Here is a 57,671-nt window from a genome sequence, read left to right as displayed (position 1 = left end):
AGGCAGCCTTTCGCTCCGGGGGAGTCAGCCGAAGGTCTGCCGAACTCCTTACACCTTCACCGAAGCCTTAACCAGGGTCTCGCGCGTGACCTTTATCATGCGACAAGATCAGCGATTATGACCATTCGGGTGCTTTATCCGCAATATCTAGTCTGTTTGATCGCCGTGCGTCTTTCTAGGCTGGCCAAAGCGTGATCATGGCGATCGCGTTGCTGGAGGGGACTAGGCGTGTACACACGCAGACTTCGTGCTGCCCCGAATCGGGCAGGACAATCATCCCGGCCATGGGTGACCTCGCGAGCCATCGCGATCGTCACCGCCGGGGCAATGGGCGCATCCTTACTTACCGGCGCCGGTACCGCGTTCGCGGCTCACAACAATCAGAATCCTATACCGAAGACCGATTCTCGTTCGAAAACCGAATCGACCGCCCAGGACCTCCCTTCGGCGCGCCTCGCGGCAAAACTGCGCGGCGCCCGGGTCGAAGTGTTGGGGCTGCGCACCGAAACTGCCACGACCTGGGCCAATCCCGACGGGACCCTGACCACGGAGACGGCGGCAGGACCCATCCGGTTCCTGCGCGGCAACACCTGGGTGGATGTGGATGTCACGTTCGCTCGTCAGCCCGATGGTTCCGTGGCGTCCAAGGCGCATCCAGGCGCCTTGCGTCTTGCGGGCAAGACCGGAGATCAGGCGCGCTCGTTCGCAGAGTCGTCGAACACCCCCGCGCAGGATCTGCTCACACTCGGGTCCGGTGATCGGTCGGTCGCCGTCCGCTGGCGGGGAGGGCTGCCCGCGCCGCAGATCGACGGTGCCAGGGCGACCTATGCTGCGGCTCTTCCGGGAGCGGACCTGGTTGTCGAGGCCACCCGGACCGGGTTCGAGCAATTCGTAGTGCTGAACAGGCCGCCGACGGAGAGTTCCTCCTTCACGTTGCCGTTGCGCGCCGAGGGCACGAGCATCGCGCAGCAACCCGACGGCAGCGTTCTGTTCAGCGACAAGGCGACCGGTAGGGCGCTGGCCACGATGCCCGCTCCCTTCATGTGGGACTCCACAGTGGACCCGCGATCCGGCGAGCACACCCGTCAGGTCCCTGTGGGCCTCCAGGTCGTCCAGGCCGGGACGGACATCGAGCTCAGGCTCACTCCCGACGAAGCCTTTCTCAGGGATCCGGCAACGAAGTTCCCGGTGACCATCGACCCGTCCAGCGGCACTTTGGCGGACGTCTTCGACACATGGGTCCAGCAAGGGCAGACTGCCGACCAGTCGACACACACTGAGCTGAAGGTCGGTTGGCCGGGCGACTATGCGGACCCGCCGACCAATGCCAAGCCTCGAACCGCCCGTTCGTTCATCACCTGGGACATGACTCCCATCAAGGACGCGCTGGTCTCGAAGGCCACGCTGAAGCTCTTCAACTTCCACTCCTGGGACTGCACCAAGGCCCGGCCATGGGAGGTATGGGACACCAACACCGCCACCGCCGCCACGCGCTGGACGAGCCAGCCCACCTGGATCCAGAAGTACGCCACATCCACCGAGACCAAGGGGCAGAACTGCTCGAACGCCGGTTGGGTCTCGGCAGATGTGACATCCCTGCTCCAGTACTGGGCCGGGCAGACGTCGACCACGCGCCAGGGCATGGGTCTGCGCGCGACGGACGAAACCGACGTGAACGGCTGGAAGCGGTTCTATTCCGGGAACGCCGCCAGCACACAGATTCCCAGGATCGAGGTCACCTACAACTACCGCCCGCGTACCGGGACGGACCAACAAGCCGGCCCTCCGTTCTTCTCCTACAACGGCGCGTTCGTGGTGAACACCACGACGCCCACCCTGCGTGACACGTTCGTGGACGCGGACAACGACAAGGTCGACGGCACCTTCCAGATCTTCGACTCCGCGACCGACACCCAGGTCGGCGCGGTCCTGGTGTCGCCGTACGCGCCGAGCGGACAGCCGGTCTCCGTGACGGTCCCTGCGGGTCTGCTCCAGAACGGCAGGACGTACAGGTTCCGTACAAGCCCGTACGACGGATCGGTCTACAACGTGGGCTGGTCCGCCTGGAAGACGTTCGTCGTGGATACCTCCGCCCCCTCGGCGCCGGGAGCGATCACATCCACGGATTACCCTTCCGGCGAGTGGGTGAAGGGGATCGGGCAAGCCGGAACGTTCGTGGTGACCCCGCCGGCCGGTGATCAGCAGTGGCTTGAGTGGTCGCTCGACGGCACCACGTGGAGCAAGGTCACCACGAACAACAACACCGCTCCGGTGTCGCTGTCCGTGTCCCCCACCCGAGGCGGGACGAACACCCTGCAGGTTCGTGCTGTGGACAAGGCCGACAACAAGTCCGAGCCCGCTTCCTACCTGTTTCACGTAGGTGCGGGCGGCCTGAGCGGGCTCGACGACGGTCAGCGCACCGCCGCCCGATTGCCTCTTGCCGCAGAGGCGGACGCAGGTAAGTACGATGCCGTGACGTTTTCCTGGCGCCGTTCCGACGCCGACGCGTGGGCACCGATCCCCGTTTCGGACGTCTTCGACGCCGGTCAACCCGTCGCCACGTGGCCGGTGCCGCTGGTGCAGGGCAAGAACCGCCCACTGGTGTGGAACACGACAAACACGGTCAACCCCGACGGTGCCATCCAGATCAGGGCCGACTTCTCCGGCCCAGGCGGTGCAACCGGTACCGGCGACGCCGTCAAGGCCTCCGTCGACCGGGCAGCCGATGGCGCGGCGAGTCAGAACGTAGGCCCCGGCACACTGAACCTGCTCACCGGCGATTACTCGTTGTCCGTATCGGACACCTCGATCTACGGCATGACCGTGTCCCGCACGGCATCCTCGCGCCAGCCCACCGCCGGTGGTCAGCAGGATGGACAAGTGGCCATCTTCGGCAAGGAATGGGTGTCCGGCACCATCGCGGAACTACCCGACTCCAAGCACGAAGCCATCCACAAGACGTCCACCACGTCGCTGGATGTCGTCGAACAGGACGGCACCGCGATCCACTTCACCGCCAATCAGGCCGGGAACGGCTGGATCGCCGAGACCGGCGCCGGACGTCTCACTCTGACCGGATCATTTGCCGCCTCCTTCACCCTCTCCGAGCCCAACGGAACCGTCACCACCTTCGCCAAGGCGGATCCCCTCGTCGAGTCGTGGACGGTCGACTCCGCGCTCGTGAACGGCCTGGCGAACTCGACCGTCAAGGTCGTTTCCGAGACTGTCGACGCGCCAGGCGGAAAGAAGTTGGCCCGACCCAAACGCGTGATCGCCGCCAGTTCCGCGGTGACGCTCGCGCAGTGCGCGGCCGATCCGAGCGTGCGCGGGTGCCGGGTCCTGGAATTCGTCTACGCCTCGGCAACCACCGGCACCTCATCGGTGCCCGGCGACTTCGTTGGCCAAGTCTCGACGATTCGTCTGTGGGCCACCGCGCCGGGCGCGTCCGCCTCCACCGCGACGGACGTGGCGAAGTACGGGTACGACGAACTGGGTCGGCTTCGGGAGACCTGGGATCCCCGAATCTCTCCGGCACTCAAGACCCGATATGCCTACGACACGGCAGGGCGGATGACGACCCTGACCCCTCCCGGGCAGTTGGCCTGGACGTTCGAATACGGCCAAGCCGGAGGTTCGGCCGCAGCCGGCCCCGGAATGCTCGTGTCGGTATCGCGACCGACTTTGAGTCCCGGCAGTACAAGCACCATCAACGGCGTTGCGACCACCTCGGTCGTCTACGGGGTGCCGGTCAGCGGGAACAAGGCCCCGTACGACCTCGGCGCAAGTACCGTCGCCTCCTGGGGTCAGGGCAATCTCGTCACCGACGCCACCGCAGTCTTTCCGGCGGATCAGATCCCGACCTCTAACAACGGTCCGGACCTGACCGCAGGAGCCTACGGTAGATCGACGGTGCACTACCTCGACGTCTCCGGGCGCGCGATCGACACCGCACAACCGGGCGGCCACATCTCGTCCACGGAGTTCGACAAGTTCGGCAACACCGTCCGGCAACTGTCCGCGGGCAACCGGGCCTTGGCTCTAGGGCTGACCGACTCGGACAAGGCGACGCTGGCCGCTTTGGGCATCGGAGGTCTGCCAAGTTCCGAGCGCGCCCAGCTGCTTTCCTCAAGCAGCGTCTACGACGCGGAGGGCATCGAGGTACTGGAGAGCCTTGAACCTCTCCAACAGGTGACTCTCGCCGCCGATCTGACGGACGGGCCCACCGTGGTCGCTGCGGCCGGCACGCAACTGCCCGCGAGACAGCGCACCGTCACGCAATACGACGCCGGCCGACCCACCGACGGGACAGCTAAGGTCAGACATCAGCCGACCAAGGAGCAGGTGGGGGCACAACCGCGTGCCAACAACGCGCTGCTGGCGGACGTCCGCGTCACCGATACGCAATACGACTGGGCGGCAGGCGTGCCCACAAGCACCATCGAAGACCCCGGCGGCCTGAACCTGGTCAAGACCAAGACCTACGACACCCAGGGCCGCGTGATCAAGAGCACCCAGCCCACGTCGACGGGTAACGACGCGGGTGCCACCATCACCACGTACTACACCGGTGGCGGCACCGGTCCGTGCGCGGGACGCCCCGAGTGGGCGGACGCTCCCTGCAGGGTGGGCCCTGCGGCTGACATCACAGGTGGCGGCTCCAACCCCAACCAGTCGACAACCAAGACGACCGAGTACAGCCTGCTCGGGCTGCCCTCCACGGTCACTGATACCGCCAACGGCTCCGCGCGCGTGAACACCATCGGATACGACGCAGCGGGACGCCCCCTCACGGCAACACTCACCGGTGGTGTCGGAAGTGCCGTCGCCGCCACGACCACGACCTACGATCAGGCGCTCGGACTGGTCGCGACAACGTCCTCGGCAACCGGCGGAACGATCACCTACGGGTACGACCAACTCGGTCGCACCATCACCTACGCCGACGCCGACGGCGGTGTGACCACCACGCGCTACGACGCGCTCAACCGACCGACGCAGGTCGACGACAACGTCCCATCGACGACGACATACGCCTTCGACAACGCCATCGAACCGCGTGGATTGCCCATCTCGGTCACCGACTCCGTCGCCGGAACGTTCACAGCCCGCTACGACGCCGACGGCGCGGCCACGAACACCGGACTCCCCGGCGGCTACAGCATGCGCCAGACGAAGGACCCCGCCGGAAATCTGACCAACCGGACCTACACCCGTGACAGCGACGGATTGACGCTCCTCAACGACAGCATCACACCCACGGTCCACCGACAGCGGGCCACCCATACGGGCACTCCGGGTCAGGCATCGACTCAGACCTACACGTACGACGCCGCCGGTCGCCTCGCCCAGGTCAACGACACCAACAACGGCGTCTGCACGACCCGCACCTACACCTTTGACAAGAACACCAACCGCACGGCGCAGAGTTCCGCCACGGCCGCTCCCGGAGCCGTCTGCTCCACAAACGGCGCGACCTCGGTCGGCCACACCTACGACAGTGCCGACCGACTCGTCGACGCCGGCTACGTCTACGACGCCTTCGGCCGCACGACCGCCCAACCGGGCGGCATCAGCACGAGCTACTACGTCAACGACCTGGTACAGCAGCGCTCGACCGGGGCTTCCCGGCAATCCTGGACGCTGGATGCGGCAGGCCGTCTCCGCGGCTCGGTCAGCGAAACGCTCTCGGGTGTTGCGTGGACGCAGAACGCGGCACGACTTCAGCACTATGCGGACGACACCGACAACCCACGCTGGACCATCGAGAACCCGACCACCGGCGACCTCACTCGCAACGTGAGCGGGGCCACCGGGAGCTTCGACGCGGTCACCGGCAAAACGGGCGGCGTACTGCTCACGCTGATGAACCTGCACGACGACGCGACCGTCTACCTGCCGCTGGACACCGCCGTCCCACCGACCGTGCTCGACTACGACGAGTACGGGGTTGCTCGGGTCGGTCAAAGCGCGGCTCGATACGGCTGGCTGGGTGGCGCGGTCCGGGCAACGGATGATCCGACGGGTGCTCTGCTCATGGGCGTGCGTGTGTACGAGCCGGGCTCCGGGCGCTTTCTCCAGACCGACCCGGTCCCCGGCGGGTCGGCGAGCGCGTACGACTATGTCGGCGCAGATCCGAGCAATGCCACGGATACCGCCGGCACCTATTCGAAGGGAAGCTCGTCGTTCAACTTCTTCTCGCCGGTTTGGTGGTTCACCGTGCATCTGAATCGCAACGAGACCTCATGGCTGGCGTGGGCAAGCGGAACGATCTTCAACGCCTTGTGGTATGCCGGTGGCAAGTGGAAGTGGGTTGCTCGCATCCTAGGCCGGGTTCTGACCGTCCTGGAGATCTACCTGTTCTACATCTCGGCCACCGCGGCCTACGCTTCAGCTCGCGGGAACTGCGTTGCGATTCAGGTGTCCGGGGCCAAATGGCCATGGTCGAACGGAATCAAGTTCGTCGTTCCACCGTACTTGTGGTCGGAAAGGTGCCGTGGATGACAGCGGAACAGGAAAATCGCTCACGTAAGCTGTGGCTGATCTGGGGGCCGATATCAGCCATCGCGTTGGCCATTGCGGTGCTCTTGGCCTCAAACGGGAGCTGGGGGCTGTGCGCACTGATGGCCTTCACATCGGCGAGTGTCGCTATCGGCTGCTACCGACAGACGAGAGCCAACCCGTAACAAAACCGGGAGCATGCAGCGACGACAGGTCTGCCGGCGAGGTCGAGACCTCGCCGGCGGGCGTGACTCGGTGAGCCCGAGGCCCAACCAGGCACGCGAACTATCGACAAAGGCTCTACGGCTATCAAGCCAGAGCAAGGACCATGGGTCCACGGGACGAGCCCTTCCCACCAGACCTGTGCCGAGCCGAACGCTCGCAAACGCCCTGTCTGGTCGCCATCGACCAGACAGGGCGTTCGCAAGACGCGGCATGTGCTATGGGCGCTGGCGGCCTCTATCAGTGGCCTGGTACCGCGGTCCATCCTCGTGAACCACTGACGCCGGGTCAGTGGAACTGCCGTCGAGCGACGCGCCGAGCTTCTTGAGCGCGTTGCGGGTCTGTTCGGAGGGGACCTGGGTGTAGATCTCCATCGTCACGGCGAATTGCGAGTGGCGGAGGATCTGCATCGCTACGCGCGGGTGGACGTCCAGGGCGGCGAGGAGGGTGCCGCAGGTCTTGCGGGTGTCGTGGACGCGGATGAGCCGCACGCCGGCCTGTTCGCAGCGGTATTCGAAGCGCCGGTTGAAGTTGCGCGGCTCGATGGGCGTGCCGTACTTGGTGGTGAAGACGAGGTCGGATTCGGTCCACAGTTCGCGGGCGGCGAGTTTGTGGGCGTCGCGGCTCTTCTGGCGCAGGAGCAGCGCTGCCCGGCACACGTCCGGTAGCGGGAGCACCGCCTCGGACGCGTCGGTCTTGACCTCGGAGTGCAGCAACCGGCGGCGCACGCGCTGGAGTTGTTGTTCGATCAGGATCTCGCCTCGGTCGAGCATCACGTCCTGCCAGCGCAGCCCAAGCACCTCCCCCTTGCGCAGGCCGAGGACCAGGATCATCACGTAGGCGCCGTATAGGGGGTCGCGCTCGGTGCGGGCCGATTCGAGGAAGCGGCTCGCCTCGTCGGCCGACCAGGGGATGACCTTGCGGGGGCGGGGCTTGGCCATCTTGACGAGCTGGGCGACGTTGCGGGAGATCATCTCCTCGCTGATCGCGTAGGTGAGGGCGCTGCGGATCACGGTGCGGGCGTCGGCGACGGAGCGCTTGGACAGTGTCCGTTCACAGCATTTGCCGATCGCGCAGCAGCGGCGGCGCTCGGTCGGTCGGCGCTCGTCCTTGCCCTGTGCGCAGCACTGGCAGGTGGCGGCGAGCTTGTTGAGCCACTCGCGGACGTCGCGCACGTTCAGCTTGTCGACGCGCTTCGCCCCGAGGAAGGGAACGATGTAGAGGCGGACGGCCGTCTCGTAGGTCGCCGCGGTGAGGGGCTTGAGGTTGGCCTCCACCTCCTCCTTGAGCCAGAACGCGAGGTAGGTGGCGAGGGTGGGGGTGCTGGTGGCCACGGGGCCGGCCTTGGCAGCGGCGTGGAGCTTGAGCCACTTGTCGTGGACCTCGGGCCGGGTCTTACCGTAGACGTACTTGCGTTCGCGCTTGCCGGTGGGCGTGGTCACCCAGACGTACGCGGCAAAGCCGTTGCGGTAGGGGTATATCGAGCCTTCGCTGTTGCCACGCTTGCCGCTCAAGCCGCAGCCTCCTCGGCGGAGGCAACGACGTGGGCGACGTACTCGTCGACCCACACGGGCAGGATGCGGCGGTTTCGTCCGACGACGACGGAGCGGATCTGTCCGGACAGGACGAGCATTTTCGTCTTGGACAGACCGAAGCCGAGCATGTCGGCGACTTCGGCGGTGGTGAACCACTTCCGCTCGATGACGACGGAGCGGCGGAGGGGGATCGGGGAGGTCGGGTCGCCATGTTCGGGCGCACCGTGCTGGGGCATGAAGGCTCCTCACCGCGCGGCGGGGCTGGCACCCCGGCGGCGTGATCGTGTGATGGGTGGTCACGGAGGCGCTTGGCCTCTCCCTTCGGTGCGCTAACACCATGTGAAGGGCGGAGGACGAGCTGGCAGGCCGTTCCGAGCGCCGCAGAAGGACTCAGGAAGCGTCGTTCAGATGGACCTCCAACGAAGACGTGGACCATGCGAGTCGCGGGCAGGACAGCGAGTCGTGCCCACGAGCACCGGCGCGGCGGGATCAGGTGGGGTCGTCCGGGCGGAGGTCGTGGACGGACACCCAGCCGTCCTCGGTCTCGACGAGGTCGAGGTGATCGAGTGCTTCCGGCAGGGTCGGGGGCTCCAGGCCGCGCTCGCGCATCTCCGCGCGGTAGTCCTGCAGTTCGCGGGTCGCTTCGCCGACGTGGCTGTCGAGCTTGGCGACCCATTCAAGGTTCCCGGCACGCCGCTCGGGATCGCGGATCAGTGCCGCCCCTCGCCGGTATTCGTCGGCCACTTCCATCGACTTCAGCAGACTGCGCACGGCCTGTGCGTGCTTGCGGACCTCGTCGAAGCGGGCGTCCAACGTGTCCGGTTCCGGTTCGTCACCAAAAGGGATCTCCGCACTGAACCACTCCAGCGCGTCCGAGGTCGGCATCTCCTGGCCGGGCAGGATCTCGACCGAGCCGACACGACCGGCGGGGATCAGCAGCGCGATCGGTGGTACTCCCAACACCTTGGCCAACACGAGGACCTCGGACAGGTCGACGCCCGAACGCCGGCCGTTCTCCAGGTTGGAGATCACGGTCCGCGGGATGGGATGCCCGAGGGCCGCGCAGGCGTCGGCGACATCCTGCGCGCTCATCCCACGTTCGGTGCGGAAGCGACGGACCGCATCGGATACCCGAGCGGTCAGCCGCGCCTGCCAGTCGGGCTGCGTCATGATCGCCAAGTTACGCGGCGACCACGGCCGTAGTCAAGCAGAATCGACACACAGTATGAATCAATTGCGCGTAGAGCTTGGGTTCTTTTGGCGCAACTCATGGGTCTTGACTGCGCGAAGATGGACGGGCATGCTCTCGTGCCACGGGCGGTCGGTCGCTGAGACGGCGACGGATCGCCCGTGAAATAGGGAAAGGCCCCCGGCGTTAGCGCGCCGAGGGCCGAAAGGCTCCCTAATGTGACCACCCATCAAGACGATCAACCGGTGCGCGGGGCCTGCCAGGGCCCGATGCACTCCGGAAGGGAATCCATGTCCCACAACAGTACGACGGGGCGTCTCTCGACGCCAAGCCCCGCGCGGGGTGCCTACATCCCACCACCGTGGGCCGGCGCCAAGGCCCCCGTCGGCGCGCCGGATGCCCTGGGTGCCCCCGCGCCTGCCCCCATCGGGCACGCCCCCGTCACTCCGCCCGCAGCCGCAATGCCCACGGCCCTCCCGGCCGTGGCCGAGCCGAGTCCGGAGGAGCCCGCCGACCCCGGCGAGCCGCCGATCCCACGCGAGGTTGCGGCGGCGGACGGCGCGTCCCTGCTCGACGAGCTGCGGGCGATGATCGCGCGGTACGTGATCCTGCCTCACGCCACCGCCTTGGACGCGGTGACCCTGTGGACGGCGGCGACCCACCTGCAGCCGGTGTTCCAGCACGCGCCGCGCCTGGCGGTGGTGGCTCCGGCGAAGCGGTGCGGGAAGTCCCGGCTTCTGGACGTCCTGCACGAGACGGTGCACGATCCGTGCATCACGGTGAACGCGACGCCGGCGGCGATCTTCCGCTCGATCACGGACGAGCCGCCGACCCTGCTGGTCGACGAGGCCGACACGCTGTTCGGCAGTGCGAAGGTCGCGGAGAAGAACGAGGAGATGCGCGGTCTTCTCAACGCCGGCCACCAGCGCAACCGCTACACGCTGCGGGTGGTGGGCAACGACCACAAGCCGCACCGCTTCAACACCTTCGCCATGGCGGCGATAGCCGGGATCGGCGACCTCCCCGACACGATCATGGACCGCGCCGTGGTCATCCGCATGCGCCGCAAGGTCAAGGGCGAACGCGCCGCGCCGTTTCGGACCCGCCGTGACCAGCCGGGGCTCAACGAGCTGCGCGACCGGCTCGCCGCGTGGCTGCACTCGGTGGCGGACGTCGCCGCCGACGCGGAGCCCGAGATGCCGGTCGAGGACCGGGCGGCCGACACGTGGGAGCCCTTGGTCGTGGTCGCCGATCTTGCCGGCGGGTCCTGGCCGAGGGCGGCGCGCGTGGCATGCGCGGAGATGACCGCCGCCGAGGAGGCGAACGACGACCAGGGCGGCCTGGGCATCCGCCTGCTCGCGGACTGCCGGGGCGTGTTCGCCCAGCACAACGACATCGCGGCGCTGTCCACCGGGCAACTCCTGAACGCGCTACGCGCCGACGCCGAGGCTCCGTGGGCCGACCACGGCGCGAACGGCCTGACCCCGCGCGCGCTGGGGATCCTGCTCAAGGACTACGGGATCACCTCGTCCAACATCCGCTTCCCCGACCACAACCAGCGCAAGGGCTTCACCCGCAACCAGTTCGCCGACGCGTGGCACCGCTACTGCCCCGCGCCGGGGACGGAGCCGGCCCAGAGCCCCTGACGAGACCGCTACCGGTCCCACCCGTCCCACTCGTCCCCGCGCAGGTCAGCGCGGGGACGAGTCCCCGGGCGGGACGAGTCGACCCGTCCCAAGCTCGCCCTCGACGACCCGGTCGCCCGGCTCGGGGCCCTCCTCCCGCAGCCGGGCGGGCCGGATCTCGACGGATCGGCCTCGGCCTTGTTCTCCTGGGCGACCGCGTACGCCTCGTTGAGTCCCGTGGCGCGGCTGATGACCGGGGCCACCAGGTCGGGTCTGTGCCGGAGCACGACACTCGCCCTGCCTACGTGGCCCAGCGAGATGCCCGACTGTTCCCATAGGGAACGGCAGCCTTGTCCACTCAGGAAACGCCCACTCTGTTCACTCAGGAAACGAGAGGACCGTCCACCCGGTGGACGCTCGCCTTGTCCACTCAGGAAACCGACCTCGGCTGTGACCACCGTGCGCGGCTTCGCGACGCTCCGCGCAGGTAGGCCCCGGACGAGACCGGATCGGGCCGCTACCGATCCCACTCGTCCCACTCGTCCCCGCGCAGGTCGGCGCCGGGGTGACCCTCCGCATGGGACGAGTCGACCCGTCCCACGGACGCAACCCATACCGCGCCGACCAGCCATGCAACGAGTGGGACGAGTGCAACGGCACCGCGCCCAACCCTCGCCCAAACCCTTGCCCACCCCACCCACGCCCCTCAAGGAGCGACCCTGACCACAATCACCGACACCACCACCGGCCACGCCCGGGCGACGGCCTGGGACCGTGCGGCCATCGCCGGCCTTGGCCTCGCCGGGTTCGCCCTCTCCTACGACGCGCTGCGGCAGATGGCCGTGGCCGTGCACGTGCGCGGCGCCCTGAGCTTCCTGTTCCCGCTGCTGATCGACGGGTTCATCGCCTACGGCATCCGCGCCCTCCTGGTCCTGCGGACCGCTCCACCGGCCGCGCGTGTGTACGTGTGGGCACTGTTCGGATCGGCCACCGGCGCGAGCATCTGGGCCAACGCCCTGCACGCCGTCCGCATCAACCAACAGACCGACCCGGGCGACGACCCCGGGCTGCAGTTGGGCAACACCACCGTCGGCGTCCTGTCGACCCTCGCACCGCTCGCCCTCGCCGGAGCGGTCCACCTCTACATCCTCATCGCCCGCCAAACCACACACGCGACCTCCAGGTCGGACCGACCGACCCCGCCCGGACACCCACCCCGGACCGGTGCCCCGGTAACCGACCGAGTGCCCACAGCGACGGTCACCCCGGACGCCGAGCAGACCGAACTCCCCCTCGCCACCACGGAGGCGACCGTGGTCACCGCCGGGCTGGACCCCGCCACGGCCGAGAACGACCTCCTCCAGGCCGCCCGCTGCGCGGTCGCGGACAGCGGCCGGATCACCAGGGCGATCGTGGCCAACGCCCTGCGCGACCAAGGCCGCCGCGTCTCCAACGAACGCCTCACCGAGCTGATGCGGACCCTGCGCGAAGAAGCCGAAGCCGCCTCGAACGCGCCCGCGCCACCTGATCGCCCGTGACCGTCCCTCGCCCGCCCGGACGTTCCGGGCGGGCGACCTCTTCCGCAACCCGGAGCCAGAATGTTGAGTGACGACCTCCCCTCCGCGAGCACGACAACCCACTCCGAGGGGCCGAACTCCGTTGCGGGGCAGGGGGATTTGGGTCCGGTAGACGGAGCAAGCTGGGGCGGACCACCCTCCGGAGGAGGGTGGTCCGCGCTTGCCTCCGCCCCGGGGGTGGCGGAGGATCCCGAGCGCCGGGGGGCGCTCGGGGAACAGGTCGCGACCGAGGGCGGCCACGACCAGGAGGAAGAGCGCGAGCCGCGCTCGGACACCTGCCCGAGTACCCCCGCACCAGTCGACGACGAGGCCGCTCGGCGGCCGTCGTGGCCGCCCCAGTCGAAGCCGATGCCCGCCCGTGCGTACCAACTTCGCGGCGACCAGCGGCACGACCGGAAGGTGAATGTGCGCTTCAGTGCGGCTCAGCATGCCGTGGTGGATGCCGCTGTCGCGGTGCGTGGCGGGTCCAAGTCGGAGTTCATCGTGGACGCAGCCCGCGCGGCGGTTCGCGCGGACCGTGCCGGCCGGACCGGTCGCGGACGGTCCGCGCGGGGGTCCGGGACGGCGGCCACCGCGTGGTTTACCGTCCGCGACCTCGTCGAGGTCGACGCCGCTGCCGAGCGCTGCGGTCACACCCGCAGTGCATACATTGCCGACGCCACCCTGACCGCAGCCCATGCCGTCCGCCACAAGGACACGGTCACCGACGCCCCGCGCGAGGGCGCGGTCGCCACCGACCCGGCACGGACCATGGGTGTTCCCGAGCGCCAGGGCACGACGACCGTGACCGTGGACCCCGGCGGGACGCGGGCGTTGGTGGAGGCGGTGGAGGGGTTGTCCGCCGGGTTGCGGCGGGTCGGGGTGAACCTGAACCAGGTCGCCCGGGCCACCAACACCACCGGCGTCGCCGAACACGCCGAAGCTGTCCTGGACAACGTCGACCGGGCCGCCACCCGCATCCACGCCTTCCTCGACAGCGTCGACCTCGGCGCCGCCAAGAAGAAGGGGGTGTGAGCGATGGTTCCCGACGTCTCCACCGGCGGATATACCCGCGGGCTCCTCGCCTACCTCTACGGCCCCGGCCGCCGCGACGAACACACCGATCCGCACATCGTCGCCGCGTGGGACCCCACGGGCGCCCCCGACCCCGGCCGAGACCCGGACGCCACCCTCACCCACCTCGCCCAACGCCTCGACGTCCACGCCAACCTTCGCGCGAGCGAACTCGGCCGCTTTCCCGCCCAACACGTGTGGCACTGCCCCGTCCGCACCGCCCCCGGCGACCGCTACCTCACCGACGAGGAGTGGGCCCAGGTCGCAAGACGCATCGTCCACGCCACCGGCATCGCCCCCAAAGACGACGACAACGCGTGCCGATGGATCGCGGTGCGCCACGCGGACGACCACATCCACATCGTCGCCACCACTGTCCGCGTCGACGGCCGCCGCCCCCGAAACCGCGGCGACGGACGCCGCGCACAAGCCGAATGCCGCCGCATCGAGAAGGACTTCGGGCTGCGCCGGCTCAAATCCGGCGACTCCACCGCCGCCCCCACCCCCACCAGCGCCGAACAAGCCAAAGCCCAACGCCAAGGCAACAAGCTCACCGACCGCGAATGGCTGCGCGACCAGGTCGCCGCCGCCGTCGCCGCCGCGCGCACCGAGGACGAATTCTTCTCCCTCCTCACCTCACTCGGAATCCGCGTCGACAAGCGCATCGGGCCCGAGACCGGCGACATCCTCGGCTACAGCGTCGCCGTCCCCGCCACCGAGAACAGCGGCCCGCCGGTGTGGTTCGGCGGCTCCAAGCTCGCCCCCGACCTGTCCATCCCCCGCATCCGCGAACGCCTCACCGCCCAAACCCCCACCGAGCACCCCGGCCCGCACACCCGCCCCGAACACCCCTGGCAGGGGGCGGAGAAGGCCCTGCGCACCACCCACGCACTCCTGGACGCCGAACTCACCGACACCGGCGCCAACTCGGGACGCGGCGACGGAGATCCGCAGGCGCACCTGGCCGCTTTCGGCGAACTCCTCCACAACGTTGCCCGCACCGCACCACACGCCCACCGGGCGGAACTACGCGCCGCGGCCTCCGCGTTCGGCCGCGCGACCCGCAACGCCAAACGCGCCGAACACCACACGGCATCCACGCTCCGGACCATCGCCAAGGAACTCGCCCACGCCCAAACCGGACCCGACGGCGCGATGGTGGGCGCTCTGCTGTCGACCATGGTCCTGGTCGCCGTCCTGGCCGTCCGCTGGCACCAGCAGCGCGGCCACGAACAACAAGCCGAGGCTGCCGGGCGGGCTCTCGCCCGGGTGCGCGCCGCCTACGGCCAAGTCGCCGAACCACATTTCACCGAGGCCACACAGCGCACACCCGGCCCGGACACCGTCCAGCGGCTCGCCGACACGGTCCGCCACACCCTCCCCACCCACACCGCACGCATCCTGACCGACCCCGCCTGGCCCGCCCTGGCGACCACCCTCGCCCGCGCCGAAACCGCAGGCCACCACGCCCACACCGTCCTCACCGACGCCGCCGCACAACGCGAACTCGACACCGCCGACAACCCCGCCCACGTCCTCCACTGGCGCATCACCACCACACCCAGCCCCCGCAACACCGCCGCCAACAGCCGCAGCACCGCCGGATACCGCCGACCCCGGCCCACGCCACAAACACCGGCCCGAGCACCGATCACACCCGACCACCCGAACATCAAGCGCCGCCCACGTTGACCACGGCACGTCTGTGACCTGTACGAAGACGCCTCGACATGGGTTGGGGAACGCCGTGGACTTGTCCACCCGGTCGGGGGCATGGTGTGGCATCCCCGACCGGAGAGGACCCATGCGCCAACGCAACCCCGACGACCGGCCCGAGCTCCCGCCCGCCCCGAACCTGCACCCCATGCCCGAACCCGGCACCTACGACCAGGCCGCCCTGGTGGTGTGCGCCGAACACCCCGACGAACTCCGTGTCACCGGCGTCCCCGTGCGCTGCCCGGCCTGCGACGCCCGCCGCGACTGGCTCCTCGTCCACCACCGAGGCCACACCTTCATCCGCTGCCGCTGTGCACACCAACGGCACGAACCCGACCTCGGCACCGACGACTTCGACAACCTCACTGCCGGACCACCGGACCGCTACTGGGCCACCTACAGCGAGGCCCTCGTCAGCCTCGGCTTCGACGGGACATTCGCCGGGGTCTACCTCTGATCACCACGTTTCCCGTTCGAGTCGGGTCCCACATCGCCCACGGCGACGTGGGACCCGAGGCACTACTACAGCTCTCGCCTGCCGGCCTTGACGATGTCGAGGAACGCGTCCCAGGCGTGCGGCGCTACGTCGAACGAGCCATCCGAGCGGTTCTTGGAGTCACGGACGAGCCGGCCCCCGCCCGCGCGGTCGGCGATCTCGACGCAGTCGCCGTTCGCACCGCTGTGGCTGCTGATGCGCCATGGCCCGGTTCCCTCGGAGGAAGTCATTTTCCGTTACCCCTGCTTGCTGGATTCCTGCATTTCGTGGGCCACTCGCCGGATGTGCACGAGTGATTCAGCCCCGCCGAGGGCTGAGGCTCGAAGGTGGTCGAACGCCGCGTTGTATCCCTGGAGTTCGCCGGGTCGATCCATGTACAGCGTGCCGGTCAGGTTCTCCAGGCACACGATGTCGGGCTCGCGGGGCGAGGCGTAACTGAAGGCCACGAAAGGGCCGTTCAAGCCCGCATGCGCGCCGGCGCTGTGCGGCAGCACCTGGATGGTGAGGTGCTGGAGGTCACCGAGATTCTCCAGGTGTGCGAGCTGTTCGAGCATGACCTCGACGCCGCCGACGGTCTGGCGGATCGCGGACTCGCCGATGATCAGCCACAGGCGAGGCGGGTGCTCGCGATCGAGGATGCTCTTGCGTTCCTGCCGAATCTTGATGAGCGATTCGATGTCCGCAGGCGGCGTGATCGCGGGGTTGGCGTGGATCACGGCGCGGGTGTATGCCTCGGTCTGGACGAGCCCCGGGATCAGGATCGGTTGAAAGCTCCGGATTTCCTCAGCTGCGGCCTCCAGCGCGATGTAGTCGGCGTACTCGCGCGGCAGCGTGTCCTGGTATGCCTGCCACCAACCGGCGCGACGCGCCTCGCGCGAGGCCGTCAGATACTCCTCGACCTGGGCGGGATCGTGCACACCGAACAGGTGCAGAAGTGCCTTGAGATCGTTCTGGCTTACCCGCACCTCTCCGCTTTCGATGCGGGAGAGCTTGGGGCGCGAGAAGCCCATCTGGCGGGCCACGTCTTCGGCGCGCAGTCCGGCGGCCTCTCGAAGTCTGCCCAGATCAGCGCCCAACCTCCGGCTACGCACGGTCCCCGGCATCCGACCTTCCCCTCGCTTGGCCTGCCCACAGTGTGCCGCCTCGAACGATTCTCATCCAACCCTTGAATCTGCACATGTGCAGATCGAGCCATTGTTTTTCTGACGTGTTCGGTACTAACGTGATTCCAGTCATCACGTTCCGTTGATCTTGGGCAGCAGTTGGTGATCAACGTGCGTCATGGCCTACGGCTTGTGCCCACCTCTGCCCGGCGATGTGCCTCGGCGGGAGGGCATCAACCGAACGCCGATGAAGGGGAGTCCTTGTGTCGTTGACCGTGGAAGAAGCAGAAGTTCCTTTACCGGAGCTCCTGAACGGACCCGCAACGCGTTTCTTCGACCGCATCGTCGAGACCTTGGACACGGGTACCGATCTCACGACTTTGCTGGTAGCCCATGTGCTGCCCAGCCAGCCCGCGTTCGTCACAGCTTTGCGGCGGATGAGCACGTTGGCAGCGATCCTGCCGAAACCCAAGTCCGTCGATCAGCGCGTACTCGCCGTCCTCGGCCAGGAGGTCTCCTGCGATCCCCTGACCCGAGGCGCCACCGCCGATCCGGAGCGGTTGCTTCCGTATCTGGAGACAAAGGCCGCCGGGCGCCCACTCGTCCTGCTCGACGTCGGTGGCTACTTCGCCCCGACCCTCGCAGCCGTCTGCGCGCGATTCTCGGGGCGAGTTCTCGGCGTTGTCGAGGACACCGAGAACGGACTGCGCCGATATCTCCGAAGCGTCGTCCCCTGTCCGGTGTTCAGCGTGGCCCGCAGCCCTCTCAAGGACGTCGAGGACGGCCTGGTCGGTGAGAGCGTCGTCTTCTCGTGCGAGGCCCTGCTCCGCACGCAAGGGCTGGTCCTGCCCGGACGGCGCGCGATGGTCTTCGGCTTCGGGAAGATCGGCTCGTCCATCGCTCGCTCCTTACACGCACGGTGCGTGCACGTAACCGTCGTTGACAACGATCCGATCCGACAGACCCAGGCCATCGGGCTGGGCCACCACGTCGCACGCGACCCCTACGAGGCCCTCCCCACCGCGGACCTGGTGTTCTGTGCGACCGGCAACCAGGCATTGACCGCCCCGTTGTTCGCACGCCTCAAGGTCGGCGCCTATGTCGTCAGCGCCACGTCCGGGGACGACGAACTCGATCTCGCTGCGATGGACATGCAGTTCACGGCGCGCACCATCGCGCCACACATCACGCGGCACACCGGCTCAGGGCACCACTTCCATCTCCTCAACGACGGCAACGCCGTCAACTTCCTGCACGGCTCCGCCGTAGGACCTTCCATCCACCTCGTCCAGGCGGAGATTCTCACCGCACTCGCCGAGTTGGCCGGCGGAGGACACGGGCCGGGCATTCGTGAGGTGTCCACCGAGCGTCGGGCCATGATCGCCACCGCCTGGATGGATGCCTTTTACCCCGTCTCGACCCCGTAACCCGGCACCAGAAGGGATCGACACATGAACTCCCTCACCTCGCCCATCGTGGAACGCACGCTACGAACGTCTTTCGCCGGACGCCGCATCGTCGTCACCGGCGCCGCCGGCTTCCTCGGCTCGTACCTGTGCACGCGCCTGATCGGGCTCGGCGCCACGGTCGTCGGCATCGACGACCTGTCCACAGGCAGCACGGCCAACCTAGTCGGCCTGGATCGCGACAAAGGGTTCGAGCTGATCCGTCACGACGTATCGGAGCGTTTCGAGCTCTCCGGACGCGTCGACCACGTGCTGCACGCCGCGTCGCCCGCATCACCACGCGACTACCTGGCCAGGCCGTTGGAGACCCTGAAGACCGGTGCACTCGGCACCCTTCACGGCCTGGAACTCGCGCAAACAAAGGGCGCGCGGTTCCTCCTGACCTCGACTTCCGAGATCTACGGAGACCCACTTCAGCACCCGCAGGCCGAGAGCTACTGGGGCAACGTCAACCCGATCGGTCCCCGCAGCGTCTACGACGAGGCCAAACGCTACGCGGAGGCCCTGACCACCGCGTTTCGTCGGCAAGGGCTCGTCGACACGGTCATCGTGCGGATCTTCAACACGTACGGTCCCCGAATGCGGGCGGACGACGGCCGAATGGTGCCCGCGTTCGTCCACCAGGCGCTCGACAACAGACGCATCATGGTCACCGGGACCGGCTCGCAGACTCGGGCACTGTGCTTCGTCGACGACACGGTCAACGGGATCCTCCAGGCCGCCGCCGGTACGTACGCGGGACCGTTCAACCTCGGTTGCCCGCACGAGATCACCGTTCTGGAGGTCGCGAAGCTTATCCAGCGACTATGCGGCGGTGCCGACCTCCCCGTCGCCTTCATCCCGCTGCCGCAGGACGACCCACGCCGCCGCTGCCCGGATATCGCCGCGGCCAAGGGCCTCCTGGGATGGGAGCCCCACGTCACTCTGGAAACGGGGCTGCGCCACACGATCGAATGGATCAAGGCGGACCGCGCAGCGCGCGCCGACGTCGCGGCCCTGGAGAGCGTCGGATGAACGCCGCGACCGACATTCCGCCGAGGAAGCCGGCCCCGATCGTCTGCGGCGTCGACGACGGGTACCTCCAACCGCTGTCCGCGCTCATCGAATCGATCGCCGCCACGCACCGCGAGACGATCGACGAGTTGCGGGTGGTTGTGCTCCACCACAACCTCTCCACCGCTGGCGCCCGCACGCTCAGCGCGCAGGCCGCGCGGCTGCGGCTCGCGGTCGAACTGCGGTCGGTGGCGCGCCCCGACGGCCGATACCGAGTCGACGGTTGGGCGAGTGACGCCGTCTATCTGCGCCTGTGCATCGGTGACGCGCTGCCCGAGATGGAGAACGCGCTGTACCTGGACGCGGACACGATTGTTTTGCGAGACCTGCGCCCCTTGCTGACCCGGGACTTGGCGGGCGCACCACTGGGCGCCGTGCGCGATCCGCAGAATCCGCTGCTCGGGCAGGGCATCGGGATACCCGGATGGTCGGACCTCGGGTTGCCGGGCGACCGGGAGTACTTCAACAGCGGCGTGATGCTCATTGACCTGGCCGAATGCCGACGCCGAGACCTGTTCGTCCAGGCTGCCCGATTCCTCGTCGACCATCCCGAGTGCGCCCACTTCTGGGACCAGGACGCCCTCAACTGGGCTGCCGCGGACTCTTGGGCACGCCTGGACCGGCGCTGGAACACGTTCGCGTTGTCGCCTCTCGCGTCGCGTGCGGACTTCGTCCACTACGCCGAGCCGATCATGCCGTTGGCGACGCTGCTCAAGGACGAGACCACCGCTTCAGTCCTTCACTTCGCCGGGCCCGACAAGCCGTGGACCGAGACCTACCCAGGCGGAGAGCTCCTTGATGCCTACCGCAACCTCATGGCATCGGCGCGCCGAGGGGCGCAGTCGTGACCGGCGCCAGGAGGACTCCCTCGTGGTTGCGCCGCGCCGGTGCGATGGCGGTCGTGACGGCCACCGCGCGCTACGCGACCGGGTATCGGGGACTTCGCGACAGCCTGGCCTATCTGGCCGCGCCCGTACTACTCGGCGCCGGCGAGCCGCAGGTCGACATCCCCGTGCACGTCATCGTGCCCGTACTGCGCGAACAGGCAGTCGTCGGCTCGACAGTGCGGTGGTTCGCGGAACTGATCGAACGCTTCCCGAACACGACCCTCACGATCGTCACCACAGCCCGCGAGGACCGCGAACGGGACGCACTGGCGGAGCACATCGCGGACGCCACGCGAGCGGGGGCTGCCATCACCTCGACCCGATTCCCGCAGCTCTCGCAGAAGCAGGCCGAAATCTTGGACGCCGAGCGCGCCCATCGACCCGACGGTGTCCTGGCGTCACATCAGGTTCGGGCGGTGCTGGACCGGAACGAAACGACGCAACGGGCCGTCGAGCGGCTACTTGCGAAGCCTGGCCTCTGTCGGCCCGCCCTTCACCACGTCCACTACCGAGGCGACGGCCGCAAAGCGGCCCAGGTCAATCTGGCGGTGAGTCAGATACCGGCGACGACACCCGGGTACATCGCGGTCTTCGACGTCGACTCCCGGCCGGATGTCGAACTGTGGGCACGCACCCTGCAATACGTCGACCACTGCGCCGAGATCGAGGGCGAACTGCCCGCCGTGGTGCAACAGTCGGCACGATTCACCGTGGGTGACTCCGAGGTGGTGACTGGGTGGGAGGGCGCGGTGTGCCGCGGAGCCGCCCGCCTGCAGACCCTGCACACCCTGCGGCGCGAAATCCCCGACTTCCGCAGGTACAGCAAACGAGTCGCCGATCAGGGGACGCACCCCATCGGGGGCCTGGCCCAGACAGTCGGCCATGGGCTGTGGATCCGCCGTGACGTCTTCGACAAAGTCGGCGGTCTGCCCACATTTACGCTGCTGGACGACCTGCCGCTCGGGTACCGGCTCACCGTCGAAGGCGTCCCGGTTCATGTCGTGCCGTATCTCGCCACGGCGTCCGCACCCGGCCGGGCCGTCGACTTGGTCGCTCAGGGACGACGGTGGTTCCACAACTACCTCGACTACCCCCGATGTGCGACAGCCGCACGAACAGGCGGGCATGGCTCGGCAACCGGTCGTAGGGTCGCTTTGGCCCTCGGCCTGTATCGCGGTGGCGCCTGGCTCCTGCGAAGCCCCGCATTCGCCTTGTGCCTCCTCGCGATCGCGAACCGCAACGCGCGGACCCCGATTCGCGTCCTCGCCGCCGGTGGCGTCTGGTTCGTCGTAGTCGCGCCCGTGCGACTCCTTGCGGCAACCGAGGGAGTCGAACCGTCGATCGCGGCCCGCACCCATGAGTGTCTCGAACTGGCCGCCGCCCTCCTCGTCAGCAGCGTCGGCCCGGCAATAGCGCTCGCGCGCGACACACACGGTCGAGCGTTGGCAAGGGCGCTCTCGCCCAAGGCCGAGCGTCACCAGGTCCCGTCGGGCGAAGGGGTCTCATGATCATCGGCTTCGAAGGCATCAGTTGTGCGGGGAAGACCACCCTCGCGGCAGCCTTGGCCGCCCATCTCGGCACCGCGACCGTAGTCCCCTGCTACTACCACGCAGCCCCGGACCGTCGGTTGCTGCCAAGCCCGACCGCCCACGATCGGGACGAGCGGCTGGCAGGGCTCGACGTGTTGCTCGGCGTGGAGAGCAGGAGGCGGCAACTCGCGCACGAGGCCCTGGGGAAAGGCCGGACCGTCATCCTCGACCGCACCGTCGACACCCTGCTCGCCCACACGTACGCAATCGACCATTTGTACGGACTGGACTTCCACGACACCGCCCGTGAGGCGATCCTCCAGCGGGACCCCGTCCTCCCGGACGTCACCTTCCTACTCATCACGCCACCGCGTCTCGTCGCGACCCGGGCCACGCGGCGACCGGGCATGCCGCCGATCTTCCACGCTCCCGACTTCGCCGAGCACTTCAACCACTACTTCGAGCAGGCCCTGGCTCCTCGATGTGTGCGCCTGGCCGGCGATAAGACAGTCGTTTACCTGCTGGACGAAGCCCTCACCACGATCGCGACGTTGATCGCGGCCGGCACCGCCACCAGCAAGGGGACGCTGTGAACGTAGCCGTCATGGGTTGCGGACTCATCGCCTCCCGATGGATTCGCACCCTGGTCGCCGACCCGCGCATCGAGATCTCCGCTCTGATCGACGTCGACGAGGGCGCCGCCGCCCGGCTTGCCGACCGATTGGACCTGACCGTGGCCCTCGCCCCGGACCTGGACCACGCGCTCACCCTCGTCCCGATCGACGTCGTCGCCAACCTGACACCGCTCGCATCGCACTCCTCCACGTCGCACGCCGCCCTCGACGCGGGACTGCACGTGCTGAGCGAGAAGCCCTTGACCCTGCGACTCGACGAGGCCGAGTCCCTCGTCCTTCGAGCCCGCACCGGCGACCGACTCCTGGCCGTCATGCAGAACCGGGGGCAGGACCCGCGATTCCTCGCCTTCCGGGACCTTCTACATCGCGCAAGCAAGCCGCCATACACAGTCACCGCCGAGGCGTTCGTCTCCCTGCACCGACCCGGATTCCGCAGCCGCCAACCACAACCCGCGACAACCGACCTGGCCGTCCACGCCTTCGACCAGATACGCCAACTCGTCGCGGCGCCCCCTATCCGCCTGCAATGCACCGAGACCATGACCAACTTCCACGGCACGCACTGCAGCCTCGCCACCATCTGCGTGGACTTCGCCGACGGCTCGACCTTCTCCTACCGCGGCGGCTTCACGCCCGGGACATCACTGCGCACACCCGCCGGCGGACGTTGGGCAGCCGAAGGCAGCGGTGGCGGGGCGACATGGGATGGGGAACTCGCCATTGCCGGCACCGGTCGTGCCATCGGCACCGCAGAACACCGAGCACCTGACGCCCCCTCCGGCCACCAGGCATGCCTGGACTCGATGATCGAGGCCCTGCACGACGGAACTCGACCCACGTGCCTGGCCGCGGACAACCTGGGCACCATCGCGCTCCTGGAAGCCGCAGTCACCTCGGCACAAGCAGGCCATTCCGTAGCGATCACCTGGCCTCGAACCGGAGCATCCACGTGAACCTCGATCCGAACCGGGTTTCCGAGTCCCGGCCGATCCTCGCGAATCGCCTCATCGCAACGGGCATCCTGGCCGCCGAATCACCATGGGCGCCCCTGCCCGGAGGCGCCGACAACGACCTGGTCGCAGCCCGAAGCGCCGACGGCACCGAGGTGATCGTCAAGACCAGGCGACCGGAGCGGAGCAACCGCCACGCACTTGCCGCGTGGGCCGCTGCCCGCATGACCGGCATCGGGATACCGGTGCCCATCCCCTTGTGGCACGACGACCAGACCTGGATCGAGACGCGTATCCCCGGCCTGCCCCTCGCCGACAGCGACGACGACCAGGCCGCCGCAGACGCAGGACGACTCCTGCGCCGCGTCCATTCCTTACCGGTCGACGGGTTCGGCCGACTCGACGCCGAAGGGAAAGGCCGATATCCGGACTGGGGCACATGGCTGCTCGCACTCCCTACAGCCGACACGCTCCCCGGGCCCGTGGCCGGCCTGGCGCACCAAGCACGCCAAGCCGTCGGCGCCAACCTGCGCAGCCTCGACGTCCACAAAGCGAGTCTCCTGCACGGCGATTGGACCGCCCGCCATGTCCTGGCCGACGACGGAAGGGTCACCGGCTTCGTCGATTTGGAGAGCGTGCGCGGCGGCGATCCGCTCGCCGACCTCGCGGGGTGGTCCCTCCAGGAATCCGGTCCTCTAACCACCGCGCTGTTCGCCGGCTACTTCGAACCCGGCGAACCGGATGCCGACCAAGCCCTCGTGCTCGCCCTGTACCGGCTCCGCATCGCGGCGTCCCTGCTGGCCTTCCATCACGCCTGCGGCCGTAGCGATCTCGTGGCTCTGCGGCGTACGCAACTGCGCGCGGACCTCACGGCTCTGGAGGCGGGTCGCCCAACTGCGATCCCTCTTGTCACCCCGATGTGAACCGTCCGAACACGAACAGGAGAGCCGCTCATGGTCGTCATCCGCGCTGCTCGGCGCGAACGCCTCACCCAGGACAACCGCCCCCAGGGCTGCCCCGCCTCCTCGGCGGGACAGTTCGTCATCCGTGCCGATGGAACCGCCCGCTTCGACCGCCACCACCACAACTTCGCCGAGTTCTGGTTCATCGCCTCCGGCAGCGGCACACTCGCCGTCGCCGGCGTCCACCACGAGGTCGGCCCCGGCGACATCGTCTACACCCCCGCCGGTCACGACCACGACATCATCGACGTGGCCGAGGAACTGCGGATCTTCTGGCTGTCCGCCGAACTTCCCTCGGGCTCCACCGGCGCCCACCTGCACGCCGACCCACAGGACGCCGAGAAGCACCAGGTTCCGGTCCGCGAACGCGTTACCGACGCACCGGCCCTGCGGACTTCCGGGATCGGCAAACCAACGGTGACGCTGCCCTTCCCGCGCACGGCCAAGTACGGCAGGGCCGAACAGGACGTCGTCCAGGCGCTGATGGCGACCGGCCGCCTGTCGGAGACCGGCCGCGGCCCTGCCACGACCGCGCTGGAGAACGCCTTCTCTGCCCTCGTCGGTGTCGACCACAGTCTGGCGTTCAACAGCGGAACCGCCTCGTTGCACGCCGCACTGCACGCGGTCGGTGCCCACCCGCAGGTAGGTGTGGCCACGAGCCCGCTGACGTGGATCTCCGCGCTCACGGCGACCTTCCAAGCCGGTAGTTTCCCGGTCTTCCACGACCTCGCGCCCGACAGCCTCGCCCTGGATCCCGAGTCCCTCGCGAACCACAGCCGCGAGCGGGACCACTCGGCGGTCCTAGTCACCCACGCCTACGGGGTTCCGGCCGAAATGGACGCGCTGTTGGCCGCCGCCGGCTCGGTCCCGGTCGTCGAGGACTGCTCGCACGCCCACGGAGCCGCCTACCGCGGGCGCATGGTCGGTTCGTGGGGCGCCGCCGGTTGCTTCAGCCTGCAGGACTCGAAGTCGGCGTCCGGAGGAGAGGGCGGCGTCCTGACGACGTCCGACCGCGCAGTCTACGAACGCGCCATGACGCTCGGACACCACCCGCACCGGTTCGCCGGCGAACTCCGCGGCCCCGACCTGCTCGGCCTCATCGACACCGGTGCCGCCTACAAGTACCGGATCCACCCCCTGGCCGCAGGGATCGCCCAGGTCCAACTCGGCAAGCTCGGACACCGTATGGCCATGGCCGACCTCAACCTCACCGCGCTCCGGCGGGCACTCGCCGACCTGCGAGCACCCCTAGCCGTAACGGAATTGGACGAAGGCTCAGTCCGAGGTTGGTACGGCACTCCGCTGACGGTCACGGTCGACGTCCCCGACGCACAGGCCCTCGCGGATGGCTGCACGGCGGCCGGCGTGCCGCTCCGCCGGCTGTACCCGGACTGGCTTCGGGCTCCGCTCCTGCAGGACCCAGCCCTCGCCGGCCGCTTCTGGCCGCACCTCGAACACTGCGCGTACAAGCCACCGGCGCCCCAGGAGTACCCGAATTACTACCGCGCCCGAAACCGCACTCTCGTGCTCAAGATCCCCACCGTTCACGCCCCCGACTACATGGAACAGGTCGCCACCGCGCTCGCCCACGTCCTCGCCGAGAACCTGCCATAACCCCGGAGGGATCACCATGTCGCACTCAACCCGAGCAGCCGTCCTACACCGCCCCGGTGAACCGGTGACTATCGAGCGGATCGAACTGGCCGACCCCGGCCCGGGCGAAGTCCTCGTCCGCACCGTCAGCGCCGGAATCTGCGGCACCGACCTGCACTTCGCCGCAGGCACGTTCCCCTACCCGCTCCCGACCGTGCTCGGCCACGAAGCGAGCGGCGTCGTCGAACTCGTCGGCCAGGGCGTGACCGACATCGGAGTCGGCGACAACGTCATCGTCTGCGACCAGACCTTCTGCGGCCGATGCCCCGCCTGCCTGAGCGGACACATGGTCTACTGCGCCGACACCGGCCCCAAGCAGCGCGAACACCAACGCATGACCATCGCCGGTATGCCCGCCCGCCAATACCTCGGCGTCAGCGCCTTCGCCGAACACATGCTCGTCGACGCCAACGCACTCATCCCGATGCCACCCGGCCTCGGCTTCGACACCGCAGCGCTGCTGTCGTGCTGCCTCACCACGGGCCTGGCCACCGTCTTCAACGTCGCCCGGGTCCGTCCCGGCGACCGAGTCGCCGTACTCGGCTGCGGCGGCGTCGGCCTCGGAGCCGTCCAGGCCGCCCGCATCGCCGGGGCGACCCAGATCATCGCCATCGACCCTATTGCCCACCGCCGCGACATCGCCGTCCAACTCGGCGCCACCGACATCCTGGACCCCACGGCCACACCGATCGTCGAAGCCGTCCTCAAGCTCTCCGACGGCGGCGTCGACCACGCCATTGAGGCCGTAGGACAAGCCACGACCGCCGCAGAGGCGTTCGCCATGCTTCGCCCGGCCGGTCAGGCCACCGTGCTCGGGATGATGCCGCCCGGCACGGACATCCCCATCCCGGGACGCTTGTTGCGCCAAGGCCGCAAGCTCGTCGGCACGGTCATGGGCTCGGTACGCACCCGCGCCGACATCCCGCGATACGCGCAGCTCGCCCTCACCGGCCAACTCAACACCGACTTGCTGGTCACATCGGGCCGCTCACTCGACGACACCAACGCAGCCCTCACGGACGCCCAGGCACATCGAGGCGTCCGCGAGATGCTGCACTTCTAGACACCGGCGAACGCGGCTTGGACCTCGTCTCGATGGGCCGTCCACCAGTGCAGGAAGTCCGTCGCCGAGAAGAACAGATGATCGGTGGTGTGGTTGGCGCGGTCGTAGTGGAAGACGAGCTGCCAGAAGTCGCACATGCGCTTCCACCACAACCGCTCCACCGCATCCGCCAACTCCGCCACACCGATCGGCACCACCGACCGATAGCCGGCCACGAACGCCGCAACCCGCTCCAGGTCCAGCTCTCCCGACTCACGACCGAACAACAGCGTCGCCGAGCGAGCGACCTCCTCACCAAAGGGCTTCACCCGGATCCGATCCCAGTCCAGGACCGCAACCACACCCTCGTCGCCCCACAGCACGTTCAGGTGCTGAAAATCCCCGTGCACCCACCCGAACGGACCCAACGGCAGATCATCGCCCGGCCGGGAGACCGCGTACTTCTCGATCAAGACCTTGCGCTGCTCCAGCAGTTCGACCACCCGCCGGTCGAAGGCACTCGGCTCAGGCAAGGCGGCAACGACGCCGAGGAGCCGATCGGCTTCGGCAACCGCATCCCACGGAGACTCCGCCGCCGCCCCTACCGAGTCAGGCTTCGCGGGCAAAGCCGCAGCAACGTTCGCCTCGTTCAACGCACGGTGGATCCGCCCAAGCAACGCACCCAGCTCGGTTGCCCGCTCGGCGTCGAGGGTCGTGCCATGGCGATGCGTACCCTCAACCCACGGAAAGAGGCTGTAGCCGCGGTCGCCGATCCCGACCACCAGCTCCTCCTCAGCCGACGGCACCGCCGGGCACGCGGGGATGCCATCCGCGTCCAGGCGGGCCAGCACGGCGAGATTGCGTCGAGCAGTCGCGAATGGAACGTCCAGCACCTGCTTCAACACGAACCGGCCGGCATCCGTGTCGATCAGCCAGTTGCGGTTCATCAAGCCCTCAGCCAGATGAGCCGTCCGGTGAATCGCACCGAGGTCAAACGCGTGAATCAAGACCTGTCGATCGCCATCGAGAAGAGACACGCCATCGACATTCGCTGCCTCATCAGTCACCTGTAGCAGGCTACTCGTCACTCGCGGCGCACCCAAGCGGGCCTGTAGGTGGGCTCGACCAAGAGGACACGGTCCGCCCGCTGCTGCCACAGGCAGTCAATGATCCACAGACTCACCCTGGCGCAGGCAGGAGCGATGCGTCGGCGCCTCCGGATGACCACACGCCTCCTGGCCGAAGGCATGCTCATAAATCGAATCGGGTCACCCTGCGATCAAGGTGCCCCGCACAGGGGCCGAAAGCACTGTGCGTGTCGTTGCGAGCCGTTAGCGTGGTCGGATTGGGTGGAGGACTGTCTCGGGGGAGATCACGATGGCCCGCTTCCTGTCCGGCGCCAGCGCGTCGGCGGCTCGTCAGTCCCGCAAGCATCCGGCGCGCGCATCGCCGCGCTCGCCACCGGATAGCGGTGCGACGCGCACCCTTGGTCGTGGGGGCGTCCGTCCTGCTGGGGTGGTTGGCCGCTGTGATCAGCGGATCGACGCGGTTCGGCGCGGGAGCCAGGTTTGTGGTGTGCGCCCTGCTCACCGGAGCTACCTACACCCGATCCACCACCGCCGACCGGTGGGCCAAGGTGCCAAAGGCGAACGCCGTACGGCCCGTTCGCTGACCCTGGCCCGGGGCTGGATAGCGCTGCACGACCGTGCCATCCCCGGCTCGAAAGCCAACCTTGACCACGTTCTCATCGGCGTCGGAGGCGCCGTATACCTGGACACCAAGACTTGGACGTCCGCCAAGACACGCGCGCGCATCGACCGCGACGGGCGTCTGTGGTTCGGCCGCCACCCCCAGGACAAGGCTCTGCGCACCGTGAGGTGGGAGGCCGACCAGGCGGAGGCGGCCCTGGGCGTGCCTGTGCGGGCCGTCGTCGGCGTCCACGGCCAACCGCACCTGCCGGCCGGCGGAGTCGACAACGTCACCGTCCTGCGCGCCGGCGCTGCGCGCGTGGCTGCAATACCAACCCCGTGTACTCGACGCCCACCAGGTCGCTGACCTCGCCGCCCGGGCCGAGGCCGCGCTTCCCCCCTATTCCGGATGATCCAGGAGAGTTCCTCGTGCCCGACATACCCCCCGGCTACGTGCGCGCACACCTGCGACGCGAGCCCGGCACCCGCGCCCCCTCCGGCGGCGACTTCTCAGCTGGCAGAATGCTGCTGTTCGGCCCCGTGGCCCTCGTCCTGGCATTCGGGGCGTGCAGCCTGCCGAGGGCGACGGCGAGGACTAGACGGATAACGCTGCCAAGGCCACCGCCGTACCCTCGGCGACTGCGTCCGCGAAACCCTCGACAACGACGAAACAGCCGGTGTCGACACGACCCGCTGGCGGCGCCGCGAGCACGGGAACCGCTCCCGAACGGCTCACCGACGGTGTGACGGTGACGGCTCGTCAAAGCATCGGACTCGCCGTCCGCACCAGGCCCGGCACCGGCGCAACGGTGGCCACGATCGCCTCCGGCACCGACCTGCCCGCCACATGCACCGACACCCGACCCACGATCTACGGATGGCGCGGCGGCCGGAGCAACCAATGGATCCGCGTCACCACCCACCAGGGCACCGGATATGCCCCCGAAGCATGGCTCCAGACCAGTGAACCCGCCCGCGACCTCCTGCCCGCCTGCTGACCGCCCTCGCCTGCCGGGGAGCGGTTCGGGCCGCGACGCGACTCAGGCCCACGAGTCACGCCGATGTCTCGGGACGACAGAGAGCCAGCACTCTGTCGAGTCAAGCCGGTGGCACGGCAGCTACGCCACGTGTCGACGAATACCCGCTCGAGAAGGAAAAGGCTGGATGGCAGCGATGCCAACAACCTCAACCTGAATCCCCCACTCCGCTAGGGTCCTCGCCGACTGCACCAAGGTGACTTGGGAGAATGGGAACAGAGTGTCCGGAGTGAGTTCGGTGCCGTCCTTCAACAGAATCGCGAACACGACCCTCGACGGCCTGAAATCCTCCGGCAGATCACGCCCCCGCCTTGCCGCAGCGACCTTGCTGGCGAAGCGTTCCCGGCCTTCGGGAGAGTTCCGCAACGTCTGTACGGCGACGAGTGCCTGGCTGAACAGATGACTCAGCGCGTCGGAGCCCTTCGCGCGCTTCACCATGATCAGGGTGTTGTCGGGGCTCAGGAGGTCACAGATCTCCACGCCGTTCCCCCGGTGCAGCGTGGTCTGGACGTTGTCGCGGTCAAGGCAGATGTAGCCGGGGCGCTGGGCTGGCACAGATTCGTTGTACTGGCCTTCCTTCTCTCCGAGAACCCACGCAGGGAGATCGACGGAAGGCGAACTGGTGATGAGCCGTTCCACATGCGACCGGACCGTTCGCAGGTACTCCCTGTCGATCTCGTACCAGCCCTCATCCATTAGGAAGAACCGTCGGGAATCGAGCGCCACTTCGGCCTCGATCCACCTGAGTACGTTGGACGACCAGATGATGTCGGGCTTCGTAGCCCTCTCGTGCCGGTAAAGGGTGACTGTGCCATCCCGGAGCGCGACGAAGCGCCGGCCCCTTCGCTGGGCCCGGGCACGGTGAAGTACGTAGGGCAGGCTGAAGTCATCGGTGGGGGCGCCCGCTGCATCACTGTTGATCCTGATCTCGAACGCGCGAGCATCGGTGTAGTCGTCCCAGCGATCGGCGGGGACACCCACCGTGATGGTTCTCTCCGACTCGCCGCCAAGCAAGTCGTCGAGTGCGTCTTCCAGCCGTGAGACGAGTCCGGCTTCCTTGATCGGAACGACGTGCTCGATAAACTCCAACTCCGGGATCGGCGCCTCCTCGCGCAGGACGCTGGCGATGGAACGAATGTCGGCAACCAGGTCTGGGCCATCGACACCGAGCCTCATGCGCAAGCCGACGCCGCCCTCCGCGCTAGAGACTTTCGCGGGGTTGTCGCGCGAGATCGTGAGCTCGACGCCCTCCAGATGTCCTCCGAGCCGGCGCACGATCTGCGCGTGTTCCTGGATACCCAGGCTCCACACGGACGCGCCGCCCGGCACCAGCGTGATGTCCGTGCGCCCCCCACCCGGCGTGTGCGACACCAAGTCGCGAATCTTCCCCGGGTTGACCCTGCGAGACGCGAAGCTCAACCCGAACCGTCGATCCTTGAAGCGGTCCGGGACCAGGCGAAATCCCTGGTCGTAGCCGATCGCGTACACCTCCCCGTCGACCGCAAGCAGCAGTAGACCGGCCGACCGGTTCACCGGCCGCGAAACTTGGCACCCGGTCGTCCGATAGATCTCCCCACACCAGCTCGCAACAGGCTGCTCGAAGCTGCCGGTCACCAACAGCGCCGGAACCCCGAGACGGTCTGGGAAGTCCAGAGCCGCGGCGGCCCGGCTCAACCGGGCCATGTCGAGGGTTTCGAACATCGCCTCGACGGTGGGAGCGACGCCCTCGAGCCGGTACAGGGTCCGCGTGGACGTGTTGTTCGCCATGGCACCACTTCCGTGGATGGATCCGGGCAGAAAGAGGCCCTGGGATCCGGAGATTCCCGAATGGCCATGAAAGCATTTTCAAGTAGAGCCCAGAGTGAAAGCGCTGTCAAACGCTACACGTGACTTGGCTGGGCGTATAAGGTGGTGACGTCCCACCCACCCGCTTCCCACACCGGCAGGAGCACATGAGTCGACAGGCTGGCACCCTCGTGACCGCGGCCGACATCTCCCGCCTGGCAGGCGTCACCCGTGCCACGGTGAGCAACTGGCGGCGACGGCACACGGACTTCCCCGCCCCTACAGGCGGCTCCGACACCAGCCCGACGTATGACCTAGCGGCTGTGCGGTCCTGGCTCGATTCCCGCGGACAGCTACCCGAGGACTCTTCCGCCGACAAACTGCGCCGCGCGCTGCGCGAACGACAGGACGACAGCAAAGCGGCAGACTTCCTCCTGCCCGCCGTACTGGCCGCCGCCCGTCTCAATCGCCAGCAACTCGAGAGCCTCTCCGCGGCACCCGACGACGTGTTGCTCGCCTGGGCGCGGGAGGCGGCAATCAACGCGGTCGGCGATATCCCTGGAGACAGCGCTGCTGGCGGCGGCCCGCCTGCGGCCGGATCGGTGCGCAGTCTTCTGCGGTGTGTCGCCGCCGAAGGCCCGGAAACCGCCACCCAAGTCCTGGCCGAGCATCTCCTCGAGGAGAGCGGCAGCGGGATCGGCGCCTACCCCACGCCCGCGCCGTTGGCGCGACTTATGGCTGACCTCTTGGGGGGCGCCGACGGTGCGTTTCCCACACGCGTCTTCGACCCCGCGTGCGGCAGCGGCGCCCTCTTGGCGGCAGCGGCCCACGCAGGCGCCCCCACGTTGCTTGGCCAAGACATTGTGCCCGGACAGGCGGGCCAAGCGGCGGTACGTCTGCGCCTGGCCGCCCCCGACGCAGACATCACCATCCGGGCAGGCGACAGCCTGCGTGCGGACGCGTTCGCCGAGACCACCGCCGACGCCGCCCTATGCAACCCCCCATACGGTGATCGCGATTGGGGGCACAACGACTTGGCCTACGACGAGCGCTGGGCCTATGGCGTGCCGCCCAAGGGAGAATCCGAGCTGGCCTGGGTTCAGCACTGCCTGGCTCACCTCGTACCCGGCGGTCGGGCCGTACTGCTCATGCCGCCTGCAGTCGCAGAACGTGCCGGAGCCCGGCGCATTCGTACGCAATTGGTACGCGACGGAGCCCTCAGATCCGTCATCGCGCTCCCTCAAGGGGCTGCCACACCCCTGCACATCGGCCTGCACCTATGGATACTGCAACACCCCGAACCACGGAGCGACACCCCGGGAACGATGCTGTTCGTCGACGCCACCACGAAAACGGTTGCGGGCAGTCGCACCCTGGACTGGGACGACCTCAGACGGACCGTTCTGAAGGCTTGGCGGTCCTACCGCCAGGCTCCCGAAAGGTTCGTCGGCATTCCCGACATCGCCCAGTCCATCCCCCTGATCGACCTACTCGACGAAACCGTCGACCTCACACCGGCACGCCACGCCCACACGCCCCATGACGCCGTTTCGTCCGATCGACTGGCCTCGGACGCCGAGGAATCGCACACGCGGCTCCGACAAGCCGTGTCCGGTCTCCATCAGGCGATCGAAAGCGGAGGCTGGCCCACGCCTGGTGACTGGAAACAGGACTGGCGCACCGCCGCCGTCGCCGACCTCCTGCGGGGCGGAGCGCTCACCCTCTTGCAAACGCCGGCCCCAGGTCGACGAACTCGTGGCTCCGGACCACAACCACACCTCCAAACTGCGCGGAGGCGACGATCGGCGGTCACCGCCGACGACGTCACCCGAATGCAATCACCCTCGGGAACAGACTTGGACCTGCCCGCGGATGCCACCACGCCCTTGATCGAGACAGGTGACGTACTGCTGCCCGAGATCATCCGCGGCCCCGGCCCGATCGCCGTCCGGGTGGTCGGTCCCGCCGAAGCAGGCTGTCACCTCGGACCTCACGTGCTGCTCTTCCGACCCGATCAACGCCGACTCGATCCCTGGTTCCTGGCCGGATTCCTCGCGGGGGAAAAGAACGTCAACTCTGCCGCAACCGGCACTTCCATCGTCCGGGTGGACCCGCGGCGACTGCGTGTGCCGCTTCTCCCGCTCCTCGAACAGCGGCGATACGGGGCGGCGTTCCGGCATCTGCACACCGTCCGTTTGGCGGCCCGCCTCGCGGAGGAGACCGCAGAGAAGGCGGCACGCGTTTTCAACGCCGGGCTCACCGTCGGCGCACTGTTGCCGTCTGATCACGGATCGGCGTGAACGTACACGCGAACCGACCACGTCCGTGAACACTGGCCCCAACCATCCGTCCACAAACGCGCGGATCATTGGAAGGACAACGTTGAACAGCAGCAAGCACACGGAACTGGCCAACCACGCCTGGTCCGTCGCCGACCTCCTGCGCGGCGACTACAAGCAGTCCGACTACGGCAAGGTCATCCTCCCGTTCACCGTGCTGCGCCGCCTTGAGTGCGTCTTGGCGCCAACCCGAGAAAAGGTCATCGCGAGGCGCGTCGACTTCGAGGGCCAGGACATCGACACCGACCGCTTCCTGCGGAAAGCCTCGGGACACGACTTCTATAACACGAGCGCCTACACCCTCAAAGCGATTCTCGATGATTCGGGTCATGCTGCGGCCAATCTGGGGAAGTACGTGGCCGCGTTCTCCGATAACGCGCGCGAGGTACTGGAGAGGTACGAGTTCTCCCAGCAGATCAAGCGCCTCGACAGCGCCAATCTGCTCTACCAGGTCATCGGAAAGTTCGCCGACTTGGATCTGCGGCCAATCCGGCTGGACGAACGAAATAACGTCGTGAAAGGTGAGGACGGCAAGCCCGTCGTCGTCGTTTCCAACCACCAGATGGGTTACATTTTCGAGGAGCTAATTCGCCGGTTCGCGGAGCAGTCCAACGAGACGGCGGGGGAGCACTTCACACCGCGGGAGGTCATCGAGTTGATGGTCAACCTGGTGGTGGTTCCGGACGCTGACGTGCTTAGCGTTCCGGGCACGGTTCGTAAGGTATTCGACCCAGCATGCGGCACGGGTGGGATGCTCAGTGCCGCCGAGGAGCACATTACAGATCTGAATCCTGACGCCACGGTCGAGGTGTACGGGCAGGAACTCAACCCCGAGTCGTGGGCGATCTGCCGATCCGACCTGATGATCAAGGGCCAAGATCCGGACCACATCGCATTCGGCAACTCGTTCTCCGACGACGGCCACAAGCAGGAGAAGTTCGACTATCTGCTGGCAAATCCGCCGTTCGGGGTGGAGTGGAAGAAAGTCGCAGAGGAGGTCGAATACGAGCACAAGACCCTCGGAGAATCTGGCCGTTTCGGCGCTGGCTTGCCGCGCATTAACGATGGCTCATTGCTGTTCCTTCAGCACATGTTGTCAAAAATGAAACCGGTAAACGCGACGGGTGGAGGTGGCAGTCGAGTGGCCATCGTCTTCAACGGCTCCCCACTCTTCACCGGCGCAGCTGAGTCCGGCGAGTCGAGGATCCGCCAGTGGATTCTGGAGAATGACTGGTTGGAGGCCATCGTTGCCCTGCCGGACCAGCTCTTTTATAACACAGGCATCTCAACATACTTCTGGATCCTCACGAACAGGAAGTCCGCAGACCATAAGGGCAAGGTCATACTACTGGACGCGCGCGACTATTGGGTAAAGATGCGCAAGTCGCTTGGCGACAAGCGCAAGGAGTTGGGTAATGGGAAGAGCGGCCGCCCCAATCACATCTCCGAGATCACGCGCCTGTATGGGGAGGCGCTGACCGTCGCAGCAGATCAAGATCACCCGATGCACAGCAAGGTTAGAGTTCTCCGCAACAATGAATTCGGATATAGGCGGATCACCATCGAGCGCCCACTAAAGCTGCGCTTCGAACTGACCGACGAGACGCTGGCAATGCTGGCAACATCGAAGCCGATCCAGAAACTGGAATATGGCAATGAATTCACCGCTGCGATCTGTCCGCTTCTTGGCTCAGCATGGGAAACAAAATCGGAAGCCGTATTCGCACTAATGGATGCGGTTGTCGCGGCCGGGCTTCCATGGCCGTCGGGAACGCCGTTCGCCAAGGCGCTGCGGGACTCGATCGGCGTACGGGATCCGGAAGGGGAGATCCAGATGGTCAAGGGCTTCCCAGAACCGGATCCAGAGATCCGTGATTACGACAACGTCCCGCTGAACGAGGACGTGGAGGAGTACCTGAAGCGTGAGGTTCTGCCCCATGTTCCCGACGCATGGATCGACCACACCAAAGAAAAGGTGGGCTACGAGATCCCATTCACGCGACACTTCTACGTGTACGAGGCGCCGAGACCGCTCGCAGAAATCGATGCGGAGCTGAAATCGCTTGAGGAAGAAATTCAGAAACTACTGGGGGAAGTAACCCTGTGAACGGCGCTCACATCGCCCCGTGGCTCACTGGATCACGTTGGCCGACCGTGCCCATTCGACTTATTGCACGACTAGGTTCCGGCCATACTCCTAGCCGCAATTCTCCTGAGTACTGGGAAAACTGCACAATCCCATGGATTACCCTCGCGGATGTGTGGCAGCTACGAAGCGGGGCCATCAATGTCATCTCAGACACTAGGGAGAAAATCAGTAAACTAGGACTGGCAAGATCTGCTGCAGTCCAGCATGCGGCCGGCACCGTAATTTTGTCTCGCACGGCCTCAGTTGGTTTCTCGGCCATCATGGGCACTGCTATGGCAACGAGCCAGGACTTTGCAACCTGGACGTGCGGACCAAAACTCGAGCCGAGGTTTCTGCTTCACGCGCTTCGAGGCATGAGTCCTGACCTGAGACGCGTAGCCACAGGGTCCACACACAAGACGATTTACATGCCTGACATCGAGCAATTGAGGGTGCCGCTGCCGCCGCTGGAGGAGCAGCGACGCATCGCCGATTTCCTTGACACAGAGATTGCTCGGATCAATGCAATCCAAAGGCTCCGCGAGCGTCAACTACGACTCATCGATGAAGCGGCCGTCTCCCGGGCATTCGATGCCGTGCGCGGTCGAAAAGTAGCTGGGAAGCGTAAAGACAGCGGCCTTTCGTGGCTGGGGACCATTCCGGCTGACTGGCGTGTCGCCGCAGTTTCTCACTATTTCGAGACCGAACTTGGCAGAATGCTCAACCAAGAACGGACTCGCGGCAAACACCTTCGCCCCTACCTTCGAGTGGCCAATGTCCAGTGGGATGAGATCGACACACAAGATCTCGCATTCATGGACTTTCCACCCTCTGAACAACAGCGCTTTAGGCTTCAAAAAGGTGATGTACTTGTGTGCGAAGGTGGCAGTTGGCCAGGGCGCGCCGCCATCTGGGAGGCGCAGACTCCCGAGATGTATTACCAAAAGGCATTGCATCGCATTCGCGCAATTGGTGCCGAACTGCCACGCTGGCTATATTATTGCCTATTCGTTGCCGAAAAACTGCGCGTATTTGCTGCACAGGGAAACACGAGCACCATGACACATCTTACTCGTGAACAGTTGAAGGCCCAGCGCTTTCCATTCCCAGAACCGTCGACGCAAATGTCCCTTGTCAAGATTCTTGACGACCAAAGCTTGTGGGATCAATCCGCAAAAAGGATCTTTCAGAATCAACTAGCCGTACTCGCTGAGCGTCGCCAAACGCTTATTACCGCCGCAGTGACCGGCCGGTTCGACGTCTCCACCGCCAGCGGACAAGGCGTAAAGGATGGAAACCTGTCATGAGTCCTGTACACCACGAATCCGTCTTCGGCGATGCCATAATCGCCGCCATGCTGGAGCGTGGCTGGTGCGAGGGCAGTAGCCAGGACTACCGTCCCGATCTGGGCCTCGATACCAGCCAACTCTTCACCTTCATCGGCGCTACTCAGGCCACCGAGTGGAACGAACTCCTCTCTCTCTACGGGAACGACCTCCACGCCGCTGAACTTGGGTTCGCCAAGCGGCTCGACCAGGCCATCTCCACCGACGGCCTCCTCAACGTCCTCCGCAAGGGCGTGAAGGACCGCGGCGTGCGCATCCGCGTTGCGTACTTCCAGCCTAACCTCGTCGCCTCGGACTCCGTCCTCGACAGCTACCGGGCCAACCGCCTCACAGTCGTCCGCGAGCTCGAATACGCGACCAAGCAGGCCGATCGGGGAAACCGACTCGACCTCACCCTATTTCTCAACGGAATCCCGGTCGCCACAGCCGAGTTGAAGAACCCCTTGACCAAGCAGGGCGTGGAACTCGCCAAAGAACAATATCGCTCCGATCGCGACCCCACCGAGCTGATCTTCACGCGCCGCGTCATCGCGAACTTCGCCGTCGACCCGGATCTGGTCTTCGTCACGACTCAACTCCGCGGGAACCGGACCCGGTTTCTGCCCTTTAACACAGGCTCCGAAGGCCCCGGCCAGCCCGGCGGCGCGGGCAATCCGCCCGCCTCCACCTACGGCGCATACAGCACTTCGTACCTCTGGGAGCACATCTGGCAACGGGACAACTGGCTGGATCTGCTGGAGCGGTTCGTGCATCTGCACAAGTCCAAGAAACCCGGCGGCGTCACGACGAATTCGGTGATCTTTCCCCGCTTTCACCAGTGGGACGTCGTCAAGAAGCTAACAGCCCACGCGGCCCGACACGGCGCGGGGCACAACTATCTCGTCATGGCATCAGCCGGGTCCGGCAAATCGAACACCATCGGCTGGCTCGCACACCGACTGAGCGACCTGCACGCCGCACCGGACGCCATCGAGGGTGTCAAGCCGGGAACCCCGGTCTTCGACAAGATCATCATCATTACCGACAGGCGCAACCTGGATGCGCAACTCCGGGAAACGGTCGGCAGTTTCGAGCAAACCGCCGGCCTAGTTGTGAAGATCGACGAGAAGCACGGCGCGAAGTCTGATCAGCTCGCCAAGGTGCTTTCGCAGAAGACCGGAAAGATCGTCACCGTCACGCTCCACACCTTCCCCGCGCTCATCGACTACCTCCAGCGCAACCCCACCGAGATCCAGGGCGGCAAGTTCGCGATCATCGTCGATGAGGCTCATTCCTCTCAATCCGGTGATGCGGCGACCGCGGTGCGTGCTGCCCTGCGCGACCTCGGCCTCGACGCCGACTCCGACGACGCCGGAGCCACGACCGTCGAAGCGAAGCTGAGGAAGAAGGCCGAGCAGCGCAGCCAAGCCACGAACCTGTCCTATTTCGCCTTCACCGCCACGCCGAAGGCGAAGACCCTTGAACTCTTCGGCACAGAGGATGTCCCTGTTGCTCAGGGCACGGGGGATGGCAAGACGACCTATCACCCCTTCCACACATACTCCATGCGGCAAGCCATCGAAGAGGGCTTCATCCTCGATCCGCTCCGCAACTACGTCACCTACAACACCTATTGGAAGCTGGTCAACGCCAACCCGGATGAGCGCGAGGTGGACCCCGCCAAAGCGAACCCCTTGCTCGCGCGATACGCACTCACTCACGCCTCAACCGTCGCGCAGCAGGCCAAAGTGATCATCGAGCACTTCCGCGCCCACACTGCGGGACGGCTCGGAGGACGGGCCAAGGCAATGGTGGTAACCGCCTCCCGACAGAGTGCCGTCCAGATGGCCCGTGCCCTCAAGCAACACATCGGCGACATGGACTATCCGGGCATCGGAGTACTCGTTGCCTTCTCCGGCACTCTCACGTTCGAAGGCGAGGATATCACCGAGGCGAAGGAGAACAGCGGGCTGCCGGAAAGCGCCCTACCGAAGGCGTTTGCCTATACCCGGGCTGACGACAAGGCCACCCGCTCCAGCGGCCTGGCCCAATCCGAGTACCGCATCCTCGTAGTCGCCGAGAAATATCAGACTGGCTTCGACCAGCCACTGCTGACGACGATGTACGTGAACAAAACCCTCTCCGGCATTTCGGCCGTGCAGACCCTCTCGCGGCTGAACCGCACCACCGAGCGGAAGACTCAAGGCGACCTGGCGGTTCTGGATTTCGTCAACGACGCCGAACATATCCGAGAGTCGTTCCGTCCGTACTTCGAGGAGGCGACGACCCTCCCCTCAGATCCTAATCTTCTCTACGGCGCACAAAGCCTGGTGATGTCGCCGCCGATCCTCGTCGAGCAGGAGATGCAGGACTTCGCCGAGGCATACCTTCTTGCCGAGGAGATGGCCGGCGGCTCACAGGCAAGGTGGGAGAAGCTGCACGCCGAGCTCTACCGACACCTGAACCCGGCCGTCGCACGCTTCACGAGCCTGGTCGACAGCGAAGACGAGGACGACCAAGAGAGCGCAGAGGGCTTCCGCGCAGACCTCAACGACTACGTGCGTAAGTACGGCTTCCTCGCACAGATCGTCCCGTACCGTGACACCGAACTGGAACGGCTCTATCTTTACGGCCGCCACCTACTCAATCGACTCCCCCGTCGTTCCGACGGTGGCGTTGACATCGGTGAGGTCGACCTGAGCCACATGCGCGTGGAGCAGACGGGCGAGTACGACCTGCGTCTGTCGCCGGAAGGGGCTGCGCTCATTCCCGGCTTCGGGGACGGATCCGCTGGGACCAAGGAGTCGGAGAAGTCCCTGCTGTCCGAACTGATCGAACGCTTCAACGAGAAGTTCGGCACAGAGTTCACCGAATTGGATGTTATCCAACCGTTCGAGGAGGCAGTGGCTGACCCGAAGGTGCGGCTGGCAGCGGTGGCCAACAACGACAAAGAGAACTTCGGGGTCGTCTTCGATGATGTGTTCGAGGACAAGATGGCCGATCACATCGACACCATGGCCGGACTGGGCCGCCAGTACTTCGGGGCGGACAAGAGCTTCCGCAGCTCGCTCAACCGCAGTGCCCGAAGCGCCGCCTGGCGGCTGATCCGGGAACAGGAAGGCGTCATCGACGACGTGGCCTGACACCGTCTGCCCAGCGCTCCCGCGTTAACCGCTATCGCGGGAGCGCTGGACGGGCGATCTTCGACGCAGCCACACTCGTCCCACAACCTGTCGCGCACAAACAATATGTGGGGGAACCGTGCCAGCAGAGCGGATCGCTGGCCGCTACGAGCTGATCGACGAAATTGGCTCGGGCGGCATGGGCACGGTTTGGCGCGGCTACGACGCCGCGCTAGACCGCGAGGTGGCCGTCAAATTGATCAAACCCGGCACGGTCTCGTCGCCCGAGTACGCCGAGGTATTCGCCAAGCGCTTCCGTCGCGAGGCCCGGGTTACCGCCCGTATCGCTCATCACGGTGTGCCGCAGGTGTACGACGCCGTCTTGGACGAATCCTACGATCGTCTCTATCTCGTGATGGAACTCGTCCAGGGCACCTCCCTGAGTGCTTTCATCAGTCCAGACAAGCCGTTGCCAATCACCTGGGCTGCGGCCATGGCGGCCCAGATCGCTACGGTCCTCTCTCACGCTCATGCCATTCCGGTGGTCCACCGTGATCTCAAACCGGACAACGTCCTGGTGGCTGAGGACGGGACCGTCAAAGTGCTCGACTTCGGGATCGCCGCCATCCTCCGTCCTGACGTCACTCACCTCACGGGTATGGGGCCGATCGGGACCAGCCAGTACATGTCACCTGAGCAGATACGCAGCGCCCAAGTCACGCCAAGCAGCGACCTGTACTCGTTGGGCTGCATTCTGCACGAACTGATCGGCGGGAAGCCTCTGTTCAACGGCTCGACCGACTTCGACTTCTGGCAGCAGCATGCCTCCGCACCACCCCGTGCTCTACGGGAGTTACGTACGGACACGCCAGTCGAGCTCGAACTACTGGTTCTGGAGTTGCTGAGGAAGAACCCCGAGCAACGGCCCCTGGACGCGTACGCCGTCTATGAGCGACTTCTGCCCTTCCTCCCTCTCCCGGGCACGCCGCTTCCCATCGGCGATGACCGACCGCTGGGCGTTCCAGATCCCACGTTGATGTACCGCCAGCCGAACGCACCACGGCCGCGGCTCGAGGCGTCGCCGGCAGTACCCGCTCCCACAGCCGTAGAACTCGCCGCCCAGTCGCCCGTCGCTCCCGCCACTCAGTTGCGAGACGCTCTTCGGGCCGCGATCGCGCAGTCCGACTCGCTCTTGGCGGACGACCGATTCTCCCAAGCCGCCCAGGTGCTTCACGAGGTCATCAAACCGGCGGCGGATGCCCTCGGGGCTGAGAGTCCCCGTGTGTTGCGACTGCGGCTGCGGCGGGCCGCGATTCTCGTCATCGGCGGGGATTTCCGCCGGGCCCTCCCGGAATTCGATGCTCTGACTACGGCGTTCCTGCGGACAGCAGGCTCGGCCAGCGCGGACGCATTGGTATGCCGTCGGCAAGCCGCCTACTGCCGCGCCGAACTCGGTCAGGCGACGACAGCGCTCAAGCAATTCCGGGAAGTGCTGGACCAGGTGCGTTCCACAGAGGGGGACGCCTCGCCCACCGCCCTCGACCTACGGCGCAACATCGGCGTTCTCCTGCTGTCGGAAGGCGACACACAAGCCGCAGCCGACATGCTCGAACCACTCCATCAAGACCTGTGCCTGATCTACGGACCGGGGCACGAGGATAGCCAGGAGGTCGAGGAAATTCTCGCTCGTTTGCACTTGGCCGAGAGCTGACCTCATGGACATGGCAGCGAACTGCACCAAGCCCAGCAAGTTGAAGTAGTCCCTGGGCACCGATGCAACTATCACCGCCGTCATCCGACGCCCTGTCCTCGCCAACCCCGACGATCCCGTGCAGACAACGCCCGCCTGTGCTGGGCAGCGAAGCGTGGGTACTGGAGGCTGATGTACAGCAGCAAAGTACAGCAACCAGGCCCGCCAGCAGTGACCGTCAATGAACCTGACACAACCTCTGACCTGCGCAGATGACCTCAGCAACCACCCCGCCCCTGATTCGGGACGAAGAGGCCGTGGGTTCAAATCCCGCCACCCCGACCCAGGTCAGAGGCCCTACTGGAGATATCCGGTAGGGCCTCTGGCGTTGAGTGCAGCGGCAAAGTACAGCAACGACTGCGGCGGCCAAGGGCCTTCAACAACCGAGGACCAAGTCGCGCGGGCCAACCCTGGTATCGCAGGATCATGTCTCGGGACATCGACAGGAACCTCCACCTGTAGACCGGCTCGCGCCAGCGCAGGCTTCCGCTGCCGGAGGAGCAAGGGCCTGCCGGGCCCTCTTGACATCTGCGACGACGCACACCTCACCATCTGTACAACAAGCCGGCACGAAGCGTAGAACCGGCCATTCTCCCCCAAGGCGTTGCCCGGGCCGCCGCTCAACCGGACGCTGGAGTGTTCGCCAGTGGTCGAGAGGAGAGTGGTGAGCAGGGTGGGGGAATCGCAGGTGATCGATGTACTGCAAAGCCTGGCGCAACCATCGCATGTCGCAGTCCATTCGAGCTTGGGATTGGTCGGCAGAGTGGCGGCGGCAGTCGCGGACGACGACAAGAAACGCAAAGAGAGTGGAGACGAGCGCCTTCGGCGCAAGCCGACTCTTCGGCCCGTCTTCGGGACTCGGTCCAAAGACGCAATCAAGCTGACTCCGTGGGATGTTCTACACGCTCTCGGCCGAGGCACCACATTGTCCCGACGAGGCGCGGGAAGGGGTCTTGCCGAGCACTGGGGTTGCCTCAAGTACAGCCAGGCTCTAACCAGGGGTTCCCACACGTATATGGTCCTCTCCGCAGAAGGGCGGGAGACCACGGGCTATTACAAAGCTCTGCAGTCGACAGAACTCGGGATGGGTTTTGCCCTGACTCTTGCGAAGCAGTTCTTGAGCCAAAGCTATCCTGAGCATTTCGTTTCACTCATCCCAGCGGACATCGTCCTACGGGCAGGGTGGGCCCTGAGCAGCAAAGATTCCGGCCCTCGGGTGGGCTACCCATACCGTCCACACTTCTTCGCCGAGGTGTGGAAGCCCGGGGAACCCTCACGAGCCTTCCCGATCGCCTACAAGGGCAGCCACAGCCATGGTGGTAGGTCGACCGCGCATGTTCAACTCGCTTCCGCCTCGGCCCATGTTGAAGCGGTACACATCGGTGCCTGGAACGAGACGCCAGGCCTCGTGTTCAGCACCGAACTCCCCACCGACGGTCACGGCTCCCTCACCGTCCACGCCCTGCACGCACCCGGACGTGGGGGCAAGTTGAGCACGGCGACGGACGCCCCAGAGAGAAGCCCGGACCAGCGGATCGAAGAGCAGAACATCTTTCCGGGCATCCAGCGTCCCAACAAAGGCGACCACACCGAACACGCTGAGCCTGAGTCCGGCTACCACGTTCAGCCCGAGAACTACGCGTGGTTCGCACAGGTCCTCGCCCGCACCGACGCCGCCGCGTTGGCCGCATTCACCGGCGATGGAATGGCGACCGGCCAGTATCTGACCACTCGGCAAGGACAACGCCACTTCACCGGTCCTGCGCACGCCGTCACGGACAGCATTCAAGATGCTCACGAATCACTTCTCGGTATCCCGTTCGTCGGCACGGACCACGTCTTCCGGCTGAACAGGACACGCGTGGAGGCATTCTCCGGAATCGCGACGGACCTCTTCCAGCACCTTCAGAAAGGCCGAGTGGAGCAGTACCGCAGCAAAATCCACTCCCTCCGGTCCGCTTGGCCGTCCACGGCGTGGGACCCCAAGTGGAAGGGTCCCGTCTCCGTGAATGACGACGGTTCCGTGCTCGCCATGCGCATATTGCGTTCCTGAGTCGCGTCGGGAGGCCCGTAGGGCCCGGCACACATATCCGGCAGGCCTCGAAGGTCCGCCGACCAAGGCCGAAAGCAGCTACAACGGCAGGTCGCCGAGCCGTCCGACTGCCGTCGAGCGCCCCGCCGGGCTCGACCCTGGGCCTGCAGGCCATCTCGGTCCCGCACGTCTGAGGGCGTGACGCCGGGACTTGGGCCGGGCCGGCTGTACGCGACTGGTCCGGCCAATGCTCCATCCGGAAGTACAGGCGTACCCACGCGGCGCGTTGCCGATGAGCCTCGATCAGACCTCGTATCGCTCCGTGACGATGTAGTCCGTCCCAACGAGGACAGATCCCTCGGGGGTTGCCGCCCCCGTGGCGAGTAGTCCCGATTCCTTCTCTACGCGGTGCAGCAGATCGGCGATCTCGGCAGCGCTGGGCCGCTTCGGCATCGCACAGGTGATGAGCGGTTCACCCGTCGCGCCGCCGAGCGTCTCATCGTCGTCAGGATCATCCGGAATCCAGCGGTTTACGCCGACGCACCAGGCGTCCTTCCCCATTGCCGACGTGCCGCTGTACTGGGCGAAGCCTGCGACAAGGAGGCGCAAGTCGGCTACCTCAGCCTCCAGTTGTCCGCTCGGGACCCGAGCAGCCGTCCTGCACCGCGCCTGAACCGGTGACCATCGAGCGGATCAAACTCGCCGGCCCGGGCGAAGTCCTCGCCCCGAGAAGGCTGGGACGCCTGGGAGGACGAAGCCTTGCCTGGACGCCTGGAACTGGCCCGGAGCGGCTTCGAGCAGTTCGTCGCAGAAGCGGGGCTCCCCGGCGATGTTGTGCTCGCACGCGACGCCGCGAACCTAAGAGGCGAATCCCGCCACCCCGACCACTGTCAGGGGTCGTATCGGAGAGATTCAATACGACCGCTGGCTCGTGCGGGGGCGAATGGGGTGGACGTCGTGGGGTGGGTGGGGTTGGATCTTGGGTGTGTCCGATGCTGCTGCTCTCGACCGTTGTTCGTCGGTGGGTGATCTGCCGGTTCGGTTTCGGGATGTTGCCTACGTGTATGCCCGTCATCCCGAGGCGGTTGCGGCGGGGGAATTGGGCGGTGGGGCCAACTGTCAGTTGTATGCGTATGCGTTTCTTGGTCATTACGGGCTTTACGTGCCGCCGTTGCGGTCCTCGGAGTTGTGGGCCGAGGAGGAGGTGACTCGGCGGGTCGTCGAGTTCGCGCCCCTGGATCTGTTGTTGTTCGATGGTGGGCCGCGACCGGATCGGGCGCCGGGGTATGGGGCGCATGTCGGGGTGTTCCTGGGGCACGGGCGGGTGTTGCATTTGTGTCGGGAGGTTGGGTGGCCTGCGGTCTGGGGGTTTGCCGACTTTGCGGCGCGGCCTGCGTATGCGCGGCTGCTCGGGGCGAAGCGGTGTCGCGCGGGGCGGGGCGGCTCGGGCCACTCCGGAGGGTGACGGGGCGCTTCGTACGGTGACGGAACACAACCGGGGCCGGTCGTAGTTGAATTGCGATATGCCCGCTCCCGAGAACACCGCCGCCGATACCGTCGAGACCACACCGTCGATCGCCGAGCCCGCGCCGACCGTCCCCGCCTGGGAACGTCGCTACCGGGCGGCTCGGATCAGCCTGCCGCGCTGGGCCGACCACGCGCCCGCGAAGTCCGTCTTCGTCTCCAACGCCTCCGGCACGTTCGAGGTGTACGCGTGGGACCGCGTCACCGGCAAGCAGCGCCGGGTGACCGACCGGCCCAACGGCACCGCGTCGGCCCGGATCAGCCCCGACGGGCGCTGGATCTGGTGGTTCGCGGACACCGACGGCGACGAGTTCGGGATCTGGATGCGCCAGCCGTTCGACGGCGGTCCGGACGAGCCGGCCGTGCCCGGTCTGGCGCCGTCCTACCCGGGCGGGCTCGGCCTCGCCATGGACGGCACCGTGGTGGTCGGCCGGATGAGCGACGACGAGGGCTCCTCGATCCACGTCGTACGTCCCGGCGCCGAGCCGGTGACCGTGTACCGGCACGCCGAGTCGGCCTGGTTGTCGGGGCTGTCCGAGGACGGCACGCACCTGGTCATCGCCCACAACGAGCACGGCGACGCGATGCGCTCGTCGCTGCGCGTACTGCGCCTGGACGGCACGCCGGTGGCCGACCTGCACGACGGTCCCGAAGGGGGCCGACCGGACTCCGACCTGTCCTCGATGGGCTTCTCCCCCGTCGCCGGCGACCAGCGCCTGCTGGTCGTGCACCAGCGGCGCGGCCGGGACGAGGTGCTGCTGTGGGAGCCGCTGACCGGCACCGAGACCGAACTCGACCTCGGGCTGCCCGGCGACCTGTCCGCCGACTGGTATCCCGACGGCCGCGCGCTGCTGGTCGACCACGAGCAGCACGGGCGTTCCGAGTTGTACCGCTACGACCTCCAGAGCGGCGAACTCGCCCGGATCGACACCCCGCCCGGCACCATCGGCGGCTCCGGCGCGCGACCCGACGGCAGCGTCGAATACCACTGGTCCAGCGGCTCGACGCCCGCCGAACTGCGCTCGACCGCGGGCGGCGTGCTGCTCACCCCGCCCGGCGAACGCCCGCCCGGGTCGGTCCCGGTCACCGACGCGTGGGTCGAGGGCCCCGGCGGCCGGGTGCACGCGCTGGTGTCCAAGCCGGTGGGCGAGGGCCCGTTCCCGACCGTGTTCAACATCCACGGCGGGCCCACCGCGCACGACGGCGACCACTTCGCCGCCGACGTCGCGGCCTGGGTGGACCACGGCTTCGCGGTGGTCCGGGTCAACTACCGGGGCTCGACCGGCTACGGCAAGGAATGGACCGACGCGCTGCGGGTGCGGATCGGCCTGATCGAGTTGGAGGACATCGGCGCGGTCCGTGCGTGGGCGGTCGAGTCGGGCCTGGCCGACCCGGAGCGCATCGTGCTCTCCGGCGGCTCGTGGGGTGGCTACCTGACCCTGCTCGGCCTGGGCGTGCAGCCCGAGGCGTGGGCCCTGGGCCTGGCCGCGGTGCCGGTGGCGGACTACGTCACCGCCTACCACGACGAGATGGACGTGCTGAAGGCGATGGACCGTACGCTGCTCGGCGGCTCGCCCGAGGAGGTCCCGGAGCGCTGGGCCGCCTCTTCGCCGCTGACCTATGTCGAGCAGGTCCGGGTGCCGGTGTACATCAGCGCCGGCGAGAACGACCCGCGCTGCCCGATCAAGCAGATCGAGAACTACGTCGAGCGGCTGGCACAGCTGGGCAAGCCGCACGAGGTCTACCGCTACGACGCGGGCCACGGCTCGCTGGTCGTCGAGGAGCGAATCCGGCAGATGCGCCAGGAGTTCGCCTTCGTCGACGGGGTCATCGGCCTGCCGGTGCGCAACCCCGCGTAGGTCGCCGCGAGCGCGGGCCGATCACCTCGGCCCGCGCCGGCCAGCCGGTCGGGACCCGGCCCGGCCGGTCGCTCGGGACCCGGCCCAGCGGGCCGCTCAAGACCCGGCCCACCCGGGCGCTCGGGTCTCGACGGCGCTCACGCCTCGATGCCCAGCTCCGCGAGCAGCTTCGCCTCCTGCTCCTCCGCGCGCTCGTCCGCCTCCCGGCGCACCACGCGCCACCACACGAACACCGCGGCACCGGCGAACACGAACCACTGCGCGGTGTATCCGAGGTTCTGCCACGCCCGCCCCGAGACGCCGCCGCCCCCGGACGCCTTGGCCGGCGGCATCGGCACCAGCGCGGCCGAGTCGGCGGCCGGGGTCTGCGCGGTCAGCGCGACGAAGCCGTCGGTGAGCGGATAGGGCAGCACGTTGACCAGTTCGGGCGTGCTGATCATGGACACCTGGCCCGGCTTCAGGTCGGTGGCCCGATCCACGTCGGAGGTGTGCTCGGCTTCCGACCACTCCAGGCGACCGGTGACAGTGACCGTGCCTGCCGGCGGCGCGGGCACGCTCGCACCCTCGACCCAGCCCCGGTTGACCACCACTGCGGGCGCGCCGGCCACAAGCAGCGGAGTGACCACATACGACCCGGTGCGCCCGTCGTGGCGCCGCCCCGGCACCACCAGTTGGTGCGCCGGGTCATAGCTCCCGGTCACCGTGACCGCGCGGCCGCGAGCACCGCCCTCGACCCTGGCGCCCGGCGGCAACAGTTCGGCAAGCGGCACCGCGGGCGCCACCGACACCTTCTCGCCGCCGTCCCCGCTCTGCCTGTGTTCGCCGTAGCGGTGGAACTGCCACAATCCCAGCGCCGCGCACACCGGGACCGCGACGAGCACGATCACGTGGAAGACCAGCCAGCGCGGCTGGAGCAGGAACCGGTACACCCCCCAACGGTAACCGTCCGCCGACGGGGGCCGATCCCGGGTCTCACCCCACGCGCGCGTACTCCCCGGTCCGGTAGATGTCGGTGCGGTACACGGTGCCGCCACACGTCGGCGTGAGCGTCACCTTGGCCACGTTGAAGTCGTTGGCGGCGAGCGCGTACCCGAGCGCGGGCACCGGCGCCTTGGGCGCGTCGGCGGCACACGTGCCGTCCGCGCCCGGGGGTTGCGGCTTCCACGCGAACTGGAACTCGTACGCCTGCCCCGGTCGCAGCGTGATGCCCTGGGCGGACGAGGACGGCACCGGCAGCGCGGTCGCGGCGTCGGGGCTCGGCGCCTGGACCACCGTCACCTGCACTATCGGATTGCCGGGTGGGGAGACCACGACGACCACGCCGGGGCCGGTCACCATGCAGTCCTTGGCCGCGTTGCTGCGCACCTGGAGCACGCCGTACGCCAGCCCGTCGGCGCGGACCGGGCCAAGGCGCGCCTCCTCCCCGGACATGTCGACGGTCCGACACGCGGGCGGCGGCTTGACCGGCGGCGCCGACTCGCTCGGCGACGCGCTCGACGACGGCGGCGTGCTCTGCCCCGTGCCGGTGCCCGCGCTCTGTCCGCTGGTGGGCGCGGTCGAGGAACCGGACCCGCTGGTGGGACTGCTGCCGTGGGAGGCGGGATGGGTCTGCCCGGCGCCCGGCAGGCCCGCGCTGACCCCCTCGCTCGGCCCCGGCAGCGGCTCGGTCGCGTTGACCGACGACGAGGACGGGCGGACGCCGCCGACATTCGACCTGGAATCGTCGCCGTCGGTCACCGCGGTGCGCAGGACGGGCGTGCCGACCAGGATCGCCGCGGCCAGCCCGGCGGCGCCGAGCGTGGCCATCCGACGCTGTCTGCGGCGGGCGGGCACGGCGGCGCGCAGCCGGTCGAGGGCGTCCGGCGCGGGCTGCACGTCGGACACGGCCTGGTGCAGCCGCCGGCGTACCTCTGCCGCGAGGTCGTCGGGGTCGGGACCGAGGGTCCCCGGGTCGTTCTTCACGGCGTCTCCATCCGGGCCCGGAGGGCTTCCAGTCCGCGTGAGGCGTACGCCTTCACCGAGCCGACCGACAGCCCGAGCAGATCGGCCACCTGAGCCTCTGTCAGATCAGCGTAATAGCGCAGCACGATCACTTCCCGCTGCCGCCGTTGCAATTCGCGCAACGCCCGTACCAGCACGTCGCGTTCCGCCACGTGGCGCGAACCGTCCTCGGTACTGGTCGAGTTCGGTTCCGGCTTGGAGAGTAGCCGCATTCCCATGATCCGCCGCCGCAGCGTCGACCGGGACAGGTTCACCACGGTCTGCCGCAGGTAGGCCAGCGTCTTGTCGGCCTCGCGCAACCGGTGCCGGGCGGTGTGCACCCGGACGAACGACTCCTGCACCACGTCCTCACACGAATCGGTGTCGTCGAGCAACAGGGAAGCCAAGCGCAACAACGAACCATAGTGCGCGCGGTAGGTCTCGGTGAGGACGTCGATGGAGACGCCCGCGTCAGAGGACACGGAAGCTCCCGAAACGCCCGGTTCCAGCGCGCCGACCACGGGCATGCGAACCGGGCGCAGCACCGGTTCCGCCCTCACGACCATTTCTGCCACGACTGTTGGACACCCGACCCCCCGGGAAGGTTGTATGCGCCTGCGATCCGGGGACGGTCGTCGGCTTCAGCCACACGTCCGCCCACCGTAGTGGGCCGGATGACATGCAGTCAGCTACTCGGGGCGAGGAAGGTCCGCGACGGGACGGTCCGTTGCGGAAAGGTTCGTGACGGAAACGTCCGCTACGGAGAGGCTCGTGGCGCGGTTGCGGTGGCGGTGGCGGTCGCGACCCGCAGCCCGCACGCACGGCAGCCGGCGTCCCCGCCCGGGGAGCGCCGGCTGCCGCGTCGGTTCGCGGAGGGGCCCTAGTCGCGCTCGGTCAGCTCGGCGGCGACGACCTCGGCAATCTGGGCGGTGTTCAGCGCCGCGCCCTTGCGCAGGTTGTCCCCGCACATGAACATGTCCAGCGCGAACGGGTCGTCGATCGAACGACGCACCCGGCCGACCCAGGTCGGGTCGGTACCGACCACGTCGGCCGGCGTCGGGAACTCGCCGTTCTCCGGGTCGTCGCACAGCACGACGCCGGGGGCGCCGTCCAGGATCTCGTGCGCCCGGGCCACCGACACCTCGTTCTCGAACACGGCGTGCACCGCGAGGGAGTGCGTGGTGATCACCGGGACGCGCACGCAGGTCGTGTGCACCTTCAGGTCGGGCAGACCCAGGATCTTGCGGGACTCGTTGCGGACCTTCAGCTCCTCGGACGACCAGCCGTCGTCCTTGAGCGAGCCGGCCCACGGCACCACGTTGAGCGCGAGCGGCGCCGGGAACGGGCCGAAGTCGCCCACCGCACGGCGCACATCGCCGGGCTGGGTGCCCAGCGTACGGCTGTCCGCGACCTTGCCGATCTGCTCGCGCAACGCGTCGACACCGGGCTGACCGGCGCCGGAGGCGGCCTGGTACGAGGCGACCACCAGCTCCTTGAGGCCCAGTTCGGCATGCAGCGCGCCGAGGGCGACGACCATGGTCAGCGTCGTGCAGTTCGGGTTGGAGATGATGCCGCGCGGCCGTACGCGCGCCGCGGCGGCGTTGACCTCGGGCACCACGAGCGGGACCTCGGGGTCCATCCGGAACGCGCCGGAGTTGTCCACCGCGACCGCGCCCTTGCTCGCGGCGATCGGCGCCCAGTGCGCGGAGACCTCGTCGGGCACGTCGAACATCGCGACGTCGACGCCGTCGAAGCACTCCTCGCTCAGCGCGATCACCTCGACCTCCTCGCCGCGCACGACGAGCTTCTTGCCCGCGCTGCGCGCCGACGCGATCAGGCGGATCTCGCCCCACACGTCCTGGCGGGTGGAGAGCAGTTCGAGCATCACCGTGCCGACCGCGCCGGTGGCGCCGACGACGGCCAGGGTGGGCTTGTCCTTGCGGGTCATCGGCCGGTACCTCCGTAGACGACGGCTTCGCCGGACTGGTCGTCCAGGCCGAACGCGGTGTGCACGGCCTGCACGGCGGCCGGAACGCCGTCGGCACGGCAGACCACCGAGATCCGGATCTCGGAGGTCGAGATCAGCTCGATGTTCACCCCCGCGCCGGTGAGCGATTCGAAGAACTTGGCGGTCACGCCCGGGTGCGAGCGCATGCCGGCGCCGACCAGCGAGATCTTGCCGATCTGGTCGTCGTAGCGCAGCGACTCGAAGCCGATCTCGGCCTGGGCCTTGGTCAGCGCGGTCATCGCGTTCTGGCCGTCCGACATCGGCAGCGTGAAGGAGATGTCGGTGCGGCCGGTGGAGGCCGCGGAGACGTTCTGCACGATCATGTCGATGTTGATCTCGTTGTCCGCCACCAGGCGGAAGATCTTGGCCGCCTCGCCCGGCTTGTCCGGGACCCCGACCACCGTGATCTTCGCTTCGCTGGTGTCGTGGGCGACCCCGGAGATGATCGCGTGCTCCATGTCGTCCCCTTCGGGTTCATCCGTCACCCAAGTGCCGACGAGTCCCGAGAAGGACGACCGCACGTGCACGGGCATGTCGTAGCGGCGGGCGTATTCCACACACCGCAGGTGCAGCACCTTGGATCCGCTCGCGGCCAGCTCCAGCATCTCCTGGTAGCTGATCCGGGAGATCTTCCGGGCCTTCTTCACCACGCGGGGGTCGGCAGTGAAGATGCCGTCCACGTCCGTGTAGATCTCGCAGACCTCGGCGTCGAGCGCGGCGGCCAGCGCGACGGCGGTGGTGTCCGAGCCGCCGCGGCCGAGCGTGGTGATGTCCTTGGTGTCCTGGGACACGCCCTGGAATCCGGCCACGATCGCGATCGCGCCCTCGTCGAGCGCGGAGCGGATCCGACCCGGCGTCACATCGATGATGCGCGCTTTGTTGTGGACCGCGTCGGTGATCACACCGGCTTGGCTGCCGGTGAACGACCGTGCGTCGACGCCCAGGTTTTTGATCGCCATCGCCAGCAGCGCCATCGACATCCGCTCACCCGCGGTGAGCAGCATGTCGAGCTCGCGCCCGGAAGGGATGGGGCTCACCTGCTGCGCCAGATCGATCAGCTCGTCCGTCGTGTCGCCCATCGCGGACACCACCACGACCACTTCGTGGCCCTGCTTCTTGGTGTCGACGATTCGCTTGGCCACGCGCTTGATGCCCTCGGCATCGGCGACGGAGGAGCCGCCGTACTTCTGCACGACAAGGCCCACGTGCGCTCCTCGCTTGATATCTGTGCGGTCGGCACAGTCTAACTAGGCCGCACAGTGGTCAAAGCTTTATTCACATTGTGAGACGTACGTATCACTAAGCGGGCAGTCGGAACCGAACGCCCATGTCGGGACGCCGGAAGCGGCGGCGGCCGCCGTACGCCGGGCCCGGGGTGGGACTCCCCCCGCGCGCGGGCGTGTGCGGCCGAGTGTTGCGGCTCTGCGCGTGTTCAGATGTGCGGGCCGCCGAGGACCACGGCCTCGTCGAGTTGTTCGGCGAGTTCGTCGACCAATTCGTCGGCCAGCGCCTCTCCGGCCGGGTCCAGACTCTCCATGATCGGATCGTCCAGCCGTGCGTGCGAGACCACCGACTGCAGCGCGCGCAGTACGGCGCTCGCGGTGGCGCCCCAGTTGGACAGGTACGAGAACTGCCACCACCACAGCGCCTCGCGGTTGCGCCCGGCCCGGTGATGGGCGAGCCCGTGCGCGAGGTCGGCGACCACGTCGGCGACGTCGTCGGACAGCCGCGCGGCGACCGGCTTGGACTTGGGCACGTACGGGTCGAAGACCTCGTAGTAGACGTCGATCGGCTCCAGCAGCCGGGACAGCGCCGAGCGCAGAGCGTCGACGTCGGGATCCGGGCCCGAGTCAGGTTCGAATCGGTCGTCGGGCACCACGTCGGCGATCGCACCGAGCCGGCCGCCCGCGAGCATCAGCTGCGAGACCTCCAGGAGCAGCATCGACACCGCCTGCTCCGGCTCCTCGCCCTTGGCCACCTCTGCGACGGCCAGGACGAAGCTGTCGATCTGGTCGGCGATCTCACTGGTGAATTCGTTCAGGTCGTCAGACATCGAGCAGTCGTCTCCCCTCGAAGGCACGCCCGAGCGTGACCTCGTCGGCGTACTCCAGGTCGCCCCCCACCGGCAGCCCGCTGGCCAACCGGGTCACCCGCAGACCCATCGGCTTGCACAGGCGAGCCAGATACGTCGCGGTCGCCTCTCCTTCCAGGTTCGGGTCGGTGGCCAGGATCAACTCGGTCACCGTGCCGTCCGCGAGCCGGGTCATCAGCTCACGGATCCGCAGGTCGTCGGGGCCCACACCCTCGATCGGGCTGATCGCGCCGCCGAGCACGTGGTAGCGGCCCCGGAACTCGCGGGTCTTCTCGATCGCCACGACATCCTTGGACTCCTCGACCACGCAGATCACCGCAACGTCGCGTCGCGGATCGCGGCAGATTCGGCACTGCTCCGACTCCGCCACGTTGCCGCATGTGACGCAGAACCGCACCTTGTCCTTGACCTCGGTGAGCGCGTGCACGAGGCGCCGGACGTCGGCCGGGTCGGCCGCCAGGAGGTGGAAGGCGATGCGTTGCGCGCTCTTCGGCCCTACACCGGGCAGTCGGCCCAGCTCGTCGATGAGGTCCTGTACGACGCCTTCGTACACCTACCGTCTCCCTGCTTGCTCTGGTTGTGGGTGGGTTCGTTGTCGGTGGGTTCGTTGTCGACGGGTTCTTGTCGGTGGGTTCTTGTCGGTGGGTTCGGCTTTCGGTCGGGCGGATCCGGCTCACATGCCGGGCAGGCCCAGCGGGCCGCCGGCACCCATGCCCTGGGCGAGCGGGCCCATCAGCTGGGACTGCATCTCCAGGGCGGCACGGTTCGCGTCGCGCACCGCGGCGACGATCAGGTCGCCGAGGGTCTCCGTGTCCTCAGGATCCACCGCGGACGGCGAGATCTCCAGAGCCAGCAGCTCGCCGGCGCCGGATACGGTCGCGGTCACCAGGCCGCCACCGGCGCTCCCCGTCACCTGTGTGCGGGCGAGTTCGTCCTGCGCCGCCATCAGGTCCTGCTGCATCTTCTGCGCCTGCTGCAGCAGCTGCTGCATGTCGGGCTGGCCACCACCGGGAAACACCTGGACACCCTTCGTCGCTCGCACGCGGCCTCGCACCGCCTCGGGCGGACCACTTCAGCGTGCCCGTCCTGCGGTCGAGCCTACGGCTCCGCGCGGGGCGGACGCGCGGCGACGGCACGGTTCGCTGGCTCAGGTGGTCGGCGACTCGTCGATGATGGTCGCGCCCAGCTCGCGGGCGAGCAGTTCGTGGGTGGACTGGCCGCCGTCGTCGGCGAGGTCCTCGTCGTCGTAGCGGCCGAAGTCCTCGGGGATGTCGAAGTCCGGCTCGGGGGGCGGCGGGGGTGGGGCCTGCTGGGGTTGCTGGGGTTGCGGGCGGGCAGGCGGCTGCGGCGGTGGGGTGGTGGTGGCGGGGCGGGGCTGGGTCGCGGCCTGGGTCGGGGCCTGCGGCGGGGCGGGGGCGCTCGCGGGCGCCGGCGGCGGGGTGCCGGGCCAGGCGCCGGGCGCGGGGGCGGCCGGGGCGGTGGGCTGCCGGTCGGCCGGGGGCATCGGGGCCGGGGTCGGTGCGGGGGCCGCGCGGTGGGTGGGGGCGGCGGTGCCCTCGCCGGCGACGACGCAGTCGATTCGCCAGTCGAGGCCGAACGCGTCCAGGACGGCCTGGCGCACGATCTCGTCGCGCCCGCTGCTGCGGAAGCCCTCGCGGGTGCCGGCCTGCTCGAACGCGAGGGTGAGCGTGGCGCCGTCGAAGCCGGCGACGGTGACGGTCTGGAGCATCATCCAGGCGACCCGGTTGCGGGCTCGGACGGCGTCGAGGATCTGCGGCCACATCTCGTGGACGCGGGTCAGGTCGCCGGCGGGGGCGGGAGCGGGGGGCGCCTGGGGCGGGGGCTGGTGGGCTTGGGGCTGCTGGGGCTGCTGGGGAGCGGGCGGGCGACCCTGGGCGGGGGGCAGGCCGGAGCCGGCGGCGCGGGCCTGGGGCCAGGCGCCGGGTTGTTGGGGCTGCTGGGGCTGAGGTTGTTGGGGCTGCTGCTGCGGCTGCGGCTGTTGTACGGGCGGCGGCGGGGCCGGGGCGGCGGCATGCTGTCGGGCGGCGGGCGCGGGCGCGTCGGCGCGGACGGGCTCCGGACCGACGGGCGCGGCCGGCGCGGCGGGGAGGCCGCCGACGGAGACGCGGCGCTCGAGGCGTTCCAGGCGCGTCTGCAGGCCCTGCTCACCGGAGTCCACGGCGGGCAGCAGGACGCGGGCGCAGATCAGCTCCAACTGCAGCCGCGGCGCGGTGGCGCCGCGCATCTCGGTGAGGCCGGTGTTGACGATGTCGGCGGCCCGGGTGAGCCCGGCCCGGCCGAACTCGGCGGCGTGCCGGACCATCCGCGCCAACTGATCGGCCGGCACGTCGATCAGGCCCTTGTCGGCCGCGTCGGGCACCGCGGCCAGGATCACCAGGTCGCGCAGCCGCTCCAGCAGGTCGGCCACGAACCGACGCGGGTCGTAGCCCCCCTCGATCACCCGGTCGACCAACTCGAACGCGGCCCCGCCGTCCTGCGCGACGAACGCCTCGACCACGTCGTCCAGCAACGACCGGTCGGTGAATCCGAGCAGGGAGGTGGCCATCGCATAGGTGACCCCGTCGTCGGCGGCCCCCGCGAGCAACTGGTCCATCACCGACATCGAGTCCCGGACCGACCCGGCCCCCGCCCGCACGACCAGCGGCAGCACGGTCGGCTCGACCTTGATCCCCTCGGCCTCGCACACCGACGCCAGGTGATCGCGCAGCACGCCGGGCGGCACCAACCGGAACGGATAGTGGTGCGTCCTGGACCGAATGGTCCCGATGACCTTCTCCGGCTCGGTGGTGGCGAAAATGAACTTCAGGTGCTCCGGCGGCTCCTCGACCACCTTGAGCAGCGCGTTGAAGCCCGCCGACGTGACCATGTGCGCCTCGTCGATGATGTAGATCTTGTAGCGCGAACTCACCGGCGAAAAGTGCGCCTTCTCGCGCAGGTCGCGCGCATCGTCCACACCACCGTGCGACGCCGCGTCGATCTCGATCACGTCGATGCTGCCGGGCCCACCGAGCCCCAGATCCCGACACGACTGGCACTCGCCACAGGGCGTCGGGGTAGGCCCCTGCTCACAGTTGAGACACCGGGCGAGAATGCGCGCACTGGTGGTCTTGCCACACCCCCGCGGCCCGCTGAAGAGGTAGGCGTGATTGACGCGATTGTTGCGCAGGGCCTGCATCAGGGGTTCCGTCACGTGCTCCTGCCCGATGACCTCTGCGTAGGTCTCGGGGCGATAGCGACGGTAGAGGGCGAGCGACACGCCCCCGACGATAGCCGGGCCGAACGACAGACGCGGAACGCCCGACCACCCCCACCGCCCCCGCCCGTACCCGAACCCCACCCCGAGTCGGGTACTGTAGGCGCCGGACCCCCCGTGCGGCGGTATCCCTCCTGAACCTCCCCAGGGCCGGAAGGCAGCAAGGATAGGGAGGCTCTGCCGGGTGCACGGGGGGTTCACTGCATCCCACCCCCACTCGAATAGGGGTGCGCGAGCACCCACGGACCTCCTGTAAGCTTCCGCACGGAGGATTCGCCTAGTGGCCTAGGGCGCACGCTTGGAAAGCGTGTTGGGTTCACCCCCTCACGAGTTCGAATCTCGTATCCTCCGCCAGCCTGAACAGGCAAAACTGTCAGCCCCGACCTCTCGCCAGGTCGGGGCTGATTTCATTTCGTCTCGGTTCCGTCTCATGTGGGGTCTCGGCGCCGTCCGGGGTGCCCCGGAGCGCGGCCCCGACCTGTACACCACCTTCCTCAAGATCGGGTCGGTGACGCACATGTAGCGCGCCCGTCTGCG

General features: G+C 67.6%; 42 protein-coding genes, 1 tRNA gene and 1 other RNA gene. 27 read left to right on the top strand and 17 right to left on the bottom strand.

Features of this window, described 5'->3' with window-relative positions:
- Window positions 1–288 precede the first annotated feature (288 nt).
- Complete coding sequence (locus ACFXKZ_RS11130; RefSeq protein ID WP_379998866.1) at window positions 289–6,501, top strand: DNRLRE domain-containing protein; 6,213 nt, start codon at window positions 289–291, stop codon at window positions 6,499–6,501.
- A 437-nt stretch (window positions 6,502–6,938) separates the two neighbouring features.
- On the opposite strand, the gene ACFXKZ_RS11125 is transcribed toward ACFXKZ_RS11130, so the two are convergent.
- From ACFXKZ_RS11125 to ACFXKZ_RS11115, 3 genes are all read right to left on the bottom strand, one after another.
- Window positions 6,939–8,234: a tyrosine-type recombinase/integrase gene (locus ACFXKZ_RS11125; protein WP_379998864.1), complete on the bottom strand. Its 1,296-nt coding sequence runs from the start codon at window positions 8,232–8,234 to the stop codon at window positions 6,939–6,941.
- The gene (locus tag ACFXKZ_RS11120) at window positions 8,231–8,446 is read right to left on the bottom strand and encodes an excisionase family DNA-binding protein (protein ID WP_379999987.1); all 216 of its coding nucleotides are present in this window, start codon (window positions 8,444–8,446) and stop codon (window positions 8,231–8,233) included. Before ACFXKZ_RS11120 ends, ACFXKZ_RS11125 begins: the two co-directional genes overlap by 4 nt.
- Window positions 8,447–8,744: 298 nt before the next feature.
- The gene (locus ACFXKZ_RS11115; RefSeq protein ID WP_379998862.1) at window positions 8,745–9,425 is read right to left on the bottom strand and encodes a helix-turn-helix domain-containing protein; all 681 of its coding nucleotides are present in this window, start codon (window positions 9,423–9,425) and stop codon (window positions 8,745–8,747) included.
- Window positions 9,426–9,905: 480 nt separating this feature from the next.
- Between ACFXKZ_RS11115 and ACFXKZ_RS11110 the strand changes: the two genes are divergently transcribed.
- From ACFXKZ_RS11110 to ACFXKZ_RS11090, 5 genes are all read left to right on the top strand, one after another.
- Window positions 9,906–11,090, top strand: coding sequence for a DUF3631 domain-containing protein (locus ACFXKZ_RS11110; protein ID WP_379998860.1), 1,185 nt, complete (start codon window positions 9,906–9,908; stop codon window positions 11,088–11,090).
- A gap of 707 nt (window positions 11,091–11,797) precedes the next feature.
- Complete coding sequence (locus ACFXKZ_RS11105) at window positions 11,798–12,607, top strand: DUF2637 domain-containing protein (RefSeq protein WP_379999985.1); 810 nt, start codon at window positions 11,798–11,800, stop codon at window positions 12,605–12,607.
- A 474-nt stretch (window positions 12,608–13,081) separates the two neighbouring features.
- The gene (locus tag ACFXKZ_RS11100) at window positions 13,082–13,660 is read left to right on the top strand and encodes a MobC family plasmid mobilization relaxosome protein (RefSeq protein WP_379998859.1); all 579 of its coding nucleotides are present in this window, start codon (window positions 13,082–13,084) and stop codon (window positions 13,658–13,660) included.
- A gap of 3 nt (window positions 13,661–13,663) precedes the next feature.
- A complete protein-coding gene (locus ACFXKZ_RS11095) occupies window positions 13,664–15,391 on the top strand; it encodes a relaxase/mobilization nuclease domain-containing protein (protein ID WP_379998857.1) in 1,728 nt (575 codons plus the stop codon).
- Between the two features lie 112 nt (window positions 15,392–15,503).
- Window positions 15,504–15,872, top strand: coding sequence for a hypothetical protein (locus ACFXKZ_RS11090; protein ID WP_379998855.1), 369 nt, complete (start codon window positions 15,504–15,506; stop codon window positions 15,870–15,872).
- Window positions 15,873–15,937: 65 nt separating this feature from the next.
- On the opposite strand, the gene ACFXKZ_RS11085 is transcribed toward ACFXKZ_RS11090, so the two are convergent.
- Both ACFXKZ_RS11085 and ACFXKZ_RS11080 read right to left on the bottom strand, forming a co-directional pair.
- Window positions 15,938–16,141, bottom strand: coding sequence for a DUF397 domain-containing protein (locus ACFXKZ_RS11085; RefSeq protein WP_379998853.1), 204 nt, complete (start codon window positions 16,139–16,141; stop codon window positions 15,938–15,940).
- 6 nt (window positions 16,142–16,147) lie between these two features.
- Window positions 16,148–17,014, bottom strand: a complete 867-nt coding sequence (locus tag ACFXKZ_RS11080) for a helix-turn-helix domain-containing protein (protein WP_379998851.1) — start codon at window positions 17,012–17,014, stop codon at window positions 16,148–16,150.
- A 437-nt stretch (window positions 17,015–17,451) separates the two neighbouring features.
- Between ACFXKZ_RS11080 and ACFXKZ_RS11075 the strand changes: the two genes are divergently transcribed.
- The 9 genes from ACFXKZ_RS11075 (at window position 17,452) to ACFXKZ_RS11035 (ending at window position 27,212) form a co-directional block, all read left to right on the top strand.
- A complete protein-coding gene (locus tag ACFXKZ_RS11075) occupies window positions 17,452–18,441 on the top strand; it encodes an adenosylhomocysteinase (RefSeq protein ID WP_379998849.1) in 990 nt (329 codons plus the stop codon).
- Window positions 18,442–18,465: 24 nt separating this feature from the next.
- Window positions 18,466–19,494, top strand: coding sequence for an NAD-dependent epimerase/dehydratase family protein (locus ACFXKZ_RS11070; RefSeq protein WP_379998847.1), 1,029 nt, complete (start codon window positions 18,466–18,468; stop codon window positions 19,492–19,494).
- On the top strand, window positions 19,491–20,381 hold the full coding sequence (locus ACFXKZ_RS11065; protein ID WP_379998845.1) for a glycosyltransferase family 8 protein: 891 nt from the start codon (window positions 19,491–19,493) through the stop codon (window positions 20,379–20,381). The genes ACFXKZ_RS11070 and ACFXKZ_RS11065 overlap by 4 nt, the downstream gene beginning before the upstream one ends.
- A gap of 53 nt (window positions 20,382–20,434) precedes the next feature.
- On the top strand, window positions 20,435–21,928 hold the full coding sequence (locus ACFXKZ_RS11060) for a glycosyltransferase (protein ID WP_379998843.1): 1,494 nt from the start codon (window positions 20,435–20,437) through the stop codon (window positions 21,926–21,928).
- The gene (locus tag ACFXKZ_RS11055) at window positions 21,925–22,542 is read left to right on the top strand and encodes an AAA family ATPase (RefSeq protein ID WP_379998842.1); all 618 of its coding nucleotides are present in this window, start codon (window positions 21,925–21,927) and stop codon (window positions 22,540–22,542) included. Before ACFXKZ_RS11060 ends, ACFXKZ_RS11055 begins: the two co-directional genes overlap by 4 nt.
- Window positions 22,539–23,537: a Gfo/Idh/MocA family protein gene (locus ACFXKZ_RS11050; RefSeq protein WP_379998840.1), complete on the top strand. Its 999-nt coding sequence runs from the start codon at window positions 22,539–22,541 to the stop codon at window positions 23,535–23,537. Before ACFXKZ_RS11055 ends, ACFXKZ_RS11050 begins: the two co-directional genes overlap by 4 nt.
- The gene (locus tag ACFXKZ_RS11045) at window positions 23,534–24,457 is read left to right on the top strand and encodes a phosphotransferase family protein (RefSeq protein WP_379998838.1); all 924 of its coding nucleotides are present in this window, start codon (window positions 23,534–23,536) and stop codon (window positions 24,455–24,457) included. The genes ACFXKZ_RS11050 and ACFXKZ_RS11045 overlap by 4 nt, the downstream gene beginning before the upstream one ends.
- A gap of 30 nt (window positions 24,458–24,487) precedes the next feature.
- Window positions 24,488–26,110, top strand: coding sequence for a DegT/DnrJ/EryC1/StrS family aminotransferase (locus ACFXKZ_RS11040; RefSeq protein ID WP_379998836.1), 1,623 nt, complete (start codon window positions 24,488–24,490; stop codon window positions 26,108–26,110).
- 64 nt (window positions 26,111–26,174) lie between these two features.
- Window positions 26,175–27,212 (top strand): zinc-binding dehydrogenase, encoded by a 1,038-nt coding sequence (locus ACFXKZ_RS11035; RefSeq protein WP_379998834.1) that lies wholly within the window; start codon window positions 26,175–26,177, stop codon window positions 27,210–27,212.
- Here ACFXKZ_RS11035 and ACFXKZ_RS11030 read toward each other — a convergent pair.
- The gene (locus tag ACFXKZ_RS11030; RefSeq protein WP_379998832.1) at window positions 27,209–28,258 is read right to left on the bottom strand and encodes a phosphotransferase; all 1,050 of its coding nucleotides are present in this window, start codon (window positions 28,256–28,258) and stop codon (window positions 27,209–27,211) included. The genes ACFXKZ_RS11035 and ACFXKZ_RS11030 overlap by 4 nt on opposite strands.
- A gap of 310 nt (window positions 28,259–28,568) precedes the next feature.
- On the opposite strand from ACFXKZ_RS11030, the gene ACFXKZ_RS11025 reads away from it, so the two are divergent.
- Window positions 28,569–29,246, top strand: a complete 678-nt coding sequence (locus tag ACFXKZ_RS11025) for a nuclease-related domain-containing protein (RefSeq protein WP_379998830.1) — start codon at window positions 28,569–28,571, stop codon at window positions 29,244–29,246.
- Window positions 29,247–29,628: 382 nt separating this feature from the next.
- Entirely contained in the window at window positions 29,629–29,877 is a 249-nt protein-coding gene (locus ACFXKZ_RS11020) for an SH3 domain-containing protein (RefSeq protein ID WP_379998828.1), read from the top strand.
- 120 nt (window positions 29,878–29,997) lie between these two features.
- Here ACFXKZ_RS11020 and ACFXKZ_RS11015 read toward each other — a convergent pair whose 3' ends face one another.
- On the bottom strand, window positions 29,998–31,683 hold the full coding sequence (locus ACFXKZ_RS11015; protein ID WP_379998826.1) for a TIGR04141 family sporadically distributed protein: 1,686 nt from the start codon (window positions 31,681–31,683) through the stop codon (window positions 29,998–30,000).
- Between the two features lie 209 nt (window positions 31,684–31,892).
- On the opposite strand from ACFXKZ_RS11015, the gene ACFXKZ_RS11010 reads away from it, so the two are divergent.
- From ACFXKZ_RS11010 to ACFXKZ_RS10985, 6 genes are all read left to right on the top strand, one after another.
- Entirely contained in the window at window positions 31,893–34,001 is a 2,109-nt protein-coding gene (locus ACFXKZ_RS11010; protein WP_379998824.1) for an N-6 DNA methylase, read from the top strand.
- A gap of 82 nt (window positions 34,002–34,083) precedes the next feature.
- Window positions 34,084–36,147, top strand: a complete 2,064-nt coding sequence (locus ACFXKZ_RS11005; RefSeq protein ID WP_379998822.1) for an N-6 DNA methylase — start codon at window positions 34,084–34,086, stop codon at window positions 36,145–36,147.
- A complete protein-coding gene (locus ACFXKZ_RS11000) occupies window positions 36,144–37,475 on the top strand; it encodes a restriction endonuclease subunit S (protein ID WP_379998820.1) in 1,332 nt (443 codons plus the stop codon). The genes ACFXKZ_RS11005 and ACFXKZ_RS11000 overlap by 4 nt, the downstream gene beginning before the upstream one ends.
- Entirely contained in the window at window positions 37,472–40,636 is a 3,165-nt protein-coding gene (locus ACFXKZ_RS10995; protein WP_379998818.1) for a type I restriction endonuclease subunit R, read from the top strand. Before ACFXKZ_RS11000 ends, ACFXKZ_RS10995 begins: the two co-directional genes overlap by 4 nt.
- A 118-nt stretch (window positions 40,637–40,754) precedes the next feature.
- A complete protein-coding gene (locus ACFXKZ_RS10990) occupies window positions 40,755–42,326 on the top strand; it encodes a serine/threonine-protein kinase (RefSeq protein ID WP_379998816.1) in 1,572 nt (523 codons plus the stop codon).
- Between the two features lie 1,054 nt (window positions 42,327–43,380).
- Window positions 43,381–44,418 (top strand): hypothetical protein, encoded by a 1,038-nt coding sequence (locus ACFXKZ_RS10985; RefSeq protein WP_379998814.1) that lies wholly within the window; start codon window positions 43,381–43,383, stop codon window positions 44,416–44,418.
- A 282-nt stretch (window positions 44,419–44,700) separates the two neighbouring features.
- On the opposite strand, the gene ACFXKZ_RS10980 is transcribed toward ACFXKZ_RS10985, so the two are convergent.
- Window positions 44,701–45,006 (bottom strand): hypothetical protein, encoded by a 306-nt coding sequence (locus ACFXKZ_RS10980; RefSeq protein ID WP_379998812.1) that lies wholly within the window; start codon window positions 45,004–45,006, stop codon window positions 44,701–44,703.
- 412 nt (window positions 45,007–45,418) lie between these two features.
- Between ACFXKZ_RS10980 and ACFXKZ_RS10975 the strand changes: the two genes are divergently transcribed.
- The gene (locus ACFXKZ_RS10975; protein WP_379999983.1) at window positions 45,419–45,862 is read left to right on the top strand and encodes a cell wall hydrolase; all 444 of its coding nucleotides are present in this window, start codon (window positions 45,419–45,421) and stop codon (window positions 45,860–45,862) included.
- 58 nt (window positions 45,863–45,920) lie between these two features.
- Complete coding sequence (locus ACFXKZ_RS10970) at window positions 45,921–47,780, top strand: prolyl oligopeptidase family serine peptidase (protein WP_379998810.1); 1,860 nt, start codon at window positions 45,921–45,923, stop codon at window positions 47,778–47,780.
- Window positions 47,781–47,917: 137 nt separating this feature from the next.
- Here ACFXKZ_RS10970 and ACFXKZ_RS10965 read toward each other — a convergent pair whose 3' ends face one another.
- The 9 genes from ACFXKZ_RS10965 to ACFXKZ_RS10925 form a co-directional block, all read right to left on the bottom strand.
- On the bottom strand, window positions 47,918–48,709 hold the full coding sequence (locus ACFXKZ_RS10965) for an SURF1 family protein (protein ID WP_379998808.1): 792 nt from the start codon (window positions 48,707–48,709) through the stop codon (window positions 47,918–47,920).
- A 43-nt stretch (window positions 48,710–48,752) separates the two neighbouring features.
- Entirely contained in the window at window positions 48,753–49,742 is a 990-nt protein-coding gene (locus ACFXKZ_RS10960; RefSeq protein WP_379998806.1) for a hypothetical protein, read from the bottom strand.
- Entirely contained in the window at window positions 49,739–50,326 is a 588-nt protein-coding gene (locus ACFXKZ_RS10955) for a SigE family RNA polymerase sigma factor (protein WP_379998804.1), read from the bottom strand. Before ACFXKZ_RS10955 ends, ACFXKZ_RS10960 begins: the two co-directional genes overlap by 4 nt.
- 314 nt (window positions 50,327–50,640) lie before the next feature.
- On the bottom strand, window positions 50,641–51,708 hold the full coding sequence (locus ACFXKZ_RS10950; protein WP_126639166.1) for an aspartate-semialdehyde dehydrogenase: 1,068 nt from the start codon (window positions 51,706–51,708) through the stop codon (window positions 50,641–50,643).
- Complete coding sequence (locus ACFXKZ_RS10945; RefSeq protein ID WP_126639165.1) at window positions 51,705–52,973, bottom strand: aspartate kinase; 1,269 nt, start codon at window positions 52,971–52,973, stop codon at window positions 51,705–51,707. Before ACFXKZ_RS10945 ends, ACFXKZ_RS10950 begins: the two co-directional genes overlap by 4 nt.
- A gap of 227 nt (window positions 52,974–53,200) precedes the next feature.
- A complete protein-coding gene (locus tag ACFXKZ_RS10940) occupies window positions 53,201–53,821 on the bottom strand; it encodes a DUF5063 domain-containing protein (RefSeq protein WP_379998802.1) in 621 nt (206 codons plus the stop codon).
- Window positions 53,814–54,413 (bottom strand): recombination mediator RecR, encoded by a 600-nt coding sequence (gene recR / locus ACFXKZ_RS10935; protein ID WP_379998800.1) that lies wholly within the window; start codon window positions 54,411–54,413, stop codon window positions 53,814–53,816. The genes ACFXKZ_RS10940 and recR overlap by 8 nt, the downstream gene beginning before the upstream one ends.
- 120 nt (window positions 54,414–54,533) lie before the next feature.
- Window positions 54,534–54,878 (bottom strand): YbaB/EbfC family nucleoid-associated protein, encoded by a 345-nt coding sequence (locus tag ACFXKZ_RS10930; protein WP_078976477.1) that lies wholly within the window; start codon window positions 54,876–54,878, stop codon window positions 54,534–54,536.
- Between the two features lie 129 nt (window positions 54,879–55,007).
- Window positions 55,008–57,137 (bottom strand): DNA polymerase III subunit gamma and tau, encoded by a 2,130-nt coding sequence (locus ACFXKZ_RS10925; RefSeq protein WP_379998798.1) that lies wholly within the window; start codon window positions 57,135–57,137, stop codon window positions 55,008–55,010.
- Window positions 57,138–57,239: 102 nt separating this feature from the next.
- On the opposite strand from ACFXKZ_RS10925, the gene ffs reads away from it, so the two are divergent.
- Both ffs and ACFXKZ_RS10915 read left to right on the top strand, forming a co-directional pair.
- Window positions 57,240–57,339: signal recognition particle sRNA small type (gene ffs, locus ACFXKZ_RS10920), an RNA gene on the top strand.
- A gap of 61 nt (window positions 57,340–57,400) precedes the next feature.
- A tRNA-Ser gene (locus ACFXKZ_RS10915) sits at window positions 57,401–57,488 on the top strand.
- Window positions 57,489–57,671: the final 183 nt, after the last annotated feature.

This window comes from Embleya sp. NPDC059237 (assembly GCF_042754105.1).
GTDB lineage: Bacteria > Actinomycetota > Actinomycetes > Streptomycetales > Streptomycetaceae > Embleya.
Note: the sequence above shows the minus strand (reverse complement) of the source record. Positions and strands in the feature narration are given on the sequence as shown.

Bases quoted from the DNA above. Each gene is read 5' to 3' on its own strand.
- ACFXKZ_RS10950 (WP_126639166.1), bottom strand. From the start codon at position 51,708: ATGACCCGCAAGGACAAGCCCACCCTGGCCGTCGTCGGCGCCACCGGC.
- ACFXKZ_RS11065 (WP_379998845.1), top strand. From the start codon at position 19,491: ATGAACGCCGCGACCGACATTCCGCCGAGGAAGCCGGCCCCGATCGTC.
- ACFXKZ_RS11090 (WP_379998855.1), top strand. From the start codon at position 15,504: ATGCGCCAACGCAACCCCGACGACCGGCCCGAGCTCCCGCCCGCCCCG.
- ACFXKZ_RS11110 (WP_379998860.1), top strand. From the start codon at position 9,906: ATGCCCACGGCCCTCCCGGCCGTGGCCGAGCCGAGTCCGGAGGAGCCC.
- ACFXKZ_RS11085 (WP_379998853.1), bottom strand. From the start codon at position 16,141: ATGACTTCCTCCGAGGGAACCGGGCCATGGCGCATCAGCAGCCACAGC.
- ACFXKZ_RS11080 (WP_379998851.1), bottom strand. From the start codon at position 17,014: ATGCCGGGGACCGTGCGTAGCCGGAGGTTGGGCGCTGATCTGGGCAGA.
- ACFXKZ_RS11115 (WP_379998862.1), bottom strand. From the start codon at position 9,425: ATGACGCAGCCCGACTGGCAGGCGCGGCTGACCGCTCGGGTATCCGAT.
- ACFXKZ_RS11095 (WP_379998857.1), top strand. From the start codon at position 13,664: ATGGTTCCCGACGTCTCCACCGGCGGATATACCCGCGGGCTCCTCGCC.
- ACFXKZ_RS11015 (WP_379998826.1), bottom strand. From the start codon at position 31,683: ATGGCGAACAACACGTCCACGCGGACCCTGTACCGGCTCGAGGGCGTC.
- ACFXKZ_RS11075 (WP_379998849.1), top strand. From the start codon at position 17,452: ATGAGCACGTTGGCAGCGATCCTGCCGAAACCCAAGTCCGTCGATCAG.
- ACFXKZ_RS10970 (WP_379998810.1), top strand. From the start codon at position 45,921: ATGCCCGCTCCCGAGAACACCGCCGCCGATACCGTCGAGACCACACCG.
- ACFXKZ_RS11040 (WP_379998836.1), top strand. From the start codon at position 24,488: ATGGTCGTCATCCGCGCTGCTCGGCGCGAACGCCTCACCCAGGACAAC.
- ACFXKZ_RS11025 (WP_379998830.1), top strand. From the start codon at position 28,569: ATGGCCCGCTTCCTGTCCGGCGCCAGCGCGTCGGCGGCTCGTCAGTCC.
- ACFXKZ_RS10955 (WP_379998804.1), bottom strand. From the start codon at position 50,326: ATGGTCGTGAGGGCGGAACCGGTGCTGCGCCCGGTTCGCATGCCCGTG.
- ACFXKZ_RS10995 (WP_379998818.1), top strand. From the start codon at position 37,472: ATGAGTCCTGTACACCACGAATCCGTCTTCGGCGATGCCATAATCGCC.
- ACFXKZ_RS11070 (WP_379998847.1), top strand. From the start codon at position 18,466: ATGAACTCCCTCACCTCGCCCATCGTGGAACGCACGCTACGAACGTCT.
- ACFXKZ_RS10985 (WP_379998814.1), top strand. From the start codon at position 43,381: ATGGTCCTCTCCGCAGAAGGGCGGGAGACCACGGGCTATTACAAAGCT.
- ACFXKZ_RS11055 (WP_379998842.1), top strand. From the start codon at position 21,925: ATGATCATCGGCTTCGAAGGCATCAGTTGTGCGGGGAAGACCACCCTC.
- ACFXKZ_RS10940 (WP_379998802.1), bottom strand. From the start codon at position 53,821: ATGTCTGACGACCTGAACGAATTCACCAGTGAGATCGCCGACCAGATC.